At 35.7% G+C, this 54,280-nt stretch carries 73 protein-coding genes and 1 pseudogene; 60 read left to right on the forward strand and 14 right to left on the reverse strand.

Annotated features, from left to right (window positions below; all coding sequences use genetic code 11):
* Positions 1-104 precede the first annotated feature (104 nt).
* The 16 genes from HCB38_RS10910 (at position 105) to HCB38_RS10985 (ending at position 5,348) form a co-directional block, all read left to right on the forward strand.
* Positions 105-503: a YopX family phage-derived protein gene (locus HCB38_RS10910; protein ID WP_185638492.1), complete on the forward strand. Its 399-nt coding sequence runs from the start codon at positions 105-107 to the stop codon at positions 501-503.
* A complete protein-coding gene (locus HCB38_RS10915; protein WP_185638494.1) occupies positions 504-674 on the forward strand; it encodes a hypothetical protein in 171 nt (56 codons plus the stop codon).
* Positions 674-1,075 carry a hypothetical protein gene (locus tag HCB38_RS10920; protein ID WP_185638496.1) on the forward strand — a complete coding sequence of 134 codons (402 nt, stop codon included), beginning with the start codon at positions 674-676 and terminating at the stop codon, positions 1,073-1,075. The genes HCB38_RS10915 and HCB38_RS10920 overlap by 1 nt, the downstream gene beginning before the upstream one ends.
* On the forward strand, positions 1,072-1,263 hold the full coding sequence (locus tag HCB38_RS10925; RefSeq protein WP_185638498.1) for a hypothetical protein: 192 nt from the start codon (positions 1,072-1,074) through the stop codon (positions 1,261-1,263). The genes HCB38_RS10920 and HCB38_RS10925 overlap by 4 nt, the downstream gene beginning before the upstream one ends.
* The gene (locus HCB38_RS10930; RefSeq protein ID WP_185638500.1) at positions 1,263-1,598 is read left to right on the forward strand and encodes a hypothetical protein; all 336 of its coding nucleotides are present in this window, start codon (positions 1,263-1,265) and stop codon (positions 1,596-1,598) included. The genes HCB38_RS10925 and HCB38_RS10930 overlap by 1 nt, the downstream gene beginning before the upstream one ends.
* Positions 1,591-1,791 carry a hypothetical protein gene (locus HCB38_RS10935; protein WP_185638502.1) on the forward strand — a complete coding sequence of 67 codons (201 nt, stop codon included), beginning with the start codon at positions 1,591-1,593 and terminating at the stop codon, positions 1,789-1,791. The genes HCB38_RS10930 and HCB38_RS10935 overlap by 8 nt, the downstream gene beginning before the upstream one ends.
* Positions 1,788-2,189, forward strand: coding sequence for a hypothetical protein (locus HCB38_RS10940; RefSeq protein ID WP_185638504.1), 402 nt, complete (start codon positions 1,788-1,790; stop codon positions 2,187-2,189). Before HCB38_RS10935 ends, HCB38_RS10940 begins: the two co-directional genes overlap by 4 nt.
* Positions 2,186-2,416, forward strand: a complete 231-nt coding sequence (locus tag HCB38_RS10945; RefSeq protein WP_185638506.1) for a hypothetical protein — start codon at positions 2,186-2,188, stop codon at positions 2,414-2,416. The genes HCB38_RS10940 and HCB38_RS10945 overlap by 4 nt, the downstream gene beginning before the upstream one ends.
* On the forward strand, positions 2,413-2,913 hold the full coding sequence (locus HCB38_RS10950; protein ID WP_185638508.1) for a hypothetical protein: 501 nt from the start codon (positions 2,413-2,415) through the stop codon (positions 2,911-2,913). Before HCB38_RS10945 ends, HCB38_RS10950 begins: the two co-directional genes overlap by 4 nt.
* Positions 2,910-3,392, forward strand: coding sequence for a single-stranded DNA-binding protein (gene ssb / locus HCB38_RS10955; RefSeq protein WP_185638510.1), 483 nt, complete (start codon positions 2,910-2,912; stop codon positions 3,390-3,392). Before HCB38_RS10950 ends, ssb begins: the two co-directional genes overlap by 4 nt.
* 18 nt (positions 3,393-3,410) lie before the next feature.
* Complete coding sequence (locus tag HCB38_RS10960; RefSeq protein ID WP_185638512.1) at positions 3,411-3,593, forward strand: hypothetical protein; 183 nt, start codon at positions 3,411-3,413, stop codon at positions 3,591-3,593.
* A complete protein-coding gene (locus HCB38_RS10965; protein WP_185638514.1) occupies positions 3,538-3,942 on the forward strand; it encodes a DUF1064 domain-containing protein in 405 nt (134 codons plus the stop codon). The genes HCB38_RS10960 and HCB38_RS10965 overlap by 56 nt, the downstream gene beginning before the upstream one ends.
* A gap of 3 nt (positions 3,943-3,945) precedes the next feature.
* A complete protein-coding gene (locus HCB38_RS10970; protein WP_185638516.1) occupies positions 3,946-4,332 on the forward strand; it encodes a DUF2481 family protein in 387 nt (128 codons plus the stop codon).
* Positions 4,333-4,348: 16 nt separating this feature from the next.
* Positions 4,349-4,513: a hypothetical protein gene (locus HCB38_RS10975; RefSeq protein ID WP_185638518.1), complete on the forward strand. Its 165-nt coding sequence runs from the start codon at positions 4,349-4,351 to the stop codon at positions 4,511-4,513.
* An 18-nt stretch (positions 4,514-4,531) separates the two neighbouring features.
* Positions 4,532-4,687, forward strand: coding sequence for a DUF3954 domain-containing protein (locus HCB38_RS10980; RefSeq protein ID WP_072219614.1), 156 nt, complete (start codon positions 4,532-4,534; stop codon positions 4,685-4,687).
* An 88-nt stretch (positions 4,688-4,775) separates the two neighbouring features.
* Positions 4,776-5,348, forward strand: a complete 573-nt coding sequence (locus HCB38_RS10985; protein ID WP_185638520.1) for a sigma-70 family RNA polymerase sigma factor — start codon at positions 4,776-4,778, stop codon at positions 5,346-5,348.
* Positions 5,349-5,459: 111 nt separating this feature from the next.
* On the opposite strand, the gene HCB38_RS10990 is transcribed toward HCB38_RS10985, so the two are convergent.
* Positions 5,460-5,777 (reverse strand): hypothetical protein, encoded by a 318-nt coding sequence (locus HCB38_RS10990; protein ID WP_070776474.1) that lies wholly within the window; start codon positions 5,775-5,777, stop codon positions 5,460-5,462.
* A gap of 125 nt (positions 5,778-5,902) precedes the next feature.
* Between HCB38_RS10990 and HCB38_RS10995 the strand changes: the two genes are divergently transcribed.
* From HCB38_RS10995 to HCB38_RS11135, 29 genes are all read left to right on the forward strand, one after another.
* Positions 5,903-6,085, forward strand: coding sequence for a hypothetical protein (locus tag HCB38_RS10995; RefSeq protein WP_185638523.1), 183 nt, complete (start codon positions 5,903-5,905; stop codon positions 6,083-6,085).
* A gap of 46 nt (positions 6,086-6,131) precedes the next feature.
* Complete coding sequence (locus HCB38_RS11000) at positions 6,132-6,674, forward strand: terminase small subunit (RefSeq protein ID WP_015987044.1); 543 nt, start codon at positions 6,132-6,134, stop codon at positions 6,672-6,674.
* Positions 6,643-7,974 carry a PBSX family phage terminase large subunit gene (locus tag HCB38_RS11005; protein ID WP_185638525.1) on the forward strand — a complete coding sequence of 444 codons (1,332 nt, stop codon included), beginning with the start codon at positions 6,643-6,645 and terminating at the stop codon, positions 7,972-7,974. Before HCB38_RS11000 ends, HCB38_RS11005 begins: the two co-directional genes overlap by 32 nt.
* Positions 7,975-7,985: 11 nt before the next feature.
* On the forward strand, positions 7,986-9,746 hold the full coding sequence (locus tag HCB38_RS11010; RefSeq protein WP_185638527.1) for a phage portal protein: 1,761 nt from the start codon (positions 7,986-7,988) through the stop codon (positions 9,744-9,746).
* Positions 9,747-10,886 carry a phage minor capsid protein gene (locus HCB38_RS11015; RefSeq protein WP_185638529.1) on the forward strand — a complete coding sequence of 380 codons (1,140 nt, stop codon included), beginning with the start codon at positions 9,747-9,749 and terminating at the stop codon, positions 10,884-10,886.
* A gap of 80 nt (positions 10,887-10,966) precedes the next feature.
* Complete coding sequence (locus tag HCB38_RS11020) at positions 10,967-11,536, forward strand: phage scaffolding protein (protein WP_185638531.1); 570 nt, start codon at positions 10,967-10,969, stop codon at positions 11,534-11,536.
* 23 nt (positions 11,537-11,559) lie between these two features.
* Entirely contained in the window at positions 11,560-12,459 is a 900-nt protein-coding gene (locus HCB38_RS11025) for a phage major capsid protein (protein WP_185638533.1), read from the forward strand.
* Entirely contained in the window at positions 12,459-12,617 is a 159-nt protein-coding gene (locus HCB38_RS11030; protein WP_185638535.1) for a HeH/LEM domain-containing protein, read from the forward strand. Before HCB38_RS11025 ends, HCB38_RS11030 begins: the two co-directional genes overlap by 1 nt.
* A 1-nt stretch (position 12,618) precedes the next feature.
* Complete coding sequence (locus HCB38_RS11035) at positions 12,619-13,014, forward strand: head-tail connector protein (RefSeq protein ID WP_061385646.1); 396 nt, start codon at positions 12,619-12,621, stop codon at positions 13,012-13,014.
* A complete protein-coding gene (locus tag HCB38_RS11040) occupies positions 13,014-13,376 on the forward strand; it encodes a VanZ family protein (protein ID WP_185638537.1) in 363 nt (120 codons plus the stop codon). The genes HCB38_RS11035 and HCB38_RS11040 overlap by 1 nt, the downstream gene beginning before the upstream one ends.
* Positions 13,376-13,714 (forward strand): minor capsid protein, encoded by a 339-nt coding sequence (locus tag HCB38_RS11045; protein ID WP_185638538.1) that lies wholly within the window; start codon positions 13,376-13,378, stop codon positions 13,712-13,714. Before HCB38_RS11040 ends, HCB38_RS11045 begins: the two co-directional genes overlap by 1 nt.
* Entirely contained in the window at positions 13,714-14,121 is a 408-nt protein-coding gene (locus HCB38_RS11050; protein ID WP_185638540.1) for a minor capsid protein, read from the forward strand. Before HCB38_RS11045 ends, HCB38_RS11050 begins: the two co-directional genes overlap by 1 nt.
* Before the next feature lie 2 nt (positions 14,122-14,123).
* The gene (locus tag HCB38_RS11055) at positions 14,124-14,561 is read left to right on the forward strand and encodes a phage tail tube protein (protein WP_096813386.1); all 438 of its coding nucleotides are present in this window, start codon (positions 14,124-14,126) and stop codon (positions 14,559-14,561) included.
* Complete coding sequence (locus HCB38_RS11060; protein ID WP_185638542.1) at positions 14,491-14,823, forward strand: Ig-like domain-containing protein; 333 nt, start codon at positions 14,491-14,493, stop codon at positions 14,821-14,823. The genes HCB38_RS11055 and HCB38_RS11060 overlap by 71 nt, the downstream gene beginning before the upstream one ends.
* A 51-nt stretch (positions 14,824-14,874) precedes the next feature.
* A complete protein-coding gene (locus HCB38_RS11065; protein WP_014601077.1) occupies positions 14,875-15,297 on the forward strand; it encodes a phage tail assembly chaperone in 423 nt (140 codons plus the stop codon).
* Positions 15,298-15,302: 5 nt separating this feature from the next.
* On the forward strand, positions 15,303-15,908 hold the full coding sequence (locus HCB38_RS11070) for a bacteriophage Gp15 family protein (protein WP_185638544.1): 606 nt from the start codon (positions 15,303-15,305) through the stop codon (positions 15,906-15,908).
* Positions 15,909-15,918: 10 nt separating this feature from the next.
* Positions 15,919-20,976 (forward strand): tape measure protein, encoded by a 5,058-nt coding sequence (locus HCB38_RS11075; RefSeq protein ID WP_185638547.1) that lies wholly within the window; start codon positions 15,919-15,921, stop codon positions 20,974-20,976.
* 1 nt (position 20,977) lies between these two features.
* The gene (locus HCB38_RS11080; protein ID WP_185638549.1) at positions 20,978-21,796 is read left to right on the forward strand and encodes a phage tail family protein; all 819 of its coding nucleotides are present in this window, start codon (positions 20,978-20,980) and stop codon (positions 21,794-21,796) included.
* Between the two features lie 8 nt (positions 21,797-21,804).
* Positions 21,805-22,830 carry a phage tail protein gene (locus tag HCB38_RS11085; RefSeq protein WP_185638551.1) on the forward strand — a complete coding sequence of 342 codons (1,026 nt, stop codon included), beginning with the start codon at positions 21,805-21,807 and terminating at the stop codon, positions 22,828-22,830.
* On the forward strand, positions 22,831-23,865 hold the full coding sequence (locus HCB38_RS11090; protein ID WP_185638553.1) for a hypothetical protein: 1,035 nt from the start codon (positions 22,831-22,833) through the stop codon (positions 23,863-23,865).
* Positions 23,862-24,953 (forward strand): phage baseplate upper protein, encoded by a 1,092-nt coding sequence (locus tag HCB38_RS11095; protein WP_185638555.1) that lies wholly within the window; start codon positions 23,862-23,864, stop codon positions 24,951-24,953. The genes HCB38_RS11090 and HCB38_RS11095 overlap by 4 nt, the downstream gene beginning before the upstream one ends.
* Before the next feature lie 16 nt (positions 24,954-24,969).
* On the forward strand, positions 24,970-25,290 hold the full coding sequence (locus HCB38_RS11100) for a hypothetical protein (protein ID WP_185638557.1): 321 nt from the start codon (positions 24,970-24,972) through the stop codon (positions 25,288-25,290).
* On the forward strand, positions 25,291-25,437 hold the full coding sequence (locus tag HCB38_RS11105; RefSeq protein ID WP_185638559.1) for an XkdX family protein: 147 nt from the start codon (positions 25,291-25,293) through the stop codon (positions 25,435-25,437).
* 38 nt (positions 25,438-25,475) lie between these two features.
* A complete protein-coding gene (locus tag HCB38_RS11110; RefSeq protein ID WP_185638561.1) occupies positions 25,476-25,841 on the forward strand; it encodes a Gp23 family protein in 366 nt (121 codons plus the stop codon).
* Between the two features lie 12 nt (positions 25,842-25,853).
* Entirely contained in the window at positions 25,854-26,138 is a 285-nt protein-coding gene (locus tag HCB38_RS11115) for a holin (RefSeq protein WP_185638563.1), read from the forward strand.
* Positions 26,135-26,371 (forward strand): hypothetical protein, encoded by a 237-nt coding sequence (locus HCB38_RS11120; protein WP_185638565.1) that lies wholly within the window; start codon positions 26,135-26,137, stop codon positions 26,369-26,371. The genes HCB38_RS11115 and HCB38_RS11120 overlap by 4 nt, the downstream gene beginning before the upstream one ends.
* A 3-nt stretch (positions 26,372-26,374) precedes the next feature.
* Positions 26,375-27,292 carry an N-acetylmuramoyl-L-alanine amidase gene (locus tag HCB38_RS15160; RefSeq protein WP_312025809.1) on the forward strand — a complete coding sequence of 306 codons (918 nt, stop codon included), beginning with the start codon at positions 26,375-26,377 and terminating at the stop codon, positions 27,290-27,292.
* A 157-nt stretch (positions 27,293-27,449) separates the two neighbouring features.
* Entirely contained in the window at positions 27,450-28,352 is a 903-nt protein-coding gene (locus tag HCB38_RS11130) for a histidine kinase (RefSeq protein WP_185638567.1), read from the forward strand.
* Complete coding sequence (locus tag HCB38_RS11135; RefSeq protein WP_185638569.1) at positions 28,346-28,645, forward strand: STAS-like domain-containing protein; 300 nt, start codon at positions 28,346-28,348, stop codon at positions 28,643-28,645. The genes HCB38_RS11130 and HCB38_RS11135 overlap by 7 nt, the downstream gene beginning before the upstream one ends.
* A gap of 152 nt (positions 28,646-28,797) precedes the next feature.
* On the opposite strand, the gene HCB38_RS11140 is transcribed toward HCB38_RS11135, so the two are convergent.
* The 3 genes from HCB38_RS11140 to acrIIA4 form a co-directional block, all read right to left on the reverse strand.
* Entirely contained in the window at positions 28,798-29,370 is a 573-nt protein-coding gene (locus tag HCB38_RS11140; RefSeq protein ID WP_185638571.1) for a hypothetical protein, read from the reverse strand.
* Between the two features lie 67 nt (positions 29,371-29,437).
* Positions 29,438-29,887, reverse strand: a complete 450-nt coding sequence (acrIIA1, locus tag HCB38_RS11145) for an anti-CRISPR protein AcrIIA1 (RefSeq protein ID WP_185638573.1) — start codon at positions 29,885-29,887, stop codon at positions 29,438-29,440.
* A 4-nt stretch (positions 29,888-29,891) separates the two neighbouring features.
* Positions 29,892-30,155 carry an anti-CRISPR protein AcrIIA4 gene (gene acrIIA4 / locus HCB38_RS11150; RefSeq protein ID WP_185638575.1) on the reverse strand — a complete coding sequence of 88 codons (264 nt, stop codon included), beginning with the start codon at positions 30,153-30,155 and terminating at the stop codon, positions 29,892-29,894.
* A 531-nt stretch (positions 30,156-30,686) separates the two neighbouring features.
* Between acrIIA4 and HCB38_RS11155 the strand changes: the two genes are divergently transcribed.
* Positions 30,687-30,920, forward strand: coding sequence for a hypothetical protein (locus HCB38_RS11155; protein ID WP_074046912.1), 234 nt, complete (start codon positions 30,687-30,689; stop codon positions 30,918-30,920).
* Positions 30,917-31,114: a hypothetical protein gene (locus tag HCB38_RS15110; protein WP_260484365.1), complete on the forward strand. Its 198-nt coding sequence runs from the start codon at positions 30,917-30,919 to the stop codon at positions 31,112-31,114. The genes HCB38_RS11155 and HCB38_RS15110 overlap by 4 nt, the downstream gene beginning before the upstream one ends.
* A 26-nt stretch (positions 31,115-31,140) precedes the next feature.
* Here HCB38_RS15110 and HCB38_RS11160 read toward each other — a convergent pair whose 3' ends face one another.
* Positions 31,141-31,398, reverse strand: coding sequence for a competence protein ComK (locus HCB38_RS11160; RefSeq protein ID WP_185638577.1), 258 nt, complete (start codon positions 31,396-31,398; stop codon positions 31,141-31,143).
* A 129-nt stretch (positions 31,399-31,527) separates the two neighbouring features.
* Between HCB38_RS11160 and HCB38_RS11165 the strand changes: the two genes are divergently transcribed.
* The 6 genes from HCB38_RS11165 to HCB38_RS11190 all read left to right on the forward strand — a co-directional run bounded on the left by HCB38_RS11165 (position 31,528) and on the right by HCB38_RS11190 (position 41,433).
* On the forward strand, positions 31,528-31,884 hold the full coding sequence (locus tag HCB38_RS11165) for an IDEAL domain-containing protein (RefSeq protein WP_185319413.1): 357 nt from the start codon (positions 31,528-31,530) through the stop codon (positions 31,882-31,884).
* 149 nt (positions 31,885-32,033) lie between these two features.
* Positions 32,034-35,507 carry a helicase-exonuclease AddAB subunit AddB gene (gene addB, locus HCB38_RS11170; RefSeq protein ID WP_185638579.1) on the forward strand — a complete coding sequence of 1,158 codons (3,474 nt, stop codon included), beginning with the start codon at positions 32,034-32,036 and terminating at the stop codon, positions 35,505-35,507.
* A gap of 1 nt (position 35,508) precedes the next feature.
* Complete coding sequence (addA, locus tag HCB38_RS11175; protein ID WP_185619666.1) at positions 35,509-39,216, forward strand: helicase-exonuclease AddAB subunit AddA; 3,708 nt, start codon at positions 35,509-35,511, stop codon at positions 39,214-39,216.
* Positions 39,217-40,065 (forward strand): fumarylacetoacetate hydrolase family protein, encoded by an 849-nt coding sequence (locus HCB38_RS11180; protein WP_185319410.1) that lies wholly within the window; start codon positions 39,217-39,219, stop codon positions 40,063-40,065.
* A gap of 19 nt (positions 40,066-40,084) precedes the next feature.
* Positions 40,085-40,447, forward strand: a complete 363-nt coding sequence (locus HCB38_RS11185; RefSeq protein WP_185619670.1) for a YisL family protein — start codon at positions 40,085-40,087, stop codon at positions 40,445-40,447.
* An 83-nt stretch (positions 40,448-40,530) separates the two neighbouring features.
* Positions 40,531-41,433 (forward strand): YitT family protein, encoded by a 903-nt coding sequence (locus tag HCB38_RS11190; protein ID WP_010991142.1) that lies wholly within the window; start codon positions 40,531-40,533, stop codon positions 41,431-41,433.
* Positions 41,434-41,509: 76 nt separating this feature from the next.
* On the opposite strand, the gene HCB38_RS11195 is transcribed toward HCB38_RS11190, so the two are convergent.
* A complete protein-coding gene (locus HCB38_RS11195) occupies positions 41,510-42,322 on the reverse strand; it encodes a Cof-type HAD-IIB family hydrolase (RefSeq protein ID WP_185319408.1) in 813 nt (270 codons plus the stop codon).
* Between the two features lie 150 nt (positions 42,323-42,472).
* Here HCB38_RS11195 and yjfP point away from each other — a divergent pair, with 150 nt between their 5' ends.
* From yjfP to HCB38_RS11210, 3 genes are all read left to right on the forward strand, one after another.
* Positions 42,473-43,225 (forward strand): esterase, encoded by a 753-nt coding sequence (yjfP, locus tag HCB38_RS11200; protein WP_185319407.1) that lies wholly within the window; start codon positions 42,473-42,475, stop codon positions 43,223-43,225.
* A gap of 64 nt (positions 43,226-43,289) precedes the next feature.
* On the forward strand, positions 43,290-43,598 hold the full coding sequence (locus tag HCB38_RS11205) for a metal-sulfur cluster assembly factor (protein WP_003763640.1): 309 nt from the start codon (positions 43,290-43,292) through the stop codon (positions 43,596-43,598).
* 77 nt (positions 43,599-43,675) lie between these two features.
* Complete coding sequence (locus HCB38_RS11210) at positions 43,676-44,551, forward strand: GNAT family N-acetyltransferase (protein WP_185638581.1); 876 nt, start codon at positions 43,676-43,678, stop codon at positions 44,549-44,551.
* On the opposite strand, the gene HCB38_RS11215 is transcribed toward HCB38_RS11210, so the two are convergent.
* Complete coding sequence (locus HCB38_RS11215) at positions 44,548-44,901, reverse strand: PTS sugar transporter subunit IIA (protein WP_185638583.1); 354 nt, start codon at positions 44,899-44,901, stop codon at positions 44,548-44,550. The genes HCB38_RS11210 and HCB38_RS11215 overlap by 4 nt on opposite strands.
* Positions 44,902-45,052: 151 nt before the next feature.
* On the opposite strand from HCB38_RS11215, the gene HCB38_RS11220 reads away from it, so the two are divergent.
* The 3 genes and pseudogenes from HCB38_RS11220 to HCB38_RS11230 all read left to right on the forward strand — a co-directional run bounded on the left by HCB38_RS11220 (position 45,053) and on the right by HCB38_RS11230 (position 46,265).
* Positions 45,053-45,244, forward strand: a complete 192-nt coding sequence (locus HCB38_RS11220; RefSeq protein WP_185319404.1) for a hypothetical protein — start codon at positions 45,053-45,055, stop codon at positions 45,242-45,244.
* Between the two features lie 26 nt (positions 45,245-45,270).
* Positions 45,271-45,580, forward strand: a pseudogene (locus tag HCB38_RS11225) (hypothetical protein).
* Positions 45,581-45,743: 163 nt separating this feature from the next.
* Positions 45,744-46,265 (forward strand): type 1 glutamine amidotransferase domain-containing protein, encoded by a 522-nt coding sequence (locus tag HCB38_RS11230; RefSeq protein WP_185638585.1) that lies wholly within the window; start codon positions 45,744-45,746, stop codon positions 46,263-46,265.
* A 40-nt stretch (positions 46,266-46,305) separates the two neighbouring features.
* Here HCB38_RS11230 and HCB38_RS11235 read toward each other — a convergent pair whose 3' ends face one another.
* Both HCB38_RS11235 and HCB38_RS11240 read right to left on the reverse strand, forming a co-directional pair.
* The gene (locus tag HCB38_RS11235; protein ID WP_003737336.1) at positions 46,306-46,572 is read right to left on the reverse strand and encodes a hypothetical protein; all 267 of its coding nucleotides are present in this window, start codon (positions 46,570-46,572) and stop codon (positions 46,306-46,308) included.
* A 112-nt stretch (positions 46,573-46,684) separates the two neighbouring features.
* Positions 46,685-47,977: an NCS2 family permease gene (locus tag HCB38_RS11240; protein ID WP_185319402.1), complete on the reverse strand. Its 1,293-nt coding sequence runs from the start codon at positions 47,975-47,977 to the stop codon at positions 46,685-46,687.
* A gap of 173 nt (positions 47,978-48,150) precedes the next feature.
* Here HCB38_RS11240 and HCB38_RS11245 point away from each other — a divergent pair, with 173 nt between their 5' ends.
* On the forward strand, positions 48,151-48,780 hold the full coding sequence (locus tag HCB38_RS11245) for an HAD family hydrolase (RefSeq protein ID WP_185319401.1): 630 nt from the start codon (positions 48,151-48,153) through the stop codon (positions 48,778-48,780).
* A 42-nt stretch (positions 48,781-48,822) separates the two neighbouring features.
* On the opposite strand, the gene HCB38_RS11250 is transcribed toward HCB38_RS11245, so the two are convergent.
* The 5 genes from HCB38_RS11250 to HCB38_RS11270 form a co-directional block, all read right to left on the reverse strand.
* The gene (locus tag HCB38_RS11250; RefSeq protein WP_185319457.1) at positions 48,823-49,971 is read right to left on the reverse strand and encodes a pyridoxal phosphate-dependent aminotransferase; all 1,149 of its coding nucleotides are present in this window, start codon (positions 49,969-49,971) and stop codon (positions 48,823-48,825) included.
* 75 nt (positions 49,972-50,046) lie between these two features.
* The gene (locus tag HCB38_RS11255) at positions 50,047-50,772 is read right to left on the reverse strand and encodes an amino acid ABC transporter ATP-binding protein (RefSeq protein WP_185319400.1); all 726 of its coding nucleotides are present in this window, start codon (positions 50,770-50,772) and stop codon (positions 50,047-50,049) included.
* On the reverse strand, positions 50,765-52,225 hold the full coding sequence (locus tag HCB38_RS11260; RefSeq protein ID WP_185619680.1) for an ABC transporter substrate-binding protein/permease: 1,461 nt from the start codon (positions 52,223-52,225) through the stop codon (positions 50,765-50,767). Before HCB38_RS11260 ends, HCB38_RS11255 begins: the two co-directional genes overlap by 8 nt.
* 191 nt (positions 52,226-52,416) lie before the next feature.
* A complete protein-coding gene (locus tag HCB38_RS11265; protein WP_185319398.1) occupies positions 52,417-53,415 on the reverse strand; it encodes an inorganic phosphate transporter in 999 nt (332 codons plus the stop codon).
* Between the two features lie 13 nt (positions 53,416-53,428).
* Positions 53,429-54,049 carry a DUF47 domain-containing protein gene (locus tag HCB38_RS11270; RefSeq protein ID WP_003723380.1) on the reverse strand — a complete coding sequence of 207 codons (621 nt, stop codon included), beginning with the start codon at positions 54,047-54,049 and terminating at the stop codon, positions 53,429-53,431.
* Positions 54,050-54,280: the final 231 nt, after the last annotated feature.

Here is a 54,280-nt window from a genome sequence, read left to right on the forward strand (position 1 = left end):
TAAACATGATTTCAAATATAGAGGTTTAGGAGAAGCAGGTATTAAGAAGTTATATATTTGCGATTCATGTGGTCAAGTTAATTTGAGATAGGAGGGACTAAAATATGAGAGAGATTGAGTTTAGAGGTAAGTGTATATACAACAACGAATGGATTTACGGTAATTTAATGCAGTTTGAAGATAGCGCCACTTTCATTTTTGCAGATGAACGAAAAGGTGCTAGTACATTAACTTATGCACATTTTATTATTAATAACATGCACGCAATAGACGAAAAAACAGGCGGTCAATACACAGGCTTAAAAGACAAAATCGGCAAGAAGATTTTTGAAGGGGATATAGGCTGGAACGAACACAATGAGTGCTACGGCGTTGTTGAATTTGAAGAAGGTAATTTCCTATATGTATGGAAAAACATCGCAGAGGACTTGTGGGAAGTTGCTGATTATATTGAGATTTGTGGCAACATACATGAAAATTTGGATTTGTTGGAGGAACAGTAAATGACGTTAAGAGAAGCATTAGAGAAGCACACAAGACATATCATTTTTTGCGGTACGTGCGAGTGTGGAGAAGCTAAATATGATTTGATTGTGGACGGCGACTTGATGTATCCGCCTGTACACGAATCAACTATTTTGGAAGTAAATCCGGAATTATTGGAGGGGAAATAATGAATCAAGTAAACGAACGACAAAAAGAAGAAATGAAAGAATTAGCAAATTTAATTATCGAAAACCCTGATTTACCAGTCGTTACGATGACAGATAACTTTGACGATATTGGAGATAGCGTTTTTACAGCAGGGTGTTGCTGCGAAGTAAGTATTGATTACATTTATAGCCCTAAATATGGTGATTTATTATCAAGTCCTAAAGATGGCAGACCATATTTTAAAGGTTTTGATTATTATGAAGCAATAGAAGAAATGAGGGAGAGAATCCACCCTCATGACAACACGACTAATCCAGAGGAAATTTGGAATAGTCTTGATTGGATAAAAGTCATTTTAGTGTATTCGGGTCAATTAGAAAAAGCAGACGATGTCTATAAAGAACGTTGGGTGGTGGAATGAAAAAATACGAATTAGCTCTCACTCAAAAAGAAGTTTATCATCTTCACGATGTCTTAATGCAAGATATACTGCTTAGCGCATTAGGAGTAAGCACTAAGGACCCGGAAGATGAAGAAGATTTTTTAGCTCAAATAGAGTTAAGCAAGGATATAGCCAGAAGAATTGGCCGATTGGAGGCAGTTAAATAATGCCAGGGTTAATCGCTAAACAACCAAATGGCTTATATTGTCGAATATCAACTGTAGTAGAAGCTCCAACGCATGACAATATGACGAAAGAAGAATTAGAAGATTTATTAATCACTCAAAGATCATTAGATATAAATCTTGTAATGTTAGATGATTGGTTAGCATTCTATGAAGTCGATTTCAATGTAGCTATTAAACAACTCGGTTCAGGTTCAGGGAATTTAACTTTTGAAGAAGCTACAGAATGGCTGAAAGAGGTTGGTTATCAACATGCAGACGAATTTATGAAAAAAATTGCATATAGCTGGGAAGAGTGGGAGGAAGAAGATGACTAAAACACACGAATTAAAAATAACACCAGAAGAGGAATGTTATACGGAAATGAACCTTGATAGAACAGCAATAGAGGAGTTAGGAAAACATTTTGCAAAAGGGTTCAAAGTTGGTTTTGGAAATATAGTTATAGGTAACACGCAAAAGTCAATCGATCAAATGGTGAATGCGTTGAAGAAGGAGGAAAACGAATGACTAGCACAATAAAAATATCTGAAAAAGATAAAGTGTTCCAAATTGCGACGGAAGCTGGGTGGGTTGAACAGACTGGAATGCAAGTGACGATTGACGGAATAGACTTTGCAATTTATCCGTTCCATGCAGAAAACAATATTTTTATACAAGTTAGTGAAGTAGATAGTGGTGGAGTATTAATAAATTTCCCAGCCGATTTTATAGACGTTTTTGTTTTAGACACTCGAGATAAAGCAATCGAATATTATAAAGATAATGTGATTCCTTTGATCCAGAAAAAAATCGAAGCAAATGGATTAGACAAATTTAGAAAAGAAGTTAAAAAAACGAAAAGTTACATGCTTGAAAAATACGGAGAGCGACCAGAAATTAAAGATTTTGAGGGGGAAAGCAAATGAACGGAATTAATAAAATGAACAGAATTATTACAGACATTAGGTTTCTGAAACAGGTTGAAATTGATGAAATACAACAGATGATTAACAATCAGAAAGCTTATATACACCCATTCAAACAAAAAGAAATGAAAAAAACGCATGATATTGCAGAACACAATCAAAGAATAGTTGACGGGTTAATCACACTGAAAAATATTATTGAAGATTTCGAAGAGGTAAGCGAATGATGTACTATTACAGCATCGAAAAAGGTACAAAAGCATATGAGTATTTAGACAAGACATACAATCGAGATACAGACGCTTTTTTGAATGAAGTTACTGAATTGCTAGGATTTGAAGCAAGAGGACATATAGCTATTAACAGAACGTCTTTAATTATTGCTAAAAAATCACTTAAAAAGTTTAAGCCAGAGTGGGTGCCGAAGTTCAAAAAATATAAAGGTGAGTTGATGACTCCAAAAACGTCATTCAAAGAGCTAATCAGCGCGTATGAAGAACTTCGAAGAAAATACAACATGGATATGACATATATAAATTTTTGTATGAATAACGCTTTAGCAGGTAAAACAGAAGTTATTTATGACTTTGATAACACAGGGTTCGTTTATTTTGAATCTGATCGAAAAATATTAAAAGAGGATTTTAAAGAAATAACGGATATTGATTATATTAAAAGAAATTTAGAATGCGCAATTTGGAAGAAAGAGAGGGAAAACGAATGATGAACCGTGTAGTACTTGTAGGGCGATTAACGAAAGACCCAGATTTAAGATACACACCAGCTGGTGTGGCCGTTGCGACTTTTACATTAGCTGTAAATAGAACATTCACTAATCAGAATGGAGAACGAGAAGCCGACTTTATTCAATGTGTTGTTTGGCGTAAACCAGCGGAAAACGCAGCTAATTTCTTGAAGAAAGGAAGCATGGCGGGCGTTGATGGTCGCATACAGACTCGAAATTATGAGGATAACGACGGTAAACGCGTTTTTGTTACTGAAGTAGTTGCTGAAACCGTTCAATTCTTAGAGCCTAAAAATAACAACGCAGAAGGCGCTACATCGAATAATTATCAAAACCAAGCTAATTATTCAAATAACAATAAAACAAGCTCATATCGAGCGGATACGAGCCAGAAAGGCGATTCATTTGCAAATGAAGGTAAGCCAATCGATATTAACGAAGACGATTTGCCATTTTGAGCGAGAGGGTGAATAAAAATGACAGCAGAAACAGCAATAAAAAAGTTGAGAAATAGATCAATGAGCATCAGACAAATGGCTAATGCGATTGCAGAAGTTACAAACTACCAAATTAGCGAAATTGAAAAAATGGGGGACGAAGAGATTGAAGCGAAGTATACCGCGTACGTCATTAACGAGGCGAACGAATACACGAAGTAAATATAATGCTAAGAAAGTAGTTATTGACAATATAAAGTTCGATAGCAAAGCAGAAGCATCTTATTATCAGCAATTGAAACTATTAAAAATGACTGGGGAAGTAGTGAGCTTCGATTTACAGCCAGAGTTTGTGCTACAAGAAAGCTTTCGGAAAAACGGAAAACTGTATCGAGCGATTAAATATAAAGCTGATTTTCTCGTTCGATATAGCGATGGACATGAGGAGTTAATCGACATCAAAGGCATGTTAACAAAAGAGTTTCGAATCAAGCAAAAACTATTTGAAATGCGTTATATGCAATCAATTAAGTGTTTGAAATTAAAAGGCAGACAATTTGTGGAGGTGTGATAAATGGCAGTAATGGGGATGACGGAGAATAAAGCAAGACAGCGAGAGATAATTAGTCACTTAGTAAGTGAAAATTTATCGTTGAGTAAAAGAAAGGAATTACAAAAAGAGCTAAATAGGCTAATGAAAGAAAACACAGAAGAAAAGCAAAAAACTTATTGGTCTAAAACGTTTGATAGAGTTGCCGGAAATAAAAAATGGGAAGAGATTACACTAAATGAATTTATCGAGTTAAGGCATGCGGGGCTTAGCGGTTATGCAATTGCGGGACACTTTGGGATTTCGAGGGCAGTAGTCTTTAATTACACACGAAATAACAGAACAGAATACTATCAGCTTTTCGACATGAGAGAGTATCAGAAAAATAAAGAGATGTGGAGTGACAAGTAAAAAAAGGAGTGGTTAAATGCAAATTGAAAAGTTAAATGTATTTACAAGAGAAGCGGTTTGCAACGGAGAGGACATAGAAATTTCTAAATATAATATTGAATTAGAAGCAATAAGTGAAGAATCTTTTATTGATACAGCTGAAAATGTTGAAAAAATAAGGGAATTTATCGAAAATTTATAAAGTGATGGGGGCGACTTTATGGAAAAAGAAGACGGTGTTTATATAATTTCAAAAGGAGAAGAAACGTATATCAAACCACCAAAAAACGGCTTCGGACAAACTACCATTGGATGGAGCCACGGCAAACCTACCACTGCCGAGAACAAGGAAACAATTAAACTAAATAACAAATAGTCTGGTCGAAAAAATCGAAGGATGTCATGAACAGTTAAATCTGTTATGGCGTCCTTTTTTTTATTAATCATTGGGGAGAGTGACGAGAATGCAAGAATTAATTAATGAGTACAGAGGAGCTTTACAGGATGTGCAAAAAGTAAAAGCTAATCTGCAAAAAAAAATTGATGCTGAAAAACGCCCTCCATTACAAGCGGGACAAAAAAGAACTTTTCAAGAAGTATCAGAAAAAACTACAATGTCAAAATTAAAGAGTATTATTGACAGTTTAGAGTATTCAATCGAGTGGATGGAATTAGGTCATGAACCAGCGCCACGCAGAGCTATTCACAGACGCTCCGGTTTGCAAAGAGAGATATGTGTTACAGATATTGAAAAAATGCGTCAGTGGTTCGTATATGAGCATGGAAACGCGTATGAGTTTGAAGATAATGAGCCGAAGATTTCAGAATGGGATAAAATCCGGATGGAAGATGCTATGTCTACAATGTCAGCACAAGAGAAAAAAGTATTTTTATTAAAACACGAAAAAAATTTATCTTTATCTCAAATTAGCGATGAACTAGAGATAAGTATTCGTTCTGTGCGTTCATACCTATCCCGAGGAGAAGAAAAAATACAACAACAAATCGACGGGAGTTTGTTCTGCATGGCAATTTAGTAATTTTTGCCGCACACCTGCCACCTATATATGAATGAGAAGTGAAGATGATTACAAAAATAAATCATATATTGAGTCTGCGCTCCACTTCTCATTTTTTATTTATTAAGTTTAAAATCCGAGCTCTTTGGCAACATATTCATTTCCTGCTATGTTTAACATCTCTTGCCAAGTTGAAAAATTTGTTGATTTATCAACATAAATATCAAGTTTACTCTCATCAATCAGTTCGAAAGTTTCTTGAGACGAGGCATCAAATCCGCCATCTTCTAAGAATTTGTAGATGTCGTCTGTTTTAGTATGCGTTGTCATAAATTCTTTTGAAAACATGTCTTCAAACGCAATTGAATTTTCACCGTGTAACTCTTCAGCCTTTTTTTGCATTTGATTTAATTGCTTGCTTAGTTCATCAAACCCAGATGTTTTCATATTTTCACCTCCTTTTGATAAATGTATAAGAATTTTAACATTTAATTAAACTTTGTGCATCAAAACACAATATGTTGACAGTGTTTTTTTATTTGGTATAGTGAAAAATAAAAGGGTGGATTATGATGTTGCAAGAACTTGAAAATAAAATAAATGATGTTGTTAGATTGATTAGGTATGAAGAGAACAGAATAGAGAGAGACAAATATTCAAAAAACAGTTATGGATCAAAAGAGTTGCTCTATAGCTATTATAAAGAGTTGGACGAATTAAGAAAAAAGCTGAATAATTTATTAAAAGACCAATAACGGTCTTTTTTTATTTACATAAAATAAGGGAGTGTGGTGATATGTAGTGAAACTAACCGAAAAACAAAAAAGATTTGCAGACGAATATATAAAATGCGGTAATGCTACAGAAGCCGCTCGCTTGGCTGGTTATAGCTCGAAAACTGCTAATCGTATAGCGACAGAAAACTTGTCAAAACCAGTTATTAAAGGCTATATAGACAAGGTTTTAAGTGAACTCGAAGAAAAGCGAGTTATGGGCTATACAGAAGCTATGCAATTATTCACCGAAATAGCACGCGGAGAAATGGAAGAAGAAGTAATTGTTTCGAATGGAGATGGCTTTTCCGTCGTTACAAAGAGTGCTGACATCAATCAACGAGTATCGGCGTTAAAAGAGATTGTTAAGCGTCATGTAGCAGGTGGCAGAGACAAATTACAAGAAGAGCTTATTCAAGCGCAAATCGATAAGTTAAGAGCAGATACGAAGCAAGAAAGCAATCAAGGAACAACAACAATTATCATGTCGAACGTTGACGAAATGCAAGCCTACCTTGATAAAAAGGCAGGTGGCACCGATGAACGCGACGATACACAAACAACTAGTTGATTACCAGGTTATCAATGTAACCGATATGATTAATCCCGCTTTTTACGATTTATGGCTATCTAAACATAATCACATCATAGCTAAAGGCGGACGTTCTTCTATGAAGTCGTCTGTTATCAGTTTAAAGCTCGTGGAGAAGAAAATGGCTAATCCAATGTCTAACATGGTTTGCCTGCGCAAAGTAGCAAATACACTTTATAAATCAGTCTATCAGCAGATTAAGTGGGCGCTTTATGAAATGGGTGTTGCTGACCAATTCAATTTTGGTAAATCTCCAATGGAAATCGTTCATAAAACTTGGGGGACAGGCTTCTACTTTTCTGGTTGTGATGATCCCGCGAAACTAAAATCAATGAAAATCCCAGTCGGTTATGTTAGCGATTTGTGGTTTGAGGAATTAGCGGAGTTCTCTGGCGTGACTGATATTGATGTTGTAGAAGACACATTCATTCGTGAAGATTTGCCGGATGGTCAAGAAGTTACAACATACATGTCATTTAACCCGCCTCGCAATCCTTACGAATGGGTGAATGAATATGTAGATAGTAAACGTAGTGACGATGATTATTTAATTCATCACACTACTTACTTGAATGATGAAAAAGGCTTTTTATCTAAGCAAATCATTAAGAAGATTGAGAAATACAAAAAGAATGACCTTGACTACTACCGCTGGATGTATCTAGGCGAGGTAATAGGCCTTGGTGATAATGTTTATAACATGAACCTGTTTCAGCCGCTTAAAGCTATTCCTGCGGATGACAGGCTTATTTTAATTGACTTCGCTATCGATACCGGACATCAAGTATCAGCTACAACATATCTAAGTTTCGGTCTCACTGCAAAAAGAAATGTTATTTTGCTAAACACATACTATTATAGCCCTGCTAATCAAGTTGTTAAAAAAGCACCTAGCGAATATTCAAAGGAGTTGCGAGATTTTATGACTAAAGTAGTTGGAAACTACAATACAAATGTTGATATGCAAACAGTAGATAGCGCAGAGGGCGGACTTAGAAATCAGTATTACAAAGACTACGGCGTCAGCTTGCATCCCGTGGCTAAAGGCAAAAAAGTGGATATGATTGACTTTGTGTGTGATTTGTTGGCACAAGGTCGTTTTTATTATCTCGATATTCCAGAAAATCAAATATTCATCGAAGAACATCGTAAATATCAATGGGATGTTAAAACAGTTAACACAGATAAACCCGAAGTCATCAAAGAAGACGATCATACGTGTGACGCTTTTCAATATTATGTAAAAGATAATTTACGCAAATTAGGGCTCAAATACTAGGGGGTGAAACATTGATAAACCAAATAATCGCAAGCGTGAAAGGAGCGATGCGGAGAATGGGACTATTGAAAGCACTGAAAGATGTAAAAGACCATAAAAAAGTAAATGCTAATGATGAAGATTATAAGTATATTGACATGTGGAAACGGCTATATCAAGGCCATTATGCTGAATGGCATAATCTCAGTTACGAACACAATGGCAATCCAGTCAACAGACGCCAATTATCTATGAATTTGCCGAAGATTACAGCTAAATACATGTCTAAGCTTCTTTTTAACGAGAAAGTGAAAATCAATATTGATGATGAAGCCGCTGAGGAATTCGTGCTTAATGTACTCAAAACAAACGGTTTTACGAAGAACATGGAGCGTTACATCGAATACGGAGAAGCACTGGGTGGCTTCGTGATAAAGGTTTATCATGATGGCAATAAAAACGTCAAAGTTTCATTCGCGACAGCTGATTGCATGTATCCTTTGTCAAATGACAGCGAGAATGTAGACGAATGTGTTATTGCTAATAGTTTTCATAAAAACGATAAATATTATACGTTGCTCGAATGGAATGAATGGCAAGACGATGTGTATACAGTCACGACAGAACTATATCAGTCAGACACGCCGAACGAGCTTGGGACAAAAGTAAGTTTAAAACTGTTGTTTGACGATATTGAGCCAGTTGTACCACTACCAAAATTTACCCGCCCATCGTTCATTTATATCAAACCTAATATAGCTAATAACAAGAACTTAACTTCACCGTTAGGCATTTCTGTTTATGCTAACGCATTAGACACATTAAAAACGCTCGATTTGATGTTCGATTCATACTATCAAGAATTCAAACTAGGCAAAAAGAAAGTGTTGGTGCCTTCGAGCTTCGTTAAAACGGCTGTTAACCTAGACGGCTCAACCACGCAGTATTTCGATTCAACTGATGAAGCATTCTTTTTATATCAAGGCGACCAAGATGCAGATGGTAAATCAGTAAAAGATATATCTGTAGAGATTCGTTCAACGGAGTTCATCGAGTCTATAAACGCAATGCTACGCATTTATGCGATGCAGGTTGGATTAAGCGCTGGCACATTCACTTTCGATGAAAACGGCTTAAAAACAGCTACAGAAGTTGTAAGCGAGAAGTCAGAAACTTATCAAACTAAAAACAGTCATTCGCAACTAATCGAGCAAGGCATAAAAGAAATGATTGTGAGCATTCTCGAGGTCGGGAAATTTATTGAGGCATATTCTGGCGATATAGTTGAGTTAGACACGATTACAGTCGATTTTGACGACTCTATAGCACAAGACGAAGATACAACTATCAATCGTTATACTACTGCAAAAAATCAAGGTATGATACCGCTTAAAATTGCTTTACAGCGCGCTTGGAATATTACCGATGCAGAAGCTGAAGAGTGGAAAGAAGAGATAGAAAAAGATGCACGAGCAGAAATTCCGGGGAATGATTTATCTGGACTGTTAGGAGATATTGAGCTACCAGAGGAAAACGCGAACGGGACATTAGAAGCTAGTGCTGTTGCAGGCGAAACTATTCAAGAGGTGTCACTAAACGGCGCTCAAATAACTTCATTAGTCAATATAGTTCAATCAGTTGCTAAAGGAGAGCTTCCTTATAATTCAGCCCTTGAAATGATTGTTGCTGCATTTCCATTTGACGAAGAAAAAGCGAAAAAGATTTTAGCGGATGCTGGCAACGGCTTTACTATCAAAGAGAAGGAAAAGACCTCTAAAAAGGAAGTGGATTAGATGACACTAACTCCACGACAACTCGACTTATTTGTGCAACCAGTTGTTGATGTATACACAACGATAGAAAATGAATTGTTCACTCTTATTGTGCGACGATTGAAAACTAAGAAAAATATCAGCGCTGACAACGTACTTACTTGGCAGATAGAAAAACTTAATCAAGTTCACGCATTAGATCAGCAAATGATTGAACGAATTTCCAAAGCTTCCGGCGTATCAGCTAAGAAGCTTTTTTCTATTGTCAAAGATGCGGGATATAGCGATTTAAAACAAGTAGATAACTATTTCAGTAAACTAGCCGAAGCGGGTGCTGTGTTGCCACTAGTGAGCGATGGACAAACGATAGTCGATAAAGTAATGAGAAGTTATTTTAAGTTAGCACAAAGCAACTATAATCGCGTCAATCAAACGATGTTATCGCAAGCAAGACAAATCTATTCAGACATCATACACGAAACGACACAGAGCGTATTAGCTGGTTTAAAAACACATAGACAAGCATTAGCTGAAACGGTAACTAAATTCGCTGAAAATGGCGTTCCTGCACTTGTAGATAAAGCTAATAAGCGGTGGACCCCCGAGGCTTACGTCCGGACTGTTACAAGAACAACAGTTAACAGTGTTTATAACAGCGTTGAAGACGAGCGAATGAATGAATATGGCGTGGATTTAGTACGTATTTCACAGCACATAGGAGCACGACCAACGTGTTCACTTGTTCAAGGCAAAGTTATCTGTTTGTTATCTGTTGAAGAAACTCGCTCAAAATACGGCAATAAATACATTTCTATTTACTCACCAGAATTGCGATATGGCCATGGCGATGGAATTTTCGGTTGTAATTGCCGTCATCATCGTTTTGCGTTTATCGAAGGCATTAACATTGCGCCAGATGAAAGTGAATTTGTAGACGAAGAAGAGAACAAACGCGTTTATATGTTGAGTCAGCAACAACGCTTAATGGAACGTGATATAAGAGGGACTAAACGCAAGTTGTCAGCATCAGAAGAGTTAGGCGATGAATTAGCAGTTAAAAAAGCTAAACAAGCTGTAAGAACGAAGCAAAGCAAGCTAAGAGCATTTGTAAAAACACACAATTTAACAAGGCAATACAACAGAGAACAAGTATATGCCTAATACATTCGACCTGTTCGGAAGTCGTAAAAAGACGGCTCTCGCGGTCGTTGCCGCGTAAAAATATCGGAGGAGGAAAAAAGATGCAAAGAGAATATTTAAAAGGTTTAGGCTTGGAGGATGAAGTCATTAATAAAGTGATGGCTGAAAACGGTAAGGACATTACAGTTGTCAAACAGCAATTATCTGAGGTGGAAGCAGAGAGAGAAGGCTTAAAAAGCCAGCTAACACAACGGGACAAAGATATTGACGATTTGAAAAAAGATTCTGGTACTAGTGAAGAATTGAAAAAACAAATCGAGGACTTGCAGCAAAAAAATACAGATTTAGAGTCCAATTACCAATCTGAGATTGCCGAAACCAAGAAAAACTCAGCTATTGAACTGGCTCTTGCTAGTGCAAAAGCGAAAAATCCAAAGGCGGTAAGAGCGCTTTTAGATAACGACAAACTAGAACTAACAGATGAAGGTTTGAAAGGCCTTGACGAACAGCTAGGAGCATTGCAAGAAAGCGATGCTTATTTGTTTGCTCAAGAAAGCGAAAATGTAGCACTCAAATGGGGCGTAAGCGGAAACCAAACAGGTGGAACAGGGGAACAAGGCGCATTAAAGCTGCCTAACCAGGTATTAAATGAGCACAGAATCACAAAATAATTATTAAACGGAGGTAATAAATTATGGGTTTTAATCCAGATACAACGACAATGCAAAGTGCAAAAACAGGTTCTATTCCGATTAACATTTCGGAACAAATCATTACAGGCGTGAAAAATGGTTCAGCGGCTATGAAATTAGCTAAAGCAGTACCAATGACAAAACCAGAAGAAGAATTTACATTTATGTCGGGTGTTGGTGCTTTTTGGGTAGATGAAGCGGAACGCATTCAAACAAGCAAACCAACATTCACAAAAGCGAAAATGAGATCTAAAAAAATGGGTGTTATTATCCCAACGACTAAAGAAAATTTAAACTATAGTGTAACTAACTTCTTTAGCCTTATGCAAGCTGAAATTGTTGAAGCTTTTTACAAGAAATTTGACCAAGCGGTCTTTACAGGTGTAGAAAGCCCATACAATTGGAACATTCTAAAATCAGCTACTGATGCAAGTAATTTGGTAGAAGAAACTGTTAATAAGTATGATGATTTAAACGAGGCAATTGGCTTGATTGAAGCTGAGGACCTAGAACCGAATGGGATTGCAACGATTCGTAAGCAACGCGTTAAATATCGCAGCACTAAAGATGGTAATGGTATGCCAATTTTCAATACTGCTACTTCAAATGGTGTTGATGATGTCCTTGGTTTGCCAATCGCATACACGCCTAAATATACTTTTGGTGACAAAGATATCTCGGAGTTGGTTGGGGATTGGAACCAAGCGTATTACGGAATACTCAGAGGCGTTGAATACGAAATCTTGACCGAGGCAACACTTACAACAGTGGCAGATGAAACTGGGAAACCGCTAAACTTAGCTGAACGGGACATGGCAGCAATCAAAGCAACTTTTGAAGTTGGATTCATGGTTGTCAAAGATGAAGCATTCTCTGTTGTTCAACCAAAAGCGGGAAACTAATGGCGGCGCGGTCGGGTGAAACTGATAGCGCGCCGATTAAAGACTTTTCAGCTATGACAGTAGCAGAATTGAAAGAAGAGCTTGCGAATAGAAATATCGAATTTGCAAGTAATGCGAAAAAAGCGGAGTTGGTAGCTCTGTTGGAAGGTAGTGATTGATATGCCTTACACAACACTAGAATTTTACACCAATGAATACGCTGGGGAGCATTTGGAACAGGAAGAATTTGCCAAACTTTTAAAGCATGCTGAAAGAAAAATCGATTCAGTGACATTTTACCGAATACGCAAAAGTGGAATTGAATCGTTTAGCGAATTTATTCAGCATCAAATACAGTTAGCTACTTGTAATCAAATTGAGTATTTTAAAGAGGCAGGCGGAACAAGTGAGCTAGCTGTTTCCAAGCCGGATAATGTGAGCATCGGAAGAACGTCTATTAGTGATAGTAATTTTGCATCAACTGCTACATCACTTAATAGCGGATTGATTGGTAGCGATGTAAGGTCTTATCTAGCGCATACAGGTCTTCTTTACAATGGGGTAGGTGTTCGTTAATGAAAGTAGTAAAACCGATAACAAACGCCCCTCCGTTGCCTCTTGACTGGCTAATTCATAACATTAGCTACGAAGCGTATAAAGAAGAAGATAGACACAATCAAGTCGTCTATGAAAAAGGTATAGAAATTGAACATGTTCGTGTCGATTTCTCAAAATCAAATCAAATCGCGGGGTTATCTGATACCGATAGATACGACGCGGTTATTTTTATTGATGCGGTGAACAGCATGAACGTGCCAAACGATTTTATAAGTAGATCTAAAATATATTTCTCTGGAAAAGCTTATAAGATTGTTAAAGTTATACCTTGCTATGCGACTTCTAATAGCGTGCATCATTGGGAAATAGAGGTGATTTGATGCCGGTTAAAGTACGTGTGGACCTCTCAAAAGCAAAAGGGAGCGTAAAAAAGGCGAAAGAAAGAGGTCAGTTTGCTTTAATTAACCAAGCGGCTGCTGATATTGCGCTTTATGTGCCGTTTTTAAGCGGCGACTTGTCGAATCAATACGTTATTATGAACGACAAAGAAATAATTTGGATATCTATTTATGCGCGACGGTTGTATAAAGGTATAAACTTCAATTTCACACTAACACATCATCCGTTGGCTGGTCCTAAATGGGACCAACGGGCAAAAATAGATAAAATGGACGTCTGGGAAAAAGTAGCGCAAAAAGCGGTCGAGGAGGGACTATAATGTCATTAGATTTTTTAGACAGCGTCATGGATGCTATCGAAAACAACGTAGATTTAAAAGATATGAAATTAAGAACAGCGATATTAAAACCCGAGTCAATCACTTTGCTACTGACTCCAAATGGTGAAAAGATAGGTTATCAAGACGGCTCTTATGAGCGGTCTTTTTCTTTTAATCTAAACGGCTCTAGCAAGCAAGAAATGAAAGTTTTAGGTGTTTTGAATGCAATTACTGTTTATTTTGATAACACAGAAATAGAGAGTATTCAGAGTTTAAATAACAGCTTTGTGCTAGAAGACAAAGAAACAACTAGTGTTCCTAATATTGTTTCCGCCAGTGATGATGGGACGTTTATTTATAGCGCTAGTTTCAAAATCAAATTATATATTGAAAGTGAGGAAAAATAAAAATGGCTAGAATTAAAAATGCGAAAACGAAATACTTTGTTGCTGAAATTGTAGATGGTGCGGGTGAGCCAGTGTGGAAACGACTATCCAAATGGATTACCAACGTTTCTGATGATGGTTCAGATAACACAGAAGAGCAAGGCGATTACGATGGCGACGGAAACGAAAAAACGGTTGTGCTAGGTTACTCAGAAGCTTACACATTCGAAGGTACACACGATCGTGAAGACGAAGCGCAAAACTTAATTGTCGCTAAACGCAGAACGCCAGAAAATCGCGGTATTATGTTTAAAATCGAAATTCCGGATACTGAAACAGCGGTTGGTAAAGCGACTGTATCAGAAATCAAAGGTTCTGCTGGTGGCGGTGATGCTACAGAATTCCCGGCATTCGGTTGTCGAATCGCTTATGACGAAACACCAACGGTTACAAAACCCTGAGGAGAGCCCGTCCAGCGTTACAGTGGACCACGATACTATTACCGTTAAAGTAGGAGAAACATTTACAATCAATGCTTCTGTATTGCCAGTGGGAGCTAGTCAAGAAGTAACTTACACTTCATCTAATCCACCGAAGGCAAAAATCAATAGTGTGGGTACAGGTGAAGGCGTAGCGGAAGGAACAGCAAACATAACTGTCGCATCTAAAGAAAATCCTTCTATCAGTAAAGTAGTGCAAGTAACAGTAGAAGCAGCGGATTAATAAATGAGCCCTTACTTACAGTAGGGGCTTTTAAATTGGAGGAAATCATACATGACACAAAATAATGTAATCAATATTCAATTAGAAGAATCGTATCAAGAATTTAAACTCGGTACTGAACTATTTAGAGTTAGCTTAAGTGATGAAATGCGCCGTGAATGGATTGAAGCGGATGAGAAGTACAAGGAGAAACTGGACAAATTGGATAAATACAACCTAGACGAATTAGGCGAAATGACTATAAATGATTACGATGTCTTAATGGATAATGTCAGAGAGGCGCTCAAACACGCGTTTAATATTCTGTTGTGTGACGATACAGCTTTTGATAAGTGTTATGCAATTTGTAAAGACGTAATGAGAATGCTTACTTTATATAATCAAGTTGTTGATGCTGTCGTTGGCACAATGGAAGTACAACAAAATGAAATTCAAAAGAAATATAAAGCAAAAATGACGAAAAAAGCGAAGTGATTTAAATGCTTTCGCTTGCTTTTGGAGTTAACGATATTTACGAATACGAAGGAAAAGAGTATAAGCTCGATTTAGCCTTTGACAACGTTCTAAGAGTGATTGAGTTAACGGAAGATAATAGTTTATCTGATGTGTTCAGAGCTAACCTAGCAATCGACGTGCTATTTGCTGATGATATGCCTTGGCCACGTTCGAACGAGGAAGACGAATACGCGAACATTGAAGAAAAATCGTTAGTGCTTATTGATATTTTCACTAATTATATTGTTAAAGAAAATGATGATGGTTTGCTTTATGATATCGACGGAAACAAGATGCCAAGCGCTACAAACAACAATGACGATGCGGAGGAAATTGCTTCATATTCGTTAACGCAAGATGCGGATTATATCTACGCTTCTTTTTTACAAGACTACAATATTGATTTATTAGATAGTCGGGGGAAAATGCATTGGTATAAGTTTAGAGCATTGTTAGAAAGTTTGCGTGATGATACAACAATTAAAACGATAATCGGCATTAGACAAGCGGAATTACCTTCGGGGAAAGGAACAGAAAAAGAACGAAACGAATTAATTAAACTGAAAAACAGATATAAGTTAAAAGATTAGAGGTGAGAACATGAGCGATGGATCAGTAGTAATTGAGATTAGTTTAGACGATAAAAAAGCAGATAAACAACTTGATGCGTTTGAAAAAGATTTAGCGAAAGCAGGCACAAATGCAGGGGCGGCATTAGATAAAGCATACAGAGAAGCAGTATCTAATATTGCTAGTCAATCGAAACGATTAAAAGACACGTTTGTAAATGCGTTTAAAAGCATGGGAAGTGCTGGCTCAAATGCTTTAAAAGCTAGTTTAAACTTTATGCGTGAGTTGCCTTCAAATGTACAAGCCGCACTATCTAAACTTGCATCAACAGTAAAAACTGGGTTCGTAAACGCTGCTAAAGCATCTATTACAGCGATAAAGGAACTTGGAACAAGTATCAAAAACACAGCGGTTAATATTAAAAACGGCTTCTTTTCAATTGCTAAGACAGTACAAAGTAGTATTGTGTCAGCTGTTAAAGTATCAATTAATGTCATTAAATCCATCCCTGGTGCAATCAAAAGCGCTGGCATCAGTATTAAATCAGCATTAAAAGCAGGATTTAGTGCTGTGAAAACCGGAGCGAAAGCGGCTGGACAAGCTGGTATTTCAGCATTAAAAGGCCTAGGAAACATTGCGAAAAGCACTGGTTCTTTAATTAAAAGTGGATTAGCAAGCGGATTTAACACAGCTAAAGCGGCGGCAAAAGGTGCAGGCGCTGGAATGCGTGAAGCACTTAAAAATTCAGTCGAAAAACCAGCGGAACAAGCTCGCTTTAGTATTCTCAGATTAGCGGCAGCATTCGGATTAATTGCAGCAACTAAAAATGTTGTGGGTAGCGCTATTGGTCGTGTTGATACGATTGATACAGCGACTAAATCACTAACAGTCCTTACTGGCTCTGCAAAAGATGCGCAACTTGTTATAACGGACTTAACCGCTGCTATTGATGGCACGCCAATTGCGCTCGACGCTGTTGCATTAGGTGCTAAAAAAATGGTCGCGGCAGGCATGAAAGCAGCGAATGTAAAACCTGTTTTCACAGCTATTGCTGATGCGGCGTACGGGGTCGGTAACGGTTCAGAATCAATTGACCAGATGACAGATGCTATCTCAGCATTGCAAGCGTCTGGCGTTGCTTATGCAGACGATATTAACCGTTTAGTTGACGCTGGTGTTCCGGCTTGGCAAATTTTAGCAAACTCGACAGGTAAATCTGTTGGAGAAATGAAAAAATATGTTTCTGAAGGATCGCTGGAATCGACTAAAGCTATTGCAATGCTAACTAAAGGCATCGAAGAAGGAACAACTGGCATGGCTGGTAACACGGCTAAAATGGCAGGCCTAGCAAAAACAGCAGGTAACACTATCAGCGGTTCATTTGCGAACATGAAAACCGCAGCTGTTAAGAGTCTTGCGAATATCGCCGAAAACTTAAAAGGCCCGATTATCCAAGCACTAGATGTTGCTAAAAACGCATTTAAACAGTTTGCAGCAGTAACAGCAAGTCCGGAATTCCAGAAGAAACTTTCTGGTTTAATTCAAAAAATCAAAGAGTTTATACCAGTTTTAATCGAATGGGCGCCAGTTTTGGCAAAAGTAGCCGCTGGATTTATAGCATTCAATATTCTTAGTAGCGTGTATTCTAAAGTCGCTGGGTTGGTGATGGCGTTCAGAGGCTTAGCGAGCAGCGGGACATTACTTGGCGGAATTGTTAACACCATTAAAGGTTCGTTTTTAGGGCTTAAAACTGCGCTAGGTTCTGCTAGTGCGGCTTTTGGGATAATTATTGGGATTGTAGGAGCTGTAATAGCAGTTTTCTATGGAATGTATGCGGCTTTTAAAGAAAATACAGCAAACATAAAAGGTTTTTTATCCACAATGTTATCTGGTGTTAAAAACTCTTTCGGCAAGATAGTAGATGTATTTAAACAGCTTGCATCAGCTTTTAAACCTGTTAGCAGCGGCTTTAGCGAAATATTAAAATATGTAGGTGTAGCTGTTTGGGTATCGCTGGGAATAGTTTTAGCGACTGTAGTGGATGTTATTCAAGTGCTAGCAAGAGTAGTGCTGGTAGCAACAAAATACATGCAAGGTCTCTACTATACAATCAAAGCAACGTTCCAAGCTCTTAAAGGAGATATAAAAGGCGCGCTAAAAAGTGTAAAAGAATCTCAAAAAGCTTTTGATGAAGCCGGAAAAGCAGCAAAAGATGCATTTAATAAAGATAACTATGCATTAAGCGGAACTATTGACGCTTTCAAAGAAATGGGCGGAGAAGCTGAAACAACTGGCGTTAAAGCCGAAACTTCTAGCAAAAAGATAGCAAATAGCTTGAAAGTAGTTGAATCAACAGCTAAACAAACTGAAACAACTGTTTCGAAGTCGAATCAAGCGATAGATACGATGTTGAGCGGTGGAGTGGACCAATACGGCAATAAACTTAGCGAGAAAACTAAGTCATTCTTAAATTCTGCTAAAGAGTTATATAGTCAGTATCAAGAATCAGCTAAAAAATCTCAAGATGCTTATAGTGCTGCTATGGAAAAAGCTCAGGAACTTGAAGGAGATAAGCGTAAAAAAGCTATAGCAGATGCAAATAAGACTTTAGTAGACGAAACAACAAAGAATAATAGCACGTTACTAACTTTGCAAAGCGATTATTCAAATATGCTAAAAACAAATCGTTGGGCTGACGGGCAGGAGTTAACTGCTCAACAGAAGAAGTTTTTACAACAACAAACTACTGATATTCAAACAGAGTTAGCGAAACAAAATCAGTTGTATGTTGAAGCGAACTTATTGCGACTAGAACAAGGTAAAAGCTTAAATGAAAAGGAAAGAAATACGAGCTTAGAAGTTCAAAAGAGCTTATATGAAGATAAGAAAAAAGCTGTTGAAACTGGCGAGAAATCGCTTGCTGATTTGAAAAAGAAAAAAGCGGACGCTTCAACTGAAACCGAAAAAGCAAACTATCAAATTCAAATCGACGAGCAAACGAAGAAAAACAAGACACTGTCTACAAACTTAAAAAATTGGGCTATTGAAATGAACGCAATAATCGCAAATGGAGGCACTTTAAATGCTGAAACATTTGCGAGCGGATTATCTCAACTTGGAAATATTAGCGATGAACAGTTGTCTGCGTTATGGCAAAATTTTGTTTCTACAAGCACATCAATTGATAACACGTTAGCAGGATTAGCTGGCATAATGGGGCAGCGTGGCGGACAAGGAGTGCAAGCTTTTGTCACAGCGCTTCAAAGCGGCGATTATACTACAGCAGCTTTAAATATTAATAATGATGTTCTAAGTACTATTTCCTCACTCCCGAACGGCATGTTTTTGAACGGAGAAAGTGGGAAAAATCAATTTTTAACTGCTATCAAATCCGGTGACTATCAAGGTGCAGGAAAATATTTAGTTGATGGCGTAAAAATGGGCACTGACTCTATTGACTCGGAAATGAAAACAAAAGGTCAAACTGGCGGACAGAACTTTGCGGACGGTGTAAAAGGTAAAGAAGGCGCTGCTAAATCAGCTGGTTCAGCAGTTAAAAATAAAGCAAAAGAAGGCGCAACAGACCCGAACGCATTCAAAGCAGCTGGTTCGAAAGACAGTGCGGGCTTTAACAATGGAGTTATGGGAGGAAAAGGCGGCGCTTATTCAGCAGGGACTGGTATAGGTAACTCTGCTAAAAGTGGCGCGGCCTCTGTTGATTCTAGCGGAGTTGGTTCTGACTTCGCATCTGGATACGCCCAAGGTATAGCTAGCGGCGGTGTGATGGTTGCTGGTGCTGCATCTGCATTAGCAAATAAAGCACTAGCAGCAGTTCAGAAAAAACAAGACTCGCATTCACCTTCAAAAGAGTCGAAAAAATTAGGTGGAGATTTTGGTGCTGGTTATTCATTAGGTATCGCAAATAAAAACAAAGCAGTGACGAAAGCGGCGAATAATCTTGTAGCTAGTGCGCTAGGTACTGAATCGCAAATCAAGAAGCTGTCTAGTACGCTGAAAGACAAAATATCCTCAGCGATTGACGCGGGATTACATTCTAAGAATAAGAGTGCCGGGCAACTTAAACAAGCTAAGGCCCTGAATAGTATTGAAGGTTACATTGTTCAACAAACAAATAGATTAGCTGTAACAGCTAAGAAACGTGATAAAGTCGTCGCTCAATTAAAAGCCGCTAATACTAAAATGGCGGACTTGACGAAGCAGAGTAAAGAGTATGCAGCTTCAATTACTGAAAAAATGCAAAGCTATGGATCTATTAGCAATGTAGACCCAGAAAATCCGCAATCAATACAAGCAGAAATGCAGAAACGCTTAAAAGAAATTAAAGCATTTCAAGCAAATGTGGAAAAATTGCGTAAAAAAGGTGTTAGCAAAGACATTATAAACGACATTTTAGAAGCAGGAGTAGAAAATGGTTCATCGTATGCGCAAGCTCTTGCTAAGTCTGATGCTAAGACTATCAAAGCGATTAATAGCACGCAGAATCAAATCAATTCCGCGTCTAAAGCGATGGGAAACACAGCGGCTAATGCAATGTACAGCGCTGGTATAAACGCAGCGAAAGGTCTTATAAACGGACTAAACAGTCAGAAAAAACAACTAGAAAAAACAGCTAAGAGCATCGCTAATACAATCACTAATTCGGTGAAAAAGGCGCTTAGAATTCATTCGCCTTCACGCGTGGCCACCGAGCTTGGGAAATATTTTACTGGTGGTCTTGGAAATGGTGTTTTAGCTGGTGCTAAAGGTGCGGTGCAATCAACGAACAAAATGGTCGATAAAGTAGTAAACGCTGCTTCTAATATGACTGTTCCGACTATCACTTTGCCGAAGATTTCCGCAGAAAAAGCGTTGGGCCTAAAAAGCGTTGATTTAAACAGAACTATTACAGTTAAGACGATTATTGACAACAAGACAAAAGAGTCAAGCAACGCTGATTTAATCAAAGCCATTCAGCAATCTGGCGATAGACCTATTATTTTTAATGTCGATGGAAAAGATATTGCAGATAATACAAACAATCACTTAGGAAGTTCTACATCACTAGCATTTTACGGAAAGGGGCTATAATATGGCTACATCACTCGCATTGGTAATTGAAGATAAAACATATATGCTCAATGAATTATTTGATTTAGAGGTAGGGGAAGTGAGCAGAGAGCCGCCGCAAATAGTAAATAATTATATTGAATTTGCTGGTTCCGATGGTGCTAGAACAACTGACAGTAATTTCAGTATGTTTCCAATCTCTATATTGTGCCATTTCCGAACAGTCACTGCTGACTTATATCATGTTAAACTAGATGAATTAATGGAACTTATTTATCAGAGAAAAGAATACTTTTTAGTTCATTCTAAAACGCCTGGTAAAAAATATAGAGTACATCCGAGTGGCGTTGCCATCGACCGCAAAGCGCCGGGATACGCAGATTTGACACTTGAATTCGATGTGTTTCGAGGTTATTCAGAATCACTGAGTACTACGCTTAGTGATTCTGAAATTGATTGTGATAAATGGCAGTTTGGGCAAGGGCTAGCGATGAAGGATTATAGATATATTCACACAAAAAACAGATTTATTATATATAATGGCGGAAGTTTTGATATTGACCCACGCGAGCATCCTTTAACAATAACGATAAGAGGGCAAAATGAGGGAGAATTAACTATCTACAACAAAACAACGGGGGATAGATTTATATATCATCCAGCGCTAACATCAACGGACACATTAGTTATTGACGGAGCAACTCCGCGAATAAACGGAAGTCCTTGTGGACGACAAACGAATCACGGCTTAATAAGTTTAAAAAAAGGAGAAAATCTTATCGAGATTAGTAATACTAGTCATTTAGATACAAAATGGGATTTCTCCTTTTTGTATAAGTAGGTGATTACATGAATAGCGATATTATAGTTGCTGATTTTTGGAAGAATAACGAAGAAATATTAACAGATTTTGATAAAGAAAGTTTTTGTGAAACCTGGACAGAAAACGAAATGTGGAACATTGAATTTAAAGTTACACAGACAAATAAAAATGCCCATTGTTATTCATTTTTAGATTATGAAAGTTCTGTTTATTTTAGAGGTCAAGAATTTGTTGTAAAACAATTAAGTCATGAAGCAATTGGTCAGACGTTATCTAAAGATATTAAAGCTCCGCACATTTATTATACGTGTCAAGATGGACGGCAAGATGAGCAAATCACCGGTTCTTTTACTTTAACGCAGTGCCTAACTCATGTTTTTAAAACTGATAACAGAGGTTTTACATGGCAGATAATCGACCCTTCTAACCAGCTCGAAAAAGTTCAACAAGAAAACTTTGGGAATAATAACTACTTAACGCTTATAGATCAATTACTTGAAGACTATGGAGTGGTTGTTATTCCGGATAATAAGCATTTAGTTTTTAAACCGCGTGAAGATTATGGTACTAAGACAGAAAATTTCATTAGATATAAATACAACACAGACGAAGTAAGTTTTGATATTGACACGTTATCCCTTAAAACTAAAATAAAAGGTTACGGTAAAGTGGATAGTAATGGAAATAACTATTTTTCTCCTGTTACTTATACTAGTCCAGAAGTCGGTAAATGGGGTGTGCGATGGCAGGAACCTATTTCTGATGAACGATACACCGTTGCAGGTAACATGCAAAGGCGCCTTAAGCTCGAATTACAAGACTATCCAGCGACGACGGGAAGTGTGACATTAAAACAATACTACGATTGTGGAAAAGGAGATTACGTTCTATTTATTTATGAGCCTCTTGGCATTGATTATGATGTGCAGATAGTTGCATACAAAAAGTATCCATTCACAATAAAAGCGCCAGAAGTAACACTTTCAAATAATAAAAAGTCGATAGTATCAATAATGGCCCAATTAGCAAAAGCACTGAAAGGAGCGAAATAGATGTTAAATCTCGAAAGATGGGGAAATACCCTTTTTGATTCTAATAAGTACCAGCAGTTTAATGCTAATATGGAAAAATTAGAAAAAGATTCATTGGCAAAAGATGTAGATATAAATGCAACTAATAATAGAATCGATAATGTTGTTTTAGAAGCAGGCGGGAATAACATTACGGAAGTAGTTGATGCGAGAACTAGCAAAAATGGACAAATATACAGTACTTTAAACAGCAGATTAAATGGGGATTATTCAGCTATCGCAGGAGAATTAGCAGAATCAAACGCATTGTTACAGTCTGTGAGCGAACAAAATATAGAGTTAAGAAGCAAGCTGGATGAATTATACGGTAACTCAGCAGCTGATATTGAGTATTATGTTAGTTCTGTAAGCGGAAGTGATTTAACAGGTAACGGAGATATTGATAAGCCTTTTAAAACGATACAAAAAGCAGTAGATATGATCCCTAAAATAAAAATTGGCGGTGATATATATATCAACTGTGAGCCGGGGCAATACAACGAAGACGTATATGTTAGTTCGATTAGTGGAGCGGGACATTTTTATATCCGTCCAACAAATTTAGCTACAATCGATTCTAAAATTGCTCAAACAGGTTTTTTTGTAAAAAGTATCACTTTTTCAGGCATCATGTTTCAATGCGTTGTGCAAGGCGTTAATTCTATGAGCACATCTGTTAACAATAGTAAAGCTGTTATTAATTTTTTGCGTTGCTGGTATGGTTCAGTTTCTAACTGTAGATTTGATACGAATTTAAAAGCAACAAACGTAGTTGCTGTATTATATGATCAGTCGCGCGGCGGCTGCTATAATAATTACTTTGTAAATCAAAATATTATTATGTCTGCTGAATTTTTAAGTCAAGCTTATTTCTTTTCAACGAATGTTTGTGAAGCAACGTCAAACATTGGTCTTAAATCAACCTATGGAAGCATACTAAGCAAATCATCTTCAACGATAAATTTAAATTCCACTACAGCAGAACAAAAAATTTATGGGGGGCAGATTTTCTCATGAAAAATAAAATATTTAAATCTGCAATTCTTGATTTCTCTGTTAGTGCTCAAAATGCTAAAGCTAACGTTCCAGCGATAAAATTTAGTACACAAGATTCCGGAGGAACTGCCAGATTAATTTTTACAGCAAAAAAAGAAGTAAATAGTTTGCCTTTATCAAGTGCAGCAGAGGTAACGCTTGCGATGATAATGTCAGTTGGCAAAGAATATGAAAGTAAATATGTTGTTAATCCAGAAATAACTAACAGAACAAAAGGTGTTTTTGAGTATTCATTAACTGATGATCAGATAAGCCACGATGGACAAGTAAATGCAGAATTATACGTTAAATATCCAAATCAATCAATGCAAATTCATCGTTTTAGTTTCGTAATTGAAAAAGCAATGATTGATGATAACTTTTTTCCTGTTGCTACGTATTATGTGGAACGTTGGGATGATTACGAAAAGATATTTAATGACTCTGTAGCTAGATTATCAACTAAATTAGATGAATTAGATGAGAAAGCGGACAATTTACAAATACAATTTGATAGTATGAATTCTGAACAATTTGCACAAAAAACTGACTTAAATGCACATGTTAATAATGTTGATATACATGTTACAGCATCGGAGAAAACAAGCTGGTCTGCGAAAGAATCGGCGTCAGGAGCGCAGAGTAAAGCGGACAAAGCACTTGCTGATGCAAAAGTAGATGCGAGCACAAAGTTTAATGCCGCAACAATTGAGTCAAAAGCGTACACAGATGATATACACAAAGAAACTCTGGTATGGTCTGGTTCTTCTTATTTCTTAGAAACGCATTCGTTTTCGTGGGATATAGCAAAAGTAAAACATGGCGTATTACTAGAATTCTCACGTTACATTCCGGGCACAGGGGTGCAGGACTATGGTTATATCCAGTATTTTTTCTCAAAAGAATATCTAGTAAGAAATAATAATAAAGCAACTTGGATAAATATGCCTGGGGCAACAGATGCAGCTAAGAAAACAGTTAGACTAACACCAACAAGCGTCAGTGGAGATGCAACAAATGGTCAAGCACCAAGCACGAGTTACGCATTAAGAACAGTGGCAATCTTTTAGGCAGGAGGTAATTAACATGAAGTCATTTGTTACAGTTAACAAGGACGGCTATATTGATATGTGGAGTAATCAAAAAGTCGAAGGATTTATAGAAGTTGAAGCAGCAGAAAGTAACATGAATCTAATTAATGTGTGCAAAATTGAAAACGGTAAAGTTGTTTTAGATGAAAAACGACAGCAAGAAATTATTGCTAGTCAACGAGCAGAGAAAACAGAATTAGAAATGTTAAAACAAGAAAATGCAGATATGATGCTATATGTTGCAGAAATTGAACAGAAAACGCAGCAAGATAATGCAGATTTATTATTATCTCTAGCGGAAGCAGGTGTTTTGTAAATGATAAATTGGTATGAAAAAGTAAAAGACTATTTTTTAGGTGGCTACTATACTGAAGCAGATGTTAACAAGTTCGTTACTTTAAAAAAGATAACGAAATCGCAGGCGGATGAAATACTCGCTATGAAAGAAATAGAAGCCGAGTAAGGCTTATTTTTTATGTTGAAAACGGGGGGCTGATTGGGATGTATGAAGGTTTAACAAAAGTATTTGATTATGCTTTAGCAAAAGAAATGTTTTTCGCGGCGCTATTTATCGCACTGTTTATTATTTTGTTGATTATTACCAAAAGGATTTGGGATGACTCAAAAATAGTAAGAGTAGAAATGAAAGAAGAGCGCGACAAAATGGAAACAGAGCGCGAAAAGCGGGATAAAGAATCGAAAGAAGAACGAGATAAGTTTATTAGCACGATGAACGAACAACAGCGTTTAATGGACAAGCAAAATGACATGATGGGACAACAACAACAGTCAATTGACAGTCTGTCAAAATCGGTTGGTAAGTTAGCGCATAAAGTAGATTTACTAGAACACAAAATTACAAAATAAAGGATGGTAGAAATGGAATTCGGAAAAGAGCTACTTGTATATATGACCTTCTTAGTAGTTGTAACACCTGTTTTTGTACAGGCTATTAAGAAAACGGAGTTAATTCCTTCTAAATGGCTTCCAACTGTAAGTATTTTTATTGGAGCTATTTTGGGGGCGTTAGCAACATTTTTGGATGGTTCTGGATCGCTTGCAACGATGATTTGGGCAGGAGCATTGTCAGGAGCAGGGGGTACTGGTTTGTTCGAACAATTTACTAATAGAAGCAAAAAATATGGAGAGGATGAAGACAAATGAAATTTTGTAAAGGGCAAAAAGTAAAAGTAGTTGATACAGACAGCGTAAAGAATGATAAACAGCTAGATGAAACAGCTAAAAACATCATTGATAAAGGGGAGTATAGAGGAATAATTACCAAAACGATTCGTGAAGAAGGAGAGAAAGATTTATTCTTTGTCTCTTTTTATATTAATAATGATGAACGGGTAACGCAAGGATTTCGAGAAAATGAAATTGAAGGAGTTGAGTAACAAATGGCAACAGTCAATGGGATACCATTTAGACAAAATCTAGTATCAAGTTCAAAATATGGCATCAAAGCACCTAATTATATGAAGGCGGAAAAAATCACTGTACACAATACGTACAATGATGCTACATCACAAAATGAGACAGATTACTGTAAGAACAATAACAATGAAGTTAGTTTCCACGTTGCAGTTGATGATAAAGAAGCTATCCAAGTTGTGCCTTTTAATAGAAATGCATGGCATTGTGGTGACGGTGCAAACGGATATGGAAATCGAAATACCATCGGTGTAGAAATTTGTTACAGCAAATCTGGAGGTTCTAAATATACAAAATCAGAACAAAATACTATTAAATATGTCGCTGGGTTGTGTGTACAACAAAATATTATTGCTACAAAGGATACTATTAAAAAGCATCAAGATTGGAGCGGAAAATATTGTCCGCATCGCGTTTTAGCTGAAAAACGTTGGGCATCTCTACAACAAGCGATTATAGATGAGTACAATCGTATTACATCTAAAACAGCTACTAAAACTGGCAAACAATGGGTGTATGCTCATAACGCACTAAGCGCACGTGTATCGGCTGATTGGAATAGTAAAGTAGCTTTTACTGCTTATAAATTTCAGGCTCTACAAGTGAATTGGGACGTGGAGAAGAATGGCTTTTATGAAGTTATTTTAAATGGTAAAAAAGGATATATGAAAGAATCATACTTCACTACTGCAAAACCGTTCATAACAATGAAAACAAAAGATGTTACACACTTTCGTGTATCGCCCGACTGGAATAGCAAAGTTTCTTATACTTTGAAAAAAGGCGAGGAAATTAGCGTTTCAAAAGGTAAAGAGGCTAAAGGTTTTATTGACTGCTACTTCAGAGGTAAGAGAGGTTATATTAAAAAATCGTATTTGAAATAGAACGATTGCCCTCGCATTTTGCGGGGGTTTTTTATTCAATGATACTTTTTAGCAGAATATTTATTATATAATAAAGTACACACATGCTTAATTTTATATTGTTTTAATATTTATTTTAAGGTATATTTGTAATAATATAAACAAAGGGATGAGTGTTTTGGAAGAAAAAGAAGTTATATTACCTCCACATTTTAATAGAGATACAATGTACAGTGTACTAAAACAATGTATAAATGAGAGTTTAGTTCCAACATGTAAAAAAATAATTTTTAACTTGGAACACTTGAGGTTTATTGAACCATCAGGACTAACAATACTTAGTAACACAATTGAGTGGTTACAACTTAATAACTGTAATGTGTCTATTCAATTTAAGAGATATACGTCTAGTTCTCCAACTTCTGAAAATAAAAAGGTAATGCAATTTTTAAATGATATTGAATTTTTTTCTGAGTATATGGATGTTGAAATTTCAGAACCTTTGGGGAAAAGAAGGAATACGTGTCCGTTAGAATTAATTAACTATAAGGACTCTGTTAACTGGGTTAGAAATAGTTTTATCCCATGGATAGGCGGGATATTAAATGTCAATGTGGCAGACTTAGATTATCTACAAATTTCTCTTGAAGAAATTTTTAATAATATAGCTGATCATTCGACTGTTAGAACTGCTTGTATATCCGCACAATATTTCCCTAGAGCCGAAGAAATAAAAATATGTGTTTCAGATTTTGGTGTGGGCATACCTATGTCATTGCGAAAAAAATTTCCACAATTATCTGATTCAGAGTTATTGAAAAAGGCAACTGATTTCGGAGTTAGTTCAGAAAATCAGCCCCACAACAGAGGTGCGGGTATTGGAAACATTATTAAAGCAATCACCAATGACAATCTTGGTGTTGTACATTTGCATTCAAATAATGGTATAATTACAGCTAGCAACAATAATATGTCTTGTTCGCAAGAGGAATCGTTTTATCCAGGAACTTTCTATGAATTTAATATTGATGCAAAATTAGCTAGAAAAGTGAATAATCCGGAGGAGGAATTTGTATGGTAAAATTATATATAAACAATATAACTCAAAATGCATTTTCAAATGCCGATGGTGATGTGGTGAGAGCGGAAATTAAAAAAGCATTATCTGCTGGGACTAAAATTGAAGTGTCCTTTAATGGTTTTACAAGTGTCAATTCTTCATTTGTAAATTCGGCATTAATAAAATTACTAAACGATTATTCTTTTGATTTTATAAAGAGTAATTTAACTTTTATTGACACAACAAAACAAATCAACCATATGATTAATTCTAGGTTTAAGTTTGAAGTAGAAAAACTAAAGATGATGGTGTAAACTAACCCCCTAACCTCACCGTTAGGGCTTTTTTTATGCAAAAAACACCAGAATTGAATTCTGATGCTTTTCTTTTTTTGATTTACATTGCACGATGATGCGTAGTTAAAAGTTTGTTGATTAGGTACAAAAAACTTCTACTGAATAATATTTTAGATTAATCCATTTTCTTTTTTGTCAATATAATCATAGAAATTGAAAGGTAAATCGAAAATGTCTTCGTATTTTTCGCGTTCGCTTTGAGATACATATGCCTGTTTTCTAATAGCGTATTCCGCCTCTTTTTTATTCCATGCTTCTTGCTGTTCTTTTTCTTTTTTAAGATTCAATTCATGAATTGATTTAGATAATTGATTGTCTGTGTCAGAAACAATACAAGAAGCATATTTACTTGATTTTATCCCCTGCACCGTGTTTATTTGATTAGATGCGCTAGAACCGTAAAATTTAACTGTTAATGCAATATATTCGTTGCCATCTTCATCACATTCATATTCCGCGTAAATGTGATGATCTTGACACGCTTTTCCATCTTCTCTTTTAATTTCTAAAAATATAATAGCGTTTTCGATATTATCGAATGAATTATCAGCAACTATAATGAATTCACAATCCTTGCTGTATTTACTTTTTAAGTGCAAATTAAAGTCCCTTGCAATTTTTTCTACAACTGCATTGATATTTCGTTCTAGATATCTATCATTTTCAAATGCAAATTTATTCACTGTGATTCCTCCCGTTTCTTTACTATATACATATTATACTACGAATAACCGTAGCAGTCAATAGTTTTTATAACAATTCTTCTTTTTTTTCTTTCAGCACAGCAATCGCATTATTTAGTGCTTTTTTAACATCTTTTTCTATATCTGTATGTTCTTCGTTTTCAAATCTATTAAAAGTAAAAGATAGCACTTCTATATTCGCAGACTCAAACTCTTTGATTAAGCAATACAACTCAAATTCTTGTGCAGGAAATGAAAGTTTATATTTATCTAACAGTTGTTTAAATCCGGCGAGATCGTCATAGTTTTTTTCTATATTAGCTAATTCGAATAAAACATTCGAGTCAGACAAACCAGTAGCAAGCGCTAGCCCTCGCAATAGTGAAACAGTGTATTTATTTAAAGCTTTCTCGTTCTGGTCTTTTAAAGTGTTTTGCGAGATACCAGTTAATTTGCTTAACTGATACCTCGTCAAATTGTGTTTTTTTAAGAATTCATCTAATAGTTTTATTGACATATTTTTAGTTCAACTCACTTTTTAAGATGATTGTTTGCATGTCATTATAAAATTCTTCTTCATCTTCGTATTCTTGATTCCAACCATTTTTAAATGCAGAGATGAATTTTTCAACGATTGATTCATTTTCACTTTCAGAAATTACATACTCGTTACCATCATTATTCACATCGATAAATAGTTGTGTGATACTATTGCTGTCAGTTCCACTCAATTTTACTGTGTAATCTTTATTTTTGATTTCTCTAATTAATTCATTAATATTCATTTTTCATCATCCATCCTTTATAATTTTTTTGTTCTTTACTATATTTATAGTATACTACGATTATTCGTATTAGTCAATAGTTTTATTAAATTTATTTTAAAATAAAAAAACATCAAACCGAAGTCTGATGCCTTTCTCCTTACATTTCATAATAAGTAGTTAAAAGTTGTAGCTTTTTCATGTTAAATAAAATTAATCTTATGGAAATTTACATTTCACAATAAGTAATTAAAATGCGCCGAGACAGCGCTAGAACTTATTAAGTTCTTGAATACATAATAACATATCATTGTGAAAGCGTCAACAATTAATATAAAAAAATACCCCGAAAAATTATTCGAGGTTGCTGTTATATTCATTTGTTTTTTTAAAAGGGATGTCAAACAGCTAATGAGATGAATGAAATTCATGATTGAACGAATACTATCGTTCATGTGAATATTATTACATATAATTTAATGCAACACAACACTTTTTAACGCTTGATTTTAAGAACGTTTGTTCGTATAATGTATGCAAGAGGTGAAGAACATGTATAATTTAATTGATGATATTTTAGAACATTCAATAGTGTTAGCGGATGCTCTCAAACGCAATTGGTCAATAGAAGTACTGTTTTTAAAGAACAATCATCACGTACGCTATAAGTATCTGGTTCCTGTTCACATTGATAACGAAAAACATATTGTGCAGCTTGAAAGATTTGACGAACGAATAATTGACATTAATATAGAAGATATTGTTTTTTGTGAGGTTATGACATGAGAAAATATAGCTTTAATGATTTTAGGTATATTTGCTATGTCGAAGGAAAGAACGGCGCAGTAGAAATGATATTTTCAGATATATTTCAAACGAAGAAGTTAAAAGCATTTCAAAGGCGTATAAAAAAGAACGAAATGGATCTAAAATCCATCTATGATGAATATTTACAGCATGAATCTATTGTTAATAATTAACCATAAGAAGAATATTCCTTCTATTATTATAGTAAAAAATAAAGACATCTTTTTGACAGGATGTCTTTATTTTTTTGCATCTCATTTATCCTCCGTCCATCGTAGCTTGATCCGAAAAAGTTGCAGCTGGTTTTAATTAACTCAAATGGGGTAAATTTAGAAGTATAATGAGAATCAACTTCATAAATTTCTGAATAGACTATACTTCCAGATTTTTTTGGAAAAATAATCATTGTGTGGGGATTTACTTCATAAAACTGAGTACTTATTTGTTCTTTTTTCATTTCATTCAACTCCTCTATGTTTGTATTTATGTCTAAGAAGTAACCTGAAATTATTGCGTAATGCACAAAATTCCAAATAACGACTAAGCACCAAAGTAAGTTATGAGTTATTTTTTGTCATTATAGCACATGGTAATTTACAAGTCATTAGATTTTCGTAAAGTTGTATTTTCAAGCTGTTTTCTGTTTTTTCTTGTCATATTACATTTTTTCGAAATTGTAATAAATATGAGTGAAGGAGTGGTAGTCGTGGAAATGCGTGATTTTTCTAATTCGTTGATGAATCAGGTGGGCGTCCTTAAGGGTGAAAAAGAATTAACAAATGTTTTTATCGAATGCTTCCTGACGATGCTCCTAGAAGAGAGAAAATTAGAACAACTTAGAGCTGAAATTGATAAAGCTCTCGATAATAGGAACAAAGCTAAATTTATGCAACTAACAGAAAAAATGAATAAAATCCAACAGGAAATGCTGGCTTTTGAGTAGAATATATGAAAAACTAAGATAGTAAGAGCTATCTTAGTTTTTTTGAGCTGTTTTATAAATTTTCGTAAAAAAAATGTTCCGAAAAAAGTTCTGGACAGATTGCTCAAATGTGGTAAACTAAATAAAAACATATGTTCGGTGGTGAGGGTATGACACTTCAAATAATTGCTGGTAAAGCAGGAACAGGTAAAACCACTCATTTGATGGATGAAGTAGGCGGAAAAATCAAAAAAACTTCCAAGACGTATATTTTTATCGTCCCCGATCAAATGACGTTTCAAATGGAAACAAGCTTTTTAAATAAACAAAACTTGGCAGGGATGTTAGGGACACAAATCTTCAGTTTTAGTAGGCTTGCTTGGAAAATACTTCAAGAAACAGGTGGATTATCTAAAACTTTTCTGAGTCAAACAGGTATTGAGATGGTTATTCGAAAAGCTGCTTTAGATCAAAAAGATAAGTTGAAAATTTTCTCTAGAGCTACTTCAAAAAAAGGCTTTTATTCAGAATTGGCTAAGTTATTTAAAGAAATGAAACAAGAAGAAATTTCTATAGAAGAATTAGAGAATAGCGCGACAAATCTATCTACAAGTATATCTAGCAAAGTACATGACATTTCGCTTATTTATCAAAAATATGAGGAATTATTAGCAGGAAAATTTCTTGAAAACGAGGATTATCTGAGGCTATTAGCAGATAAAATTATTGAAAGTGATTATTTAAGTCAAACGGAAATAATTATTGACGGATTTACTTCTTTTTCAAAACAAGAGTTAACAGTAATAGAAAAGCTTATGCAAAAATGCGATAAAGTAACAGTATCGTTAACTTTAAACGTGCCTGAAATTCATAAAGGTTTGGAAGAATTCAGTATGTTTAAAGCGAGCACTGAAGCATACTTTGCTTTATTAGAGATGGCTAAATTAAATAAAATTCAAGTGGAACCGGAGAAAATCCTTATAGAAAATAAACGAGCTAACTCCGAATCATTAGCCTTTTTAGCCAACGCTTGGGGAGATAATAAATACTCGTCATATGAAGGTGGAGCAAATGATTTAACCATCCGTCAAGCTAATAATAGGCGTGCTGAGATGGAAGGTGTTGCCCGCGAAATTCGGCAATTAACATTAAAGGGTTATAGATACCGAGACATAGCGATTTTGACTAGAAACATCAGTGATTATGATATTTTATGTGAAACAGTAATGGAGTCATTTGACATTCCTATTTTTATAGACAAAAAACGAGCAATGGCAAAACATCCATTTATTGAATTTATTCGTTCCAGTATTGATGCGATTTTATTTAATTGGAAATATGAACCAATTTTCCAAGCAGTTAAAACAGAATTTTTCTTTGATACGGCTGAAAATGCGAGTGTTATGAGAAGAAAAGCAGATATATTAGAAAATTATGTGCTTGAAAATGGTATTCAAAATAAGTGGAAATGGGAAAAAGAAGGCGATTGGATTTATCGTAAAATTCGAGGACTTTCTACCAATGTATTGCCACAAACAGATGAAGAATTGGCGACTCAAAGCATTATTAATGAAATGAGAAACCTTATTGTTGAACCGCTTTCAACGTTAGAAGATAATTTAACAAAAGCAAAAACAGGAATAGAATTTGCTACGGCTTTATATCATTATTTGGAGCAAGTTAAAGCTGTAGAACATTTAGAATCATGGAGACAAGTGGCAGAAGAAAATGGTTATTTGGAACTTGCTAGAGAACATGAACAAGCTTGGAGCTCAATATCAGAACTGCTAGATGAATTTGTAGAAGTTTTAGGTGAGGAAGAATTAGATATTAATAGTTTTTCTGAAATAATTACGACTGGCTTGGATGCGCTAGAATTTTCTTTACTACCACCTTCTTTAGATCAAATAGTTTTAGCTGATATGGAAAATGCAAAGTTGCTTAATATGAAAGTTGTTTTTGCGATTGGAATGAATGATGGTGTAATGCCACTACGTCAAAAAGATAAAGGGATTTTGTCAGATCAAGATCGCGATTCTTTACGAGTAGAAAATAGCAATTTAAAGCCATCTGCTAAAAATAACATTGGTGAAGAAGATTTATTAGCCTATAAAATAATGAGTTTGCCAAGCGACAAATTATTTCTTAGTTATCCAGCTGCAGATGAGGAAGGAAAAGTTCTTAGCGAATCGAATTATCTAAGAAAAATAAAAGGCCAATTCAAAAATTTAAATGAATCGGTTTATTTAACTGACCCAAGTTTACTGAATGAGGAAGACCAAAGTAGTTATATTCGTTCTAAACAAGCTACACTGGGTTTATTAACAAGCCAATTACAAATGTATAAACGTGGTTATCCTTTATCAAATGTATGGTGGGATGCTTATAATAGTTATTTTGAAGATAACAAAGAATCTGAGGTAGCAAAACAAGTACTTTCTAGTCTTTATTATGAAAATAATACCAAACCACTCCAAGAAACAACTGCTAAAAATCTATTTGGTGAAAATATTCATGCGAGTGTTTCGCGAATGGAGAAATTTTTTAGTTGTGAGTTCCAACACTTTGCGCAATATGGCTTGAAATTAGAAGAAAGAGCTCATTATAAGTTACAAGCTGTAGACATGGGAGAAATTTTCCACGGGGCAATGGAATGGATTTCGGCTGAATTAAAGCGAACTAACCGAGATTGGGGTGATTTGACGGAGGAAGAATGTAGACAAATGGCTAAACTTGCGATGACATTTTTAGCTCCGAAGATTCAACATGAAATTTTATTAAGTTCAAAACGGATGGAATATATTCAGTATAAATTACTTCAAATTATTACAAGAGCTACTACGGTTTTAAATGAACAAGCGAAAAGCAGTGCGTTTCGCCCAATTGGTTTAGAGGTGGATTTTGGTTTGAAAGGAGATATTCCACCTTTAAAAATTCCATTACAATCAAATAGCGAACTTCTTTTACAAGGACGTATTGATAGAATTGATGCAGCTGAACTAGATGATCGTACTTTCCTTCGAATCATTGATTATAAATCTAGTTCACATGATTTGGCTCTTACTGAAGTTTATTATGGGTTGGCTCTTCAAATGCTTACTTATTTAGACATAGTTATAACAAATGCTCAAAAAATGATAGGCAAAACTGCTGAACCTGCTGGAGTTTTGTACTTTCATATGCATAATCAATATGTCCAAGCAGAAAAAGAATTGAGTGATGAAGCAATTGCTCGGGAACTGCAAAAAAGTTCCAAAATGAAAGGCTTAATTTTATCAGATCCTGTGGCTGTTTCGCTCATGGATACAAATCTGGAAAAAGGAAAGTCTTCCAATATTATTCCAGCTGAAATTAAGCAAAACGGTGAGTTAAGTGCCCGTTCCAGAACTGCAACAAAAGCAGAGTTTGATAAAATGCGCCGATTTGTAAGGCAAAAGTATCAAGAGGCAGGAAATAAAATACTAGATGGAGCTGTTTCCATTAATCCTTATAAATTAAAAGAAAAAACACCTTGTCAATTTTGTGGATTTCGCTCATTTTGTGGATTTGATCCATCCTTAACGAGTAATCAATATAGACATTTAACAAATGAAAAAACAGAAACGATTTTAACAAAAATGGATATAGAAGGAGGGACGCAGTAGCATGGGCATAAATATACCAACCAAACCAGAAAATTCTTTATGGACTGATGACCAGTGGAAAGCCATCCAAGCAAATGGGAACAATATTCTTGTAGCAGCTGCTGCGGGCTCTGGTAAGACAGCTGTTTTAGTTACAAGAATCATTGAAAAACTAATAAATGAAACAGAAAATCTAAATGTTGATGAATTATTGATTGTAACTTTTACCAATGCTTCAGCTGCTGAAATGAAGTATAGAATAGGTAAAAGTTTAGAAGAAGCATTAGTGCAAAATCCGGAATCTGCACATTTAAAAAAACAAGTCGCATTACTAAACTATGCCTCCATCTCGACTTTGCATTCATTTTGTTTGGAAATCATTCGAAAACATTATTTCGAAGCCGATATTGATCCTAATTTCCGTTTAATTGAACCTATTGAAAGTAGTATGATTCGTGATGAAGTTTTAGAAAACCTGTTAGAAAAACAATATGGTATAGAAAATAATGAAGCCTTTTTTCATCTAGTTGAATCATTTACTGGGGATAGAACTGATGCTGAGTTGCATACGTTAATCTCGAAACTTTATGATTTCTCTAGAGCAAATCCAAACCCTGATTTATGGTTAGAACAAATGGTAAGTTTTTACGATACAGAGGCGATTGCTTCCATCACAGAATTACCTTATTTTCCAATTATTAAAGAAGATATCCAACTTAGAATGAATCAAGCTAAAAGTTATTTGCTAAACGCGATAGATTATGCAAATGAAAATAATGGACCGGCGCCTTATTTAAGCACATTAGAAAATGATTTAGCGCAAATTAACACTTTATCAAGTAGTAGTTGGGATAATTGGCAAGACATGAAATTTAGTGTTGAGAGCATTGATTTTAAACGTATACCTGCGCTTAAAAATAAAGCTGATTTTGATGAAGAATATGTAGAAGAAGCAAAAAAACTCCGTGATGCTGCAAAAAAAGAAGTGAAAAATGTCTTAATAGATTGGTTTTCAAGAGAAGAAGAAAATTATCTAGCTGATTTAGACAAAATGAAACCAGATATTAAAACGTTAAGTAAATTAGTGAAAAATTTTGCTGAAAGCTTTTTTGAGGAAAAACAACAACGTGGAGTATTAGACTTTAATGATTTAGAGCATTTAGCTTTAAAAATACTTTTAAAAAATGGTGCTCCCTCTGATGTGGCAAATAGTTATAAAAACCAGTTCAAAGAAGTATTAATTGATGAATATCAAGATACTAATATGGTGCAAGAAACTATTCTTTTGCTTGTCACTAATTCGAATGATACAAAAGGAAACTTGTTTATGGTAGGGGATGTAAAGCAATCGATTTATCGTTTTCGATTAGCGGAACCAACTTTATTCATGACGAAGTATCAAGAATATCAGCAAGACGGAGAAGGCAGCGGAATACGAATAGATTTATCTCAAAACTTTAGAAGTAGAAAAGAAGTTCTTGATGCTACCAATTTTATTTTTCATCAGTTGATGGATAAGCATATTGCAGAAATCGATTATGATGAGGCGGCTGAGTTAACTTTAGGGGCTAGTTTTCCTGAAGCTAACAATATGGCAACAGAACTTTTGTTAATTGATATGAAATCAGAAGAAAAAGAATCTGAGGATGAATTATCGCCACAAGAATTGCAAAAAAATCAAGTTGAATCAAGAGCTATTGCGACAAAAATTAGAGACATGATAGATAACAAGTTTCCAATTTATGATAAAAAGTTACAACAAAATAGACCAATTCAATACAGAGATATTGTTGTTCTAGCAAGAGCCATGACGAGTGCACCAGATATGGAAGAAGCAATGAAAATAAAAGATATACCTTTCTATGCCAATAATAATTCTGGTTATTTCGAAACGACAGAAGTAGCAACAATGATTGCTCTAATGAAAGTAATCGATAATCCATATCAAGATATTCCACTAGCAGCAGTTCTGCGTTCTCCAATAATCGGTTTAAATGAAGAAGAATTAGGGCAAATTCGGATGGCGAAGAAAAAAGGCTATTTTTTTGATGCGATGCTAGCCTATAAGGATATTACAGTTTCGGATGCAGCAAATAAAATTAGTCGTTTTATAACACAATTAAACAATTGGCGTGAACTGTCTATTCGGGAGAATTTGACTGCCTTAATTTGGCAAATCTATCAAGAAACAAACTTCTATGAATTTGTAGGCGGGTTACCAGGTGGAAAACAACGTCAGGCTAATTTACGCGCTTTGTATGATCGTGCGAATCAGTATGAAAAAACTTCTTTCCGTGGATTATTCCGTTTTGTGCGTTTTGTTGAGCGATTAGAAATTCGTGGAGATGATTTAGGCACAGCCAAAACGCTCGGCGAAAAAGAAGATGTAGTGCGTATGATGACGATTCATGCAAGTAAAGGTTTGGAGTTTCCAGTAGTTATAGTTTCAGGATTAAGTAGAAAATTTAATATGCGTGATATTTATAGTAAAACACTATTAGACAAAGACTATGGTTTTGCTTCTAACTATCGAGATATAGAAAAGATGATTGTCTATCCAACTATCATGCAACAAGCGATAAAACAAAAAAAATCTCGGGAAATGATTGCAGAAGAAATGCGAGTTTTATATGTTGCACTTACTCGTGCGGAAGAAAAACTAATTTTAACGGCAACTGTTCCAGATTTTGAAAAAACAAGTAAAAATTGGTTGCAAGTAAGTAACCAACAAGAAACTATTTTACCAGCAGCAATTCGAGCGAAGGCGAAGTGTTATTTAGATTGGATTGGAAATGCTACAATCCGCCACAGCCATTTTAAAGAATTATTATGTGAAGAAAAGATTAAAACACTTCTAACAGATATGAAACTTCAAATTGAAATTAAAACGAAAGAAATGTTCCTAACGGATGACTTAGAAAAGGAAAAATCAGATAACTGGATGGAGAATGTAAAAGCACATAAGCAAGTGCCCGTTAAAAGTCCATATAAGGATGAAATTGAGCGTTTTATGCATTACCAATATAAAGATGAGGAATCTACTGGAATTCGCGCTAAACAGTCTGTGACAGAGCTTAAAAGACAATTCTCTTTGCAAGATAGTTGGAGTGATACATCTATCCTAAAAGAATTCCAAAAAGTATCTTTAGACCGACCTAAATTTTTGCAACAAAATAAATTGTCTGCTACAGAAATTGGTACGGCAATGCACACATTAATGCAAGCTGTGCCACTACATGATAAACCAACCGAAAAAGATTTAATCTCATTATTACAATCAATGAGAGAAAAAGATATCCTTACAGAAGCACAAATTAAAGCTATCAATGTTAACCAAATTATTGCGTTCTTTGAATCAGCTCTAGGAAAAACCGTTTTGCAGAAAAAAGATAAAGTGAAGCGTGAAGTTCCATTCAGTTACTTGCTTCCTGCAGCTAAATTATACGAACAAACAAACCTTGATGAACACGTGCTCATTCAAGGTGTTGTTGATAGCATGATTGAGGAAGAAGAATCCATTATTTTAATCGATTACAAGACAGATAAAATTGAAGGACGATATGATAACTGGGGGGTAGCAGAGAAAGTGATGAGGGAGCGTTATCAAATTCAAATTAAACTTTATGCAGAAGCTATTCAAGCAATTAGTGGGAAAAAAGTTTCTCAAGCATATTTATATTTTTTCGATGGACAACATATTTGCCAAATAAACATAGAGGAAGGTATTTAAATGAAATGGTTAAGCTATTCATATAATGGGCAACTTAATTATGGTGCTTTAGTAAATGAAAATAAAATTATCTCAGCACAAGCAATTTTTCAAGATCCACCAGCTACTTTATTAGATGTTATTAAAGAAAAACCTGTTGTTCCGGACATAAAGATGGCAGAGGAAAGTATTGACCTAGCAGATGTAGAAATCCAAATACCTTTTATGCCTCCTAATAACATTATCGCAGTAGGGAAAAATTATTATGATCATGTATTAGAAATGGGGAATAGAGGAGATATACCTGACCATATTCTTGTCTTTACTAAAAGTGCGAATAGTTTACTGCCCCATAATGGCGAAATTGAGTTGCATCAAGATATAACAAATAAGCTAGATTATGAAGGTGAGTTAGCAGTTATAATTGGAGAAAAAATTAGAGATGTATCTGAAAGGGAAGCTTTATCATCTATTTTCGGGTTTACTATTTTGAACGATATTACAGCTAGAGATTTGCAGAAAAAACATAAACAATTTTACATTGGGAAGAGCCTTGATGCTAGTTGTCCAATTGGACCATTTATACTTGAATATCAACCTAGTGAAGAAACTGTTTTCCATATTGAAACAAAAGTAAATGGTGAAGTAAGGCAATCTGATTCTACAGAAAAATTCATTTTCAATTTAGCGAAAATTATCTCTGATTTATCAAAAGGTCATACTTTACTTCCAGGAGATATAATTGCAACGGGGACTCCAAGTGGTGTAGGGAGCGGGATGAATCCTCCGACCTTTTTACAGGCAGGGGATACAGTTGAAATTACAATCGATAAAATTGGCACTTTAACGAATAAAGTTAGAAAATCTTAATAGGGAAGAAGGAAGTATTATGTGGGGATATGTACATTTAATTTCTTGGGTAGCAATTGTTGTTTTAACCATCACAGCGTTACTAATCTATTCAAAATCTGTTAAAGGATTTACCATGTTACAAATGATTAACCGAGTTTTTTATATTTTAGTCATATTAAGTGGAATTATGATGGTGCAATACAGTGTGAAAGAAAGCTGGATTTTAGCTATATTTAAAATCTTAATGGGAATTATTGTTATTGGTGTGGTGGAAATGTTGCTTAGTTATAGAAAACAAAAAAAGCCAACAGGAATGTTCTTAATGATTTTCATTATAGTGGTAGTTATAACCGTGTCACTAGGCTTCTATTTATCAGGTGGTTATCCATTATTTAATTAAAAATCAAAAAAATAATAAAAAAGACTTCTCTTTTCTCTAGAAAGTTGGTATGTTATGTTAGGGCCAAAAAAGGAGAGAAGAAGATGAGTTCAAAATTAGTGTATAAAGAATATGCTAAAAAAACCGCTATTGCTATCATAGCAGCACTTTTAAATGCAATTGGTATGAACTTCTTTTTAATACCAGCTCAAGTTTATGCTGCTGGATTAAATGGGGTTGCGCAACTAGGATCAGACATGTTACGTGATACAATGAATATTTCGATTTCGACAGGGCTACTTGTTCTGCTGTTAAATATTCCCGTTGCTATATTAGGTTGGTTAAAAGTAGGGAAATCCTTTACTGTTTTTAGCTTTTTAACTGTTGCTTTTATGTCTTTTTTCTTAATTGTTATTCCAGAAGTACAAGTTTCGAATGACATTTTACTTAATGCGATTTTTGGAGCATTAATTGCTTCGGTGGGTGTTGGGTTAGCATTGAAATTTGGGATTTCGACAGGTGGGCTAGATATTTTAGCTATGTATATTACAATTAAAACAGGGCGTTCATTTGGAAAGTATTTCTTACTATTAAACGGTATTATCATTATTGTGGCAGGATTTGCTTATGATTGGACTTTTGCTCTCTATACGTTAATTTCTTTATATGTACAAAGTAGAGTAATTGACATTATCCATACTAGACATCAAAAACTAACTGTAATGATTATGACTCAGCATTCTGAAACAGTTATTAAAGCTATCCATGAGAATATGGTTCGAGGAATAACCGTAGTAGATGCGATGGGTGGATATTCAAAACAGGATGTTGCTATGCTGATCATGGTTATTACGCGTTATGAGCTATATGACATTACACATATTGTTGGAGAATTTGACCCTAAAGCATTTATTAATGTCATGGAAACTTCGAGTGTGTTTGGAGATTTTCGTTCAGAAGCGGATCAAAAATTAGCGCTAGCTATGTATAAAAATAAAATGATGTAAAAAAAGCTGCAAAGTCATGGTTGAAACAAAAAATTAGAAATTCTAACTTTTGTATGGCCATACTTGCAGCTTTTTATTATAGGTTTAAGTTTTCTTCTAGATATAAAGCGATTCCGTCATCCTGATTAGATGCGGTTACAACATTTGCGACGTTTTTTACGGATTCAGCGGCATTACCCATTGCAACACCAACACCAGCATAATCAAGCATCTGTAAATCATTCGTTTCATCACCGAAAGCGATAATATCTTTACGGTCGAATCCAAGTGTTTTTGCAGCAGCTTGTACACCGATTGCTTTATGAATGCCAAACTTGATAATTTCTACAGCTGGCCAAGCAGATGCTCCCCAAGTATGATGAGAAATAACACCAGAAAGTGATTCGTCTAAATGTTTACTAATTAAATCCAGTTGATCAAGTTGACCGAAAAATAACAGCGATGTCGCATCTGATGTAATGGCATCGCGAATATTTCCAAAAACAATATTTTCTGTTCCTAAATGGAATGTCTCGGGTACACTATTATTGCGTTCTTTCAAAAAGACATTATCCTCTACTTCTGCCGCAATATTATCTAGCGCGAAATCATTGGAAAAATCAAGCAATTCTCGAACTACTTGTAAATCAATTGCATGGTGATAACCTTCAGCGAAAGAGGTAAGTCTTGGATGATGATAAACAGCGCCGTTAAAATTTACAATAGGAGTAGTTAATTCAAGCTCATGATAATACGAGCCACTAATTCGGTAAGGGCGTCCTGTTGCGATCATTACTTCGTGACCGGCCATTCGTGCTTTTTCTAATGTGTTTTTAGTATGCGAAGAGATAGTTAAATCATCTCTAAGTGTTGTGCCATCAAGGTCTAGTACGATTAATTTTTTAGACATAGTTTGCTCCTTTAATTCATATGGTTAGTTCATAACTGCCCTTCATGCTAAAATAAGGGCACAGGTTAATGATAGTCGTTTATTACCTATTTGTAAATGATTCCGTTCTTTACAATAACTCAATAAAACCTATAGAAATGAGGCTTCATAATGATTCAAGTGGAAAATGAACTAATTGCGGGAATTCCAGTTTTACATATTAGTAATCGTGAAAATGCAGATGAGACATTACCAACTATTGTTTTTTATCATGGGTTTACTTCCCAAAAAGAACTATACTTACATTATGGGTATTTGCTTGCACAACGCGGTTTTAGGGTGATTTTACCTGATGCTAAGCTGCACGGGGAACGCCTTAAAGGGGCGAATCCGGAAGATCAAGCTACTTACTTTTGGGATGTTATTGAAACAAATATTACTGAATTTCCGCTAATCATAGAGGAATTAATTAAAACAGGAAAAACTGATGCTAACCGTATTGGTGTTGGAGGAGTGTCGATGGGAGCAATTACATCCCTTGGTTTACTCGGACAATATGATTATATTAAAGTGGCAGTTAGTTTAATGGGAAGCGCTTATTATGTCGACTTTGCGAAAGAATTATCTAAATATGCTTTGGCGCAGGGATTAACTTTTCCTTATGATGTTGATGAACGAATTTTAGCCTTGCAAAAGTACGATTTAACCCAAAACATTATGAAAATTAATAACCGCCCATTGTTACTATGGCACGGGAAAAAAGATGATGTGGTCCCGTTTGCTTACAGCGAAAAGCTGTATCAGACATTGGTTGAAGAGAGTTTAGCAGATAAGGTTGAATTTATAATTGATGATAATGCAAAACACAAAGTTTCTGTTGAAGGAATGTTACAAGGAGTTAGCTTTTTCGAGAAATTCTTATAATGAAAATCATTCTCATATATGATACAATAAATGTACAAAATTGCAAAAAGGAGGCATATGCTTCATGGATGAGCAACTAAAAGAAAATCTAATGGGCGCGCTGGAACAAGTAATTGATCCGGAGCTTGGAATTGATATTGTAAACATTGGACTTGTATATGATGTTGAGTTAGATGAAGATGGGCTTTGTACCGTATCAATGACGCTTACGACGATGGGCTGTCCACTTGCAGGGATTTTAACAGAGCAAGTGCAAATGGCATTAAGTGATATCCCAGAAGTAAAAGATACGAATGTGAATCTTGTTTGGAATCCACCTTGGACGAAAGATCGTATGTCACGCTATGCAAAAATAGCACTTGGTATACGTTAAATTAAATAAAATTAACAGGTAGGGCGTATGTTGCGCCGTGCCTGTTATTTTTATACGAATGAATTGAGGGATTTTAAATGAATTATGAACTAATAAGTGATTATAAAGACAATAAAATGTACCGTAATTGTTTTAATAAACTTGCAGAAAGTACGTTTGATATTAATTTTGAAGAATGGTTTCAAAAAGGGTTTTGGAATGATAAATATATTTGTTATTCTTATTTAGATAAAAATGAAATCATTGCGAATGTTTCTATCAATAAAATGGATCTGATTTATCAAGGGAAGGATTGCAAGGCGCTTCAAATAGGCACAGTAATGACCCACCCAGAGTATCGCGGGCAAGGGCTTATGAAGCAGTTATTGAATCACGTAATCACTAAATATGAACATGACTATGATTTTCTTTATCTTTTTGCAAATGATTCTGTGCTTGATTTTTATCCGAAGTTTGGATTTGAGCGAGTGGAAGAGAGTAGTTTTACCGTGGATGCTAGTAGTCTGAAAAAGAAATTTTCCAAAATAAAAAAGCTGAATCCCGATAATAAAACCGATTTCCAGCTAATTCAGCGCATTGTATCCGAACGAGTACCACTTTCTAGTACACTAGATGTGAAAAATAGTGAAGACTTGCTTATGTTTTATTTATTAATAGCTTTAAAAAATGATATTTACTATATAGAAGAAATAGATGCAATTGTTTTATTTGAGCGAGAAGAGACGGACTTGTATGTATTAGATATTCTTAGTGTCAAAAAACTAGATGTGGTGGAAGTTTTAAGTTATTTGCTTAGTGACGGAATCATGACTGTACATCTCTTATTTACGCCTGAAAAAGATACGCGTATTGATGCGGCATACATTATTGAGACGGAAGATATATTATTTGTGCGTCCAAAAATCCTTACAAGTGAATCTTATTTCTTATTTCCAGCTACATCTCATGCTTAAGCTAGCTGATTTTCTAATTTTGTTAGGCGTTTTTCTAATTTTTGTTGATGTCTATATTGTTCAATGATTCTTTTGGCTAGTTGTAGTTCGGCTTGGGCGGTCATTAAATGGTCTTGTCCATGAATTAATAAAAATGATGGGTGTGCTACGGTTTCAGTGTCGCGAATCGAGACTAACTTTGTTTGCCAAATGTGGCCTTCTTGAAACTGTTCTTGGGCCATTTGTAAATGCTTGTCTGCCTGATCAAATTGGTATTTTTCAGCATAATCAATTGCTTTATATGCTTCTTTACGTGTGTTTCCCCCATGTAAAATGAGTTTTACAACAGCTTCTTCTACTTGAATCTCCATTTTTCCACCCCAACAGTTGATTGTTTTCTTTTATTGTAGCAAATGGCTAAACAATATGACAATAAATTAGCAATAAATCAGCCTATGGAAGGATGTATTTCATTTCGTTGCGCGTATAATGGGATGTAGAAAAAGGTGTGGAGGGATTAAAATGGAAGAACGTTTGTATGAACTAGAAGATAAAGTGCAGGATTTAGAGCTAGAAGTACACGATTTACGTGAAAGAATTCAACTACTCGAAGATAGACCAGCTGCTCGTCCTAGTCTGATTGGACATAATGTATGGGTGTTAATTCCATTAGTCGCTATTTTTTCATGGATGGTTGTTGAAATCTTTGGTTAAAAGGAGCTTTTAATAGTCTCCTTTTTATTTATAAAAATTTATTTTATACAAAAGTATATGATAATAGTAAAGTTTTCTTGTTTTTTTAAGTTCGTCACAAAAAATCTATATTTATTTACTTGCTTTTTTCGAGAACAATAGTAAAATAAGTTATAGGATAGAGTTTTACCTCGATGAAAGTTTCATTTTATTAATGTGATTTTCATGGGGATAAGACCCTATCATGGTTATAATGACTTTTGGTGTATCCATCTTCCAATAGAATGGCAACTAGTCAGACATCTGTTTAGACACCAAAATCATTATTTGTTTTCATTCATCTCATTGGCCGTGTAGTTTATGTCTATGCCTCATCCCGTTATGCATAGACGACCGAACATGATGGCAACGCTGGAAATGTTTATTTCGAGCGTCTTTTTTTGTCTTCTTTTATAGGCGGAATAATTTAATAACAACCTAGTTATTGTTATACTGTAGAGGAGGATAGGAGGAGATTTATATGACTTTAAAAGGTAAAAAAGTTATTGCACTTGTCAGTGAAGACTTTGAGGATTTAGAACTTTGGTTTCCAGTGCTTAGATTGCGCGAGGCAGGAGCTTCTGTGCATTTAGTGGCAGAGGAAGCGAAAAAAGTTTATCACGGTAAGTACGGAGTCCCTGTTACTTCTGACTATGATTTTGATTCTGTTCGCGCAGAAGATTATGATGGGATTTTAGTTCCAGGTGGCTGGTCCCCAGATAAGCTACGTCGTTTTGATAGTGTACTCAATTTGGTTCGTGCTTTTGATAAAGCGAAAAAACCAATTGGACAAATTTGCCACGCTGGTTGGGTACTTGTTTCTGCCGGAATTTTAGAAGGTGTGAATGTAACAAGTACGCCAGGAATTAAAGATGATATGACAAATGCGGGAGCTATTTGGCATAATGAGCCAGTTGTAACAGACGGACACATTATCTCGAGTCGCCGCCCGCCAGACCTTCCAGAATATTTACCAGCGTTCATTTCTGCTCTAGAAGATTAAAAAAAGAAGCATTTCCGTTTTGGGAATGCTTCTTTTTATTTTAAAAGTAAAAAGTAACAATAAAACCAATAAAACTAGGAATAGCTGCAACTAAAAGTAGGATACTCCAGCGTAATTGGCTTTTTCGACTAGGGTTTCCACTGCGACCACCAAAGGAAACGAAGGCGGATAGAATGATGGATGCAAAAACAATGATAGTTGTAACAATGGAATAGAGAGTGGATACAGTGTAGTCAGGTATCAAAAAGCTTGCTAGAAAAACAACCACAGCAAGTGCGACACCGGCGAGTAGAGATTTTAAAAACACGACAAGTTCAACTCATTTCTAATTAGTTTCTCTCTTCTTTATAGCAAAATAGCGGGTTTTTGTCCAATAAAAGAGCGCCTACCTGAGTTTGGTAGACGCTTTTATCCATTTATTAATGTGGTAAAAATGCTACAAGAATGAAGAATAATATGGCGATAACGATTAGGAACCAGTTAAGTTCGCGCCATTTACCAGTGAATACTTTTAATACAGGGTAAGAAATAAATCCGAATGCCAAGCCGATAGCGATGCTTGAAGTAAGTGGCATAGCTAGAATAACTAAGAAAGCAGGAAAAGCTTCATCTAGCGTATCCCAATCAATTTCTTTTACTGCGCCAATCATCATGCTACCAACAACGATAAGAGCTGGTGCCGTAATAGCAGAAATTCCAGAAACAGCGCCGACGAGTGGAGCGAAGAATGCCGAAACCATGAATAGGATAGCTACTGTAAGAGTAGTAAGACCAGTACGTCCACCAGTTGCAACCCCAGCTGAAGATTCGATATAAGCACTTGTTGGAGTTGTACCAAACATAGAACCAACACTTGTTGCAACCGCATCAGCCATTAATGCTTGTTTGGCGTTTGGTAATGATTCGCCTTTCATCAGGCCTGCTTTTTTAGCAACACCGATCATTGTACCGGTTGTATCAAAAATCGTTATAAGTAAGAAGGACAAGACGACAGCATAGAGCCCGTAACTCATCACATCACCAAAAGCGTGAATAGGATTAGTGAAGACGAATTCTGGCATTGGTGGAAGTTTGACAATACCTTGTGTAAATTTAAGTTCACCAGTGATAAAAGCAATGATACCAGTGGCAATCATCCCAATAAATAAAGCACCTTTTACGTTTAAAGCAAGCAAGATTAAAGTGATTAAAAGACCAACAATAGCTAAAATAGCTTCTTTGGAATGTAAGTCACCTAAACCTACTAAGTTAGAATCATTAGAAACGATAATGCCTGTCATACGGAAGCCAAGGAAAGCGATAAATAAACCAATACCGGCAGTAATCCCAGCTTTTAAATTATGTGGAATGGCTTCAATGATTTTTTCACGAAGCGGTGTTAAAGATAATAGTAAGAAAATAATACCTGCTACAAAGACCGCAGCGAATGCGACCGAATAATCTAGTTTTTGTGTTGTAACTACTGTTACGAAATAAGCATTCATACCAAGTCCTGGCGCAATCGCGATTGGATAGTTAGCGAAAATCGCCATCCATAATGTACCAATAACTGCTGAAATGATTGTTGCCATAAATACAGTATTGAATGGAACACCTGCTGCGGAAAGAATTGCTGGGTTAACGACTACAATATAAACCATCGTGAGGAATGTAGTAAAACCAGAGATAACTTCCGTTTTAACATCTGTACCGTTTGCCTTTAATTGAAACATGCGTGTGTTTCACTCCTTTTTTAAAAATCATGCTTAATGGTAAATAACGAACATTAAAAACCACAAATACAATATTATTCGTTTTTTACTAAAAAAGCAACCCTTTTTTGAAGATTTCTTAAATAGTTTATCTATGTTACAATGAAAGTATCACTTATACTAGGAGGATGCATGTGAAGGCGGTTGTTTTTGATTTTGATGGGACCATGCTTGATACGGAGAATTTATGGTATACAGAGACAATGAACTATTTGAAAGATACGTATGATATTGATTTGCCAGATGAAATTTATCAACAAATTATTGGCACAAGTGAAGAACCGATTATTCGTTATATGATGGAAGCAACGAACGGGGCTTTTGATAAAGAAGCTTTTTTAAGTACCGTGGCGGAAGCTTGTCATCTTGGCCAACAGTCACTTGACTTTCGTGATGGTTTTAAAGAATTTTTTGAACAAGTAAAAGCGAATGATTATAAAATAGGTCTTGCAACGAGTTCGGGATTTGACTGGATTGAGCCTACGTTGGATCGTCTGGGCATTTTAGCTGATTTTGAAACGATTCAAACGGCGGATCATGTGGATGAAATTAAACCACATCCGGCACTTTATTTGCAAGCAGTAGAAGCTCTTGGTGTGAAGCCAGAAGAAGCCATTGCTATAGAAGATTCAAAAAATGGTGCACTATCCGCAATGCAGGCGGGGTTAAAAGTATATATCGTACCAAATGAAGCTACGAAAAATATCACTTTTCCAAAAGGGGCGACGGTTGTTTCTTCTTTTGCAGAAATCAATTTAAAATAAAAAAAGAGCAAACTTGCGAATGAAGCGAGTTTGCTCTTTTGATTAAAATGTTAATTTAGCTAGACGGTCAAATGCTTCTTCTAGTACACTTATGTCTTGGGTTGCGGCTAAACGAACATAGTTATCACCAGATTCACCGAAAGCTAGCCCAGGAATTACGAGGACTTGTGTTTCTTTTAAGACATATTCTGTGAAGGAAACAGAATCCATTTGTGTTTTGGAAATATTAATAAAGGCATAAATCGAACCTTTAAGTGGATGTAAGGAAAGATAAGGGATTTCTTCTACCCGTTTTGAGATGTATTCTAGGCGTTTTTGGAAAGTTTTTGTGACTAAAGGAATTAGTTTCTCGGAATGGTTTAACGCGTAAATAGCTGCTCTTTGGGACGGCGTGGGAGCGGAATAAGTAATTCCTTCATTTATGATCTTCGCTGCTTCATTTAAATAAGTAGGAGCAATCATATAACCTAAGCGCCAACCTGTCATCGCGAAATTTTTAGACATGCTACCAAATGTAATCGTATGGTCCGGTGCAAATTTGGCCATTGGTACGAAGTCTTCATAAAAACTAAAACCATCATACACTTCATCAGATAAAATAAAGAAATCATATTTTTGGGCTAAATTAGCAATTTTTTCAAAAGTTTCTGGTGAAAAAACAGCACCAGTCGGATTGTTAGGTGAATTTAAAATTAAAGCTTTCGTTTTATCGGTAATGGCTGCTTCTAAAATATCGACATTAATCGCAAAGTCGTCTTTTTCATATGTTGGAATGATAATTGGCGTACCACCAGAATTCAATACTTGATCTTTATAAGGAGAGAAGTAAGGTTCATGAATAATGACTTCATCGCCGTCGTCTAAAATTGTTTGCAAAGTTAAATACATGCCATGAAGTGCGCCGACTGTTGCACGGATTTGGCTACGTTCAAAAGAAAGGGCATAGTTACGGCTGAAATAACCACGAATCGCATCGATTAGTTCCACATCCCCACCAGATTCTGTATATTTTGTATGACCTGCTCGAACATCTTCGAAAGCAGCATTAATAATCGATTCATCCGTGATTAAATCAGGATCACCGATGGATAAATCGAGAATATCAGGCATTGTTTTTGCAAGCGTTCCAATATCAGCTAGGATATTAACGGGCATTTGTTGATGTTTTTTAGCAATCTTTGAATTATTCATCATGTTTAATTAGCTCCTTTTTTCTATAAGTGCAGATAAACGCCTCACCTAAAATAGGCGAGACGTAATCTATGTTTATGCTAATACTTTTCCTAAAAAGTCTTTAGTACGATCGTTTTGAGGGTTTCCGAATATTTCTTCTGGTGTACCTTGTTCTTGAACCACTCCGGCATCCATAAAGACAACACGGTCGGCAACTTCTCTTGCAAAGCCCATTTCGTGTGTGACAACAACCATCGTCATACCTTCTTTCGCAAGCGACTTCATAACGCTTAAAACTTCACCGACCATTTCGGGGTCGAGTGCGGAAGTTGGTTCATCGAATAGCATTACGTCAGGATTCATTGCAAGGGCTCGCGCAATAGCGACCCGTTGTTGTTGTCCACCAGAAAGCTGGGAAGGATAACTAGTTGCTTTATCAGCCAGGCCGACTTTTTCAAGTAGAGAAAGGGCATGTTTTTTAGCAGCTGAACTATCTTCGTTTTTTACTTTCATTGGAGCTAACATTAGGTTTTCAAGGACATTTTTATGCGGGAATAAGTTGAAGTTTTGGAAAACCATGCCCATTTTTTGACGAAGCTCGTTCACGTTGGTTTGTTTTGCCATAAGGTCTTTGTTTTCGAAAAGAATTGTGCCGGTTGTTGGTTGTTCTAATAAGTTTAGGCAACGTAAGAAGGTACTTTTCCCGCTTCCGGAAGGGCCGATAACTACGACCACTTCTCCGGATGCGATTTCAAGGTCAATGCCTTTTAAGACTTCTAATTTACCGAAATGTTTGTGTAAGTTTTTAATATTAATCACTTGTTCTCATTCTCCTTTCAGCAACACCTAGTAGTCTTGACAAGCTAAATGTTAGTACAAAGTAAATTAATGATGTGATGATTAGCGGGATAAACGGTTTGAAGCTTGCTCCTTGGACTACGCCAGTCATAAACATTAGTTCTGTTACACCGATAACCGATACGATGGAAGATTCTTTAATAACAGTGACGAATTCATTCCCAAGTGCAGGCAGAATATTTTTCACAGCTTGTGGCAAGATGATATAACGCATGCTAGCTCCTTGTGTCATACCAAGGGAACGAGCTGCTTCCATTTGGCCTTTATTGACAGCAGAAATACCTGCGCGGATAATTTCAGCAACATAAGCAGCACTGTTTAGCGATAGGGCGATGCAACCAGAAACAAAGGCGGATACATCCATACCGATAATTTGTGTCCCGAAAAAGACGATGAAAATCTGAATTAGAAGTGGCGTACCACGAACAAATTCAATATAACATGCTGCTGGCCAGCGTAACCATCTTGTTTTCGCAAGTTTCATAAGGGCTAGTAATGATCCGAGAATCGCGCCACATAATACGCCAATTGCAGCAAGAGCAATCGTAATTAATGTACCAGTGATAAAGTAATTACCATATTTTTCGTAAAAGCTACCGTCTTGGAACATTAGTTTGTTGGCTTCGTTTTGGTATTTCTTCAGTAAGCCGGTATCTTGAATATTTTTAATAGAAGCGTTAACTTTTTCTTGTAAAGCGGTGGAACCTTTTGGCATTGCAATGGCTGTCTCCTTGCTACCATTGACAAATTTAATATCTGCTAATGCGAGTGTTTTATCTTGGCTAATATAAGCTTCTGCAACTGGACCTTCTAATACTACTGCATCAAGTTTATTGCTTTTAAGGTTCAGGATTAAATCGGGTACTTTTTGAAGGGAAACAACGTCTGAACCAACTAGTTCATTTTTAGCTAATTCTTCTTGCGTTGTTTGTTTTTGGGCACCAACTTTAATGCCATTAAAATCATTTACACTTGTAAATTTCTCTTTATCCGTTTTTCTAATTACAACGCGTTGTTGTACAAACATATACGGGTCAGAGAAATCGACTTCTTTTTGACGTTCTGGAGTTGGTGACATACCAGAAATAATCATATCAATTTTGCCAGTTTTTAGTGAACCGAGCAAGCTATCGAAGTTCATTTCTTTAATATCTAACTTAACGTCTAAATCTTTGGCAATTTTTTCAGCGATACTTACATCAAAACCGACAACCTTATCTTTACCGTCGATGGTTTGATGAAATTCATACGGCGGATAATCAGCAGAAAGTCCAACTGTTAAAACACCTTTTTCTTGAATTTTAGTTAAAGTTTCATCTTGCGTATCAGCGGCTAACACTGTTGTGAAGCCAGAAAATACAAATATAAAAATAAGTAAAATTGCTGTGAACTTTTGTAATACATGCTTCTGCATAAGTACAACTCCCTTTAATATTTGAGTAATTTATAATAAATGAATCGTTATTATCGATGTTTATTATAATACATCAAAATGAGTAAATATGCAATAAGTTTTTAAGATAAACTTGATTTGTTCTTGTTTTTATTAGTTTTATTCAAAAAAATGTATAAAAAGAGCCTTGCTATAACAAGGCTCTAAATAAATTATAAGATGAATCTTAATACGTAGAAGATAAGAGCTGCAATCGTTGCAGAAATAGGAAGTGTGATAACCCATGTAATAATCATGCGCTGGGCAGTATCCCATTTTACTCCTTTAACACGGTGAGCTGTTCCAACACCAAGGATAGAAGAGCTGATTACGTGTGTTGTACTAACTGGTAAATGAATGAAAGTCGCACCGAAAATAATAATAACAGAACTTAAGTCAGCTGCTACACCGTTAACGGGTTTGATTTTCATAATTTTACCACCAACTGTTTTGATGATTTTCCAACCACCAATACTCGTACCAATTGCCATAGCTACCGCACAGGATACTTGAACCCATAATTGCACATCATCTGTTGATTGGAAACCACTGGCAATTAAAGCCATTGTGATTATCCCCATTGATTTTTGTGCATCATTTGTTCCGTGTGTGTAGGATTGTAGCGCGGCTGTACCGACTTGAATCATTCGGAAGCGCCGATTGGTCGTGGCTAAGTTTAAGTTCTTCAAGAAAATCTTGAAGAGTGAATATATCGTGTAACCGACTACGAAAGCAAGTACAGGAGATACTAATAAACCAACAATGATTTTAGTAAATCCACTATATTCGATAGCTGCAAATCCGGCTGATGCAATAGCTGCACCTGCAATGGAACCAATCAAGGCATGAGAGGAACTACTAGGAATCCCGAAATACCAAGTAATTAAGTTCCATGCGATTGCCGAAAGTAATGCTGCTAAAATAACAAGTTCCCCGTGACCTAAATCAAATGGGTTAACAATGTCTTTTGTAATAGTTTTGGCAACTCCTGTGAATGAAATAGCACCCACAAAGTTCATTACTGCTGCAAGAATAATCGCATGTCGTGGTTTTAAGGCTTTTGTAGAGACACTAGTCGCAATTGCGTTAGCTGTATCATGAAACCCATTGATTAGGTCAAATGCAAGCGCAGCAAGTACGATGACAAGGGTGATTAGAAACATTCCTTCCATCTATCTAGGCCCCTTACGCATTTTTCATGACAATTGATTCAAGCGTATTAGCAACGCTTTGACAACTATCAGCAATGTCTTCTAATTTTTCATAAACTTCTCTTAGACGAATAAGCTTAATTGGATCTTTTTCGTTTTGGAAAAGTTGGATTAGTGATTCGCGGTAAACATCATCACATTGAGATTCATAATCTTTAATTTGAATTGCAAGTTTACGAACATCTTTTAATTTTTTATCAAAAACAAGGTCAACTGCTTTTTCAATTTCAACAGTGCTTGCTTGGATAGCTTGGATAAATTTAGTCATGTATTCATCGTAATGAGTGATTTGGCAGATTTCAAGTGAGAAAGCTGTTTCATCAAGTGCATCCATCACGTCATCAAGGCGGTTAGTAAGTTCTAACATATCCTCACGTTCGATTGGTGTGATAAAAGCGTCATTTAATTCCATAATCATTTTATGAACCATGGAGTCCCCAGCTGTTTCATATTCTTTGATTTTATTCGAGAAAGTATGTAAATCCTCCACCGAATTAATGTTGTAAGTTGCAAAGAAATTTGCACCTTCATGTAAATTTACTGCAATGTCATGCAACAACGAAGCAAAACGGTCTTTTTTATTTTTAAAAGCCATTTTCTTAATTCCCCCGATCATTTTTGGTCATTAATAATCAGCTCGCTTTTACTTTGAAAAGGGAGCTTTTTTCTTAACGATAAGTTAACAAAAACAAATAAAAAATTTGATAGATCTTTACCACAAATTAATACTAACATAGGATGGGAATAAATAGGAAACTTTTTTTTGCTGAAAGCGCAAATAAACGACCTGACAGCGTTTCCAATGGCTGTTTTTAGGTGTTTCATT

The sequence above is a fragment of the Listeria farberi genome (genome assembly GCF_014229295.1).
GTDB lineage: Bacteria > Bacillota > Bacilli > Lactobacillales > Listeriaceae > Listeria > Listeria farberi.

What these genes read in the sequence shown, in the direction of transcription:
- HCB38_RS10910 (WP_185638492.1), top strand. Translation starts at nt 105, where the DNA reads ATGAGAGAGATTGAGTTTAGAGGTAAGTGTATATACAACAACGAATGG.
- HCB38_RS10915 (WP_185638494.1), top strand. Translation starts at nt 504, where the DNA reads ATGACGTTAAGAGAAGCATTAGAGAAGCACACAAGACATATCATTTTT.
- HCB38_RS10920 (WP_185638496.1), top strand. Translation starts at nt 674, where the DNA reads ATGAATCAAGTAAACGAACGACAAAAAGAAGAAATGAAAGAATTAGCA.
- HCB38_RS10925 (WP_185638498.1), top strand. Translation starts at nt 1,072, where the DNA reads ATGAAAAAATACGAATTAGCTCTCACTCAAAAAGAAGTTTATCATCTT.
- HCB38_RS10930 (WP_185638500.1), top strand. Translation starts at nt 1,263, where the DNA reads ATGCCAGGGTTAATCGCTAAACAACCAAATGGCTTATATTGTCGAATA.
- HCB38_RS10935 (WP_185638502.1), top strand. Translation starts at nt 1,591, where the DNA reads ATGACTAAAACACACGAATTAAAAATAACACCAGAAGAGGAATGTTAT.
- HCB38_RS10940 (WP_185638504.1), top strand. Translation starts at nt 1,788, where the DNA reads ATGACTAGCACAATAAAAATATCTGAAAAAGATAAAGTGTTCCAAATT.
- HCB38_RS10945 (WP_185638506.1), top strand. Translation starts at nt 2,186, where the DNA reads ATGAACGGAATTAATAAAATGAACAGAATTATTACAGACATTAGGTTT.
- HCB38_RS10950 (WP_185638508.1), top strand. Translation starts at nt 2,413, where the DNA reads ATGATGTACTATTACAGCATCGAAAAAGGTACAAAAGCATATGAGTAT.
- ssb (WP_185638510.1), top strand. Translation starts at nt 2,910, where the DNA reads ATGATGAACCGTGTAGTACTTGTAGGGCGATTAACGAAAGACCCAGAT.
- HCB38_RS10960 (WP_185638512.1), top strand. Translation starts at nt 3,411, where the DNA reads ATGACAGCAGAAACAGCAATAAAAAAGTTGAGAAATAGATCAATGAGC.
- HCB38_RS10970 (WP_185638516.1), top strand. Translation starts at nt 3,946, where the DNA reads ATGGCAGTAATGGGGATGACGGAGAATAAAGCAAGACAGCGAGAGATA.
- HCB38_RS10975 (WP_185638518.1), top strand. Translation starts at nt 4,349, where the DNA reads ATGCAAATTGAAAAGTTAAATGTATTTACAAGAGAAGCGGTTTGCAAC.
- HCB38_RS10980 (WP_072219614.1), top strand. Translation starts at nt 4,532, where the DNA reads ATGGAAAAAGAAGACGGTGTTTATATAATTTCAAAAGGAGAAGAAACG.
- HCB38_RS10985 (WP_185638520.1), top strand. Translation starts at nt 4,776, where the DNA reads ATGCAAGAATTAATTAATGAGTACAGAGGAGCTTTACAGGATGTGCAA.
- HCB38_RS10990 (WP_070776474.1), bottom strand. Translation starts at nt 5,777, where the DNA reads ATGAAAACATCTGGGTTTGATGAACTAAGCAAGCAATTAAATCAAATG.
- HCB38_RS10995 (WP_185638523.1), top strand. Translation starts at nt 5,903, where the DNA reads ATGTTGCAAGAACTTGAAAATAAAATAAATGATGTTGTTAGATTGATT.
- HCB38_RS11005 (WP_185638525.1), top strand. Translation starts at nt 6,643, where the DNA reads ATGAACGCGACGATACACAAACAACTAGTTGATTACCAGGTTATCAAT.
- HCB38_RS11015 (WP_185638529.1), top strand. Translation starts at nt 9,747, where the DNA reads ATGACACTAACTCCACGACAACTCGACTTATTTGTGCAACCAGTTGTT.
- HCB38_RS11020 (WP_185638531.1), top strand. Translation starts at nt 10,967, where the DNA reads ATGCAAAGAGAATATTTAAAAGGTTTAGGCTTGGAGGATGAAGTCATT.
- HCB38_RS11025 (WP_185638533.1), top strand. Translation starts at nt 11,560, where the DNA reads ATGGGTTTTAATCCAGATACAACGACAATGCAAAGTGCAAAAACAGGT.
- HCB38_RS11030 (WP_185638535.1), top strand. Translation starts at nt 12,459, where the DNA reads ATGGCGGCGCGGTCGGGTGAAACTGATAGCGCGCCGATTAAAGACTTT.
- HCB38_RS11035 (WP_061385646.1), top strand. Translation starts at nt 12,619, where the DNA reads ATGCCTTACACAACACTAGAATTTTACACCAATGAATACGCTGGGGAG.
- HCB38_RS11040 (WP_185638537.1), top strand. Translation starts at nt 13,014, where the DNA reads ATGAAAGTAGTAAAACCGATAACAAACGCCCCTCCGTTGCCTCTTGAC.
- HCB38_RS11045 (WP_185638538.1), top strand. Translation starts at nt 13,376, where the DNA reads ATGCCGGTTAAAGTACGTGTGGACCTCTCAAAAGCAAAAGGGAGCGTA.
- HCB38_RS11050 (WP_185638540.1), top strand. Translation starts at nt 13,714, where the DNA reads ATGTCATTAGATTTTTTAGACAGCGTCATGGATGCTATCGAAAACAAC.
- HCB38_RS11055 (WP_096813386.1), top strand. Translation starts at nt 14,124, where the DNA reads ATGGCTAGAATTAAAAATGCGAAAACGAAATACTTTGTTGCTGAAATT.
- HCB38_RS11060 (WP_185638542.1), top strand. Translation starts at nt 14,491, where the DNA reads ATGCTACAGAATTCCCGGCATTCGGTTGTCGAATCGCTTATGACGAAA.
- HCB38_RS11065 (WP_014601077.1), top strand. Translation starts at nt 14,875, where the DNA reads ATGACACAAAATAATGTAATCAATATTCAATTAGAAGAATCGTATCAA.
- HCB38_RS11070 (WP_185638544.1), top strand. Translation starts at nt 15,303, where the DNA reads ATGCTTTCGCTTGCTTTTGGAGTTAACGATATTTACGAATACGAAGGA.
- HCB38_RS11075 (WP_185638547.1), top strand. Translation starts at nt 15,919, where the DNA reads ATGAGCGATGGATCAGTAGTAATTGAGATTAGTTTAGACGATAAAAAA.
- HCB38_RS11080 (WP_185638549.1), top strand. Translation starts at nt 20,978, where the DNA reads ATGGCTACATCACTCGCATTGGTAATTGAAGATAAAACATATATGCTC.
- HCB38_RS11085 (WP_185638551.1), top strand. Translation starts at nt 21,805, where the DNA reads ATGAATAGCGATATTATAGTTGCTGATTTTTGGAAGAATAACGAAGAA.
- HCB38_RS11090 (WP_185638553.1), top strand. Translation starts at nt 22,831, where the DNA reads ATGTTAAATCTCGAAAGATGGGGAAATACCCTTTTTGATTCTAATAAG.
- HCB38_RS11095 (WP_185638555.1), top strand. Translation starts at nt 23,862, where the DNA reads ATGAAAAATAAAATATTTAAATCTGCAATTCTTGATTTCTCTGTTAGT.
- HCB38_RS11100 (WP_185638557.1), top strand. Translation starts at nt 24,970, where the DNA reads ATGAAGTCATTTGTTACAGTTAACAAGGACGGCTATATTGATATGTGG.
- HCB38_RS11105 (WP_185638559.1), top strand. Translation starts at nt 25,291, where the DNA reads ATGATAAATTGGTATGAAAAAGTAAAAGACTATTTTTTAGGTGGCTAC.
- HCB38_RS11110 (WP_185638561.1), top strand. Translation starts at nt 25,476, where the DNA reads ATGTATGAAGGTTTAACAAAAGTATTTGATTATGCTTTAGCAAAAGAA.
- HCB38_RS11115 (WP_185638563.1), top strand. Translation starts at nt 25,854, where the DNA reads ATGGAATTCGGAAAAGAGCTACTTGTATATATGACCTTCTTAGTAGTT.
- HCB38_RS11120 (WP_185638565.1), top strand. Translation starts at nt 26,135, where the DNA reads ATGAAATTTTGTAAAGGGCAAAAAGTAAAAGTAGTTGATACAGACAGC.
- HCB38_RS15160 (WP_312025809.1), top strand. Translation starts at nt 26,375, where the DNA reads ATGGCAACAGTCAATGGGATACCATTTAGACAAAATCTAGTATCAAGT.
- HCB38_RS11135 (WP_185638569.1), top strand. Translation starts at nt 28,346, where the DNA reads ATGGTAAAATTATATATAAACAATATAACTCAAAATGCATTTTCAAAT.
- acrIIA1 (WP_185638573.1), bottom strand. Translation starts at nt 29,887, where the DNA reads ATGTCAATAAAACTATTAGATGAATTCTTAAAAAAACACAATTTGACG.
- acrIIA4 (WP_185638575.1), bottom strand. Translation starts at nt 30,155, where the DNA reads ATGAATATTAATGAATTAATTAGAGAAATCAAAAATAAAGATTACACA.
- HCB38_RS11155 (WP_074046912.1), top strand. Translation starts at nt 30,687, where the DNA reads ATGTATAATTTAATTGATGATATTTTAGAACATTCAATAGTGTTAGCG.
- HCB38_RS15110 (WP_260484365.1), top strand. Translation starts at nt 30,917, where the DNA reads ATGAGAAAATATAGCTTTAATGATTTTAGGTATATTTGCTATGTCGAA.
- HCB38_RS11160 (WP_185638577.1), bottom strand. Translation starts at nt 31,398, where the DNA reads ATGAAAAAAGAACAAATAAGTACTCAGTTTTATGAAGTAAATCCCCAC.
- HCB38_RS11165 (WP_185319413.1), top strand. Translation starts at nt 31,528, where the DNA reads ATGGTAATTTACAAGTCATTAGATTTTCGTAAAGTTGTATTTTCAAGC.
- addB (WP_185638579.1), top strand. Translation starts at nt 32,034, where the DNA reads ATGACACTTCAAATAATTGCTGGTAAAGCAGGAACAGGTAAAACCACT.
- addA (WP_185619666.1), top strand. Translation starts at nt 35,509, where the DNA reads ATGGGCATAAATATACCAACCAAACCAGAAAATTCTTTATGGACTGAT.
- HCB38_RS11180 (WP_185319410.1), top strand. Translation starts at nt 39,217, where the DNA reads ATGAAATGGTTAAGCTATTCATATAATGGGCAACTTAATTATGGTGCT.
- HCB38_RS11185 (WP_185619670.1), top strand. Translation starts at nt 40,085, where the DNA reads ATGTGGGGATATGTACATTTAATTTCTTGGGTAGCAATTGTTGTTTTA.
- HCB38_RS11190 (WP_010991142.1), top strand. Translation starts at nt 40,531, where the DNA reads ATGAGTTCAAAATTAGTGTATAAAGAATATGCTAAAAAAACCGCTATT.
- HCB38_RS11195 (WP_185319408.1), bottom strand. Translation starts at nt 42,322, where the DNA reads ATGTCTAAAAAATTAATCGTACTAGACCTTGATGGCACAACACTTAGA.
- yjfP (WP_185319407.1), top strand. Translation starts at nt 42,473, where the DNA reads ATGATTCAAGTGGAAAATGAACTAATTGCGGGAATTCCAGTTTTACAT.
- HCB38_RS11205 (WP_003763640.1), top strand. Translation starts at nt 43,290, where the DNA reads ATGGATGAGCAACTAAAAGAAAATCTAATGGGCGCGCTGGAACAAGTA.
- HCB38_RS11210 (WP_185638581.1), top strand. Translation starts at nt 43,676, where the DNA reads ATGAATTATGAACTAATAAGTGATTATAAAGACAATAAAATGTACCGT.
- HCB38_RS11215 (WP_185638583.1), bottom strand. Translation starts at nt 44,901, where the DNA reads ATGGAGATTCAAGTAGAAGAAGCTGTTGTAAAACTCATTTTACATGGG.
- HCB38_RS11220 (WP_185319404.1), top strand. Translation starts at nt 45,053, where the DNA reads ATGGAAGAACGTTTGTATGAACTAGAAGATAAAGTGCAGGATTTAGAG.
- HCB38_RS11230 (WP_185638585.1), top strand. Translation starts at nt 45,744, where the DNA reads ATGACTTTAAAAGGTAAAAAAGTTATTGCACTTGTCAGTGAAGACTTT.
- HCB38_RS11240 (WP_185319402.1), bottom strand. Translation starts at nt 47,977, where the DNA reads ATGTTTCAATTAAAGGCAAACGGTACAGATGTTAAAACGGAAGTTATC.
- HCB38_RS11250 (WP_185319457.1), bottom strand. Translation starts at nt 49,971, where the DNA reads ATGAATAATTCAAAGATTGCTAAAAAACATCAACAAATGCCCGTTAAT.
- HCB38_RS11260 (WP_185619680.1), bottom strand. Translation starts at nt 52,225, where the DNA reads ATGCAGAAGCATGTATTACAAAAGTTCACAGCAATTTTACTTATTTTT.
- HCB38_RS11265 (WP_185319398.1), bottom strand. Translation starts at nt 53,415, where the DNA reads ATGGAAGGAATGTTTCTAATCACCCTTGTCATCGTACTTGCTGCGCTT.
- HCB38_RS11270 (WP_003723380.1), bottom strand. Translation starts at nt 54,049, where the DNA reads ATGGCTTTTAAAAATAAAAAAGACCGTTTTGCTTCGTTGTTGCATGAC.